Below are 44,410 nucleotides of genomic sequence, written 5' to 3'. Positions count from 1 at the left end.
CTCGCCACCCGCTACGACAAACTTGCCCTGACCTACCGCGGAGGAGTCGTCCTCCGCGCCATCACCATCTGGTTACACGAATTAGGAGACACGCCCTAGTCGCCGGGCCGGGAGACCCGCAGGGTCACGATCTGGAAGGCACGGAACGCGACCCGCACGCCGTTGCTCGTTGCCGCCTTCACCGCGACCGGGGCGACGGGCCTCTCCAGCAGGTCGGTTTCGATGATCCGCGCGACCGGGAAGCCGAAGCCGACGGCACCGGCGGCGCGCCCACCGCGCGCTTCATACAGCCGCACGATGACGTCACCGGAGCGGTCTTCGGCCAGCTTCACCGCCTCGACCACGATGGCGGCGCAGTCGCTCACCACGACGGGCTCGACGGACACTCCGGTCACGTCCCGGAGCGGAAGGTTGATCCGGTAGCCCTGCTCGGCCGCGCCGAGCACGTCCGGCGTCAGGCTGATCGAGGTGCGCGAGACATGAACCCCCTGGTCGGCCGCCGGGTCGGGGAACGTCGGCGCGCGCAGCAGGGACTCACGCACGGTCGTCGTGGTGCCGCCGCCGCCGTTGCCGGTCCGGCTGATGTCGTGGCCGTAGGTGGAGTCGTTGGCCACGGCCACCCCGAAGCCCGGCTCCCCCACGAACACCCACCGGTGAGCGCAGGTCTCGAACCGGGCGGCATCCCACGACGTATTCTCGTGGGTCGGCCGGTAGATGTGGCCGAACTGGATCTCGGAGGCCGCCCGGTCGGCGTGCACGTCCAGCGGGAAGGCCAGCTTGAGGAACTTCTGCCGTTCGTGCCAGTCCACCGTGGTGACGATGTCGAGGGCGGTCTGGTCTCCGGCCAGGGTCAGCTCCTGCGACACCGTCGAGGAGCCGAAGCGGCGACGGACCCGCACCGTCGCGCGCCCGGCGTGCGGCGACACCGGCTCCGGCGACACCGGCTCCTGCGACACCAGCTCCTGCGACACCAGCTCCACCGACTCGGCCTCCAGCAGCTCGACGCCGTTGCGCTGGTAGTGGTCGTCGATGTCCCACGCGTCCCACTGCGTTGGCGTGTCCCGGAACAGCTGGAGAAGATTGCCCGGCCGGCCCTCCGGCAGCGCCTCCCGCCCGGTGCTGAGCTCCACGAGGGACACGAGCAGTCCGCGGGCGTCGATCACGACCCGGATTGCTCCGTTCTCGAGCACGAACCCGCCGTCCCGGGCCTCGACGCGCACGTCCGCGGATGCCCCGCGCGGGCCGGCCGACAGCGCCGGCACCCCCGACACCGGGAACGGCGACGCGTTGAAACTGACCGGCACGGCGATGCCGGCTGCCGCTGTATCCGGGGCGGCGGCATCCTGGCTCGCGGCATCCGGGCCGGACAATGCGGCGAGCGCCCGGGAGATCAGGTCTTCGAGTTCCAGCCGCACCGCGGCATACGCGGCCTCGGCGACCTGGTGCACCCAGGCGATGGAGCTGCCGGGCAGGATGTCGTGGAACTGGTTGAGCAGCACGGTCTGCCAGGCCGCCTCGAGCCGGTCGTAGGGATAGGTCGCCCCTGTGCGCACGGCGGCCGTCGTCGCCCACAGTTCGGCCTCGCGCAACAGGTGTTCGCTCCGCCGGTTCCCGGCCTTCGTGTTGGCCTGGGACGTGTACGTGCCGCGGTGGAACTCGAGGTAGAGCTCGCCCGACCACACCGGCGGGTTCGCATAGCTCGCCTCCGCTTCTTCGAAGAACGCCCGCGGGGTGGCCATCCGCACGGTGGGCGAACCCTCCAGGGATTTCGTCCGCTCGGCGGCAGCGAGCATCTCGCGCGTCGGTCCTCCCCCGCCGTCGCCGAAGCCGAACGGCACCAGCGACACGTTCGAGGCGCCCTTCTCGGCGTATTGGCGTTGCGCCCGGGCCAGGTCCTGCCCGGAGAGCACCGAGTTGTACGTGTCCACCGGCGGGAAGTGGGTGAAGACGCGGGTGCCGTCGATGCCCTCCCAGTGGAAGGTGTGATGGGGCATCGTGTTTGTTTCGTTCCAGCTGATCTTCTGTGTCAGGAAGTACTTCGACCCGGCGGCGACGACGACCTGCGGGAAGGCGGCCGTGTACCCGAACGAGTCGGGCAGCCACACCTCGAGCGGTTCGATGCCGAATTCGCGCATGAAGAACGACTTGCCGGCGATCAGCTGGCGGGCGAGCGCCTCGCCGCCGGGCATGTTGGTGTCCGATTCCACCCACATGCCCCCGACCGGCACGAACCGGCCCTCGATCACCCGCTCCCGGATGCGCTCGAACAGCCGGGGGTAGTGCTCCTTCATCCAGGCGTACTGCTGCGCGGAGGAACAGGCGAAGATGAACTCCGGGTTCTCGTCCATCAACTGCAGCACATTGGCGAAGGTGCGGGCGCATTTGCGGATGGTCTCCCGCACCGGCCAGAGCCAGGCCGAGTCGATGTGCGCGTGCCCGACGGCGACGATCCGATGCGCGCTCGCGTAGGCCGGCTGGGCGAGCACCGGGGCCAGGATGGCGCGGCCGAGGCCGGCCGTACCGCTGACATCGTCGGGGTCCATCCGGTCGGTCACCTTCTCGAGCGCCCGGAGGATTTCCGCGGTGCGGGGAAGATCGCCGCCCAGTTCCTCCATCAGGCCGAACAGCGTCCAGATGTCCCGGTCGAGCTGCCACACCTCGGTGTCGAGCAGGGCCACGTCCATCCGGCGCAGCCGGTAGATCGGCGTGGTCCCGGCCGTCGCCTTGTCGCCGACGGGCGTGGGCCGGAATTTCCAGTTGCTGCCGACATCGGGGTTGGAGGCGGCTTCCACATACACGTCGAGGACACCACCGGCCCCCAGCGGCAGGGGCACGTAGTTGTTCAAGGGTTCGATCGCCTTGAGGATGTTCCCCGCGGGGTCGAAGACGAGTCCTTCGGCCTGGAAACCGGGCTGGCCGGACAGGAAACCGAGGTCGACGATGATCTCCGTGCGGGTGTCGAGGCCGCCCCACCGGGACCAGTCCTCTGGCACCCTCCCGGTGACGTGGAACCAGGTCGTGCCCCACGGCTTCCCCCACCGCCGTCCCACGGCGAACGGCGTGAAGGCCTGGCGCCGGGCCTCGATGAAGGGCACCGGCTCATCCGGCACCTCCCAGGCCGACACCGACAGGGGCGCGGACGCGCGGTAGATGGCGGGAGTCACCCGTTCACTGACGAAGCGACGGATGCGGGCGCGAATGAGGACGGAGTTGTCGTGCACGGTGGAACTCCTTGCGGTGAAGGCTCCTTGCGGTGAAGGCGTCAGGCCCCAATGAACACGAAGATGAACGCCACCGCAAGACCCTGCCGGTTCGACATGGGGCAGCGTCGCGGCGCATGCTGGGGAGCATGCAATACACTTCCCTCGGCCGCTCAGGTCTCAACGTCTCCCGTCTCTGCCTCGGAACGATGAACTTCGGCGGCTGGGCCCCGGAACTCGACGCGCACGCCATCATGGACGCCGCGCACGGTTATGGCATCAATTACTTCGACACCGCCAATGTCTATGGCGACGGCGCCGGCAAGGGCGGCACGGAGACCATCATCGGCAACTGGTTCGCCCAGGGCGGGCAGCGCCGCGAGCGCACCGTGCTGGCGACCAAGCTCTACGGCTCCATGACCGACTGGCCCAACGACGGCAAACTCTCCGCGCTCAACATCCGCCGGGCGCTCGACGCGAGCCTGTCCAGGCTCCAGACCGACTACATCGACATCTACCAGTTCCACCACATCGACCGGCAGACGCCGTGGGAAGAGATCTGGCAGGCCATGGAAACGGCCGTCGCGCAGGGCAAGATTCTCTACGCCGGCAGCAGCAACTTCGCCGGCTGGCACATCGCCACCGCGCAGGAGGAGGCCCGGCGCCGTAACTTCACCGGCCTGGTCAGCGAACAGTCGATCTACAACCTGCTGACCCGCGACATCGAGCTGGAGGTCATCCCCGCCGCTGTGAGCAACGGGCTGGGCATCATCCCCTGGTCGCCGTTGAACGGCGGGCTGCTCGGCGGGGTGCTTCGCAGGGAGGGCGAGGGCAAGCGACGGCTGGAGGGCAAGGTCGCCGAGGTTCTCGCGACGCACCGGGACGCGATCGAGAAGTACGAAACGCTCGCCGACGAACTCGGACACCCGCCCGGCGATGTGGCTCTGGCCTGGTTGCTCCACCAGCCCGCGGTCACGGCCCCGATCGTCGGCCCGCGCACGACCGAGCAGTTGGCCGCCGCCGTGCGATCGCTGGACGTCACCCTCGACACGGATGCCCTCGGCCGCCTCGACGAGATCTTCCCGGGCCGCAAGACGGCGCCCGAGCACTACGCCTGGTAGCCGCTCACCGGGATTCCACGCTCAGTTGCGGAGAAAGTACCTTCATTTGCGAAACGAAGGTACTTTGTCCGCGACTCAGTCCCGAGGCGGGCCGGTCAGGGTCGTGGGCGCAACCGGCCGACGCCCGGCAGGAAGCGGCCGACGCGAGCCCCGTAGTCGCGGTAGTCCGGGTGCTCGGCCACGAGCATCCGCTCCTCCCAGCGCGTCTTGGCCGACAGCAGCAGCACGAGGCAGAGCCAGGCGACGATGTGCCACACCGACGCGCCGAACAGGGCCAGGCCGAGCCCGCCGGTCATCAGCCCCGTGTAGATCGGACTCCGGACGAGGCCGTACACCCCGCTGGTGACCAGCGGCGCGTGCTCCCTCGGGATCGGACTCGCGGTCAGCGCCGGCCCCAGGCCACGCGCTCCCAGGACGGCGAGGATCGCGCCGGCCAGCACGAGGAGGATTCCGGCGGCCAGGACGCCGGCGTTGACGGGCCACAGCGCCCCGTGAGGCAGGAGGACGAGCGCGGCGAGCAGCAGGAACTGCGCGGACACCAGGCCGATCGCGAGCGCACGTTTCATGGCTCGAGGTTAGACCCGGGGACGAATCCCCCGCGGAGGCTCACGGCAACGAGCAGGAACCAGACCGGCATGGACACCCAACCGAACAAACCCACCGCGACGCCGAGGAACCAGAGTGGGGTTTCGACGCCGGGCTGCAGGACCAGTCCGATCCCGACGAGTGCCATTCCGGCGAGCAGCGCGACTCCCCCCACGATGGCGAAGGCGCCGAGCCCGCGCGGATAGCCGTCGACGCGACAGAGCAGCCGATTGGCCAGTACCAGCCAGAACGCCTGAACAACGATGGCGATGACCGACAGGGCCGTGGCAATGGCGAAGTCGATGGCGTCGAACACGAGGAGGGTCGATCCGAGTGCGCTGCGGCGCTCGCGAGCAGCACGACCTGCCACCACAACGGCGACTCAAGCAGGAGAGCGAATCGCCACGGCCCGAACACACGCCGACCGGCCGTGCCGACTTCTCCGGCGTAGAACAGCCCAGAGCGATGACACAGACCAGCCCGACGATCCCGGCGGCGAAGCCGAAGAATGCCACCCTCCGGTCGGTCAGCCCGGACTCGGCCGCTGGGGAATCCGGCTGGACCGTCATGGCCCCGAGATTGCCCCGCTTCGGATCGGCCCGACTGGTCGCGGGCCGCCCGTCAGTGGTCAGCTGCCGCGAGGGCCGTGATCAGACGCTCCAGGCGCACGATGCCGGTGAATCGGCCGGCGTTGTCGGTGGCGAGGAGCGGCTCGAAGCGGGCACCCGGATCGCGCGTCATCGCCCGGCCCAGGGCATCCGTCACCGGGGTCTCGAGGTTGACCCGCAGGCCGGGGCTGACCACACCGAGAAGCGACGAGTCGGCCTCGAGCACCGCCAGTGGGCGGCTGTGCTCGTCGAGCAGCACGATGGATCGGAGTTTGGGGTCGGCCGAGAAGGCGGCCGACGCAACGGCCACGCTCGTGGCCGTTGGCACGATCTCGAGGTAGTCGCGGATGACGCGTGTCGTGCCGGGGACGGGCCGTGCCGCCAGGCGAATCGCCACGTCCTCGTCAATCCCCACCCAGGCCGGGGCGGGCCGGGCCAGGCAGTATCCCTGCACGAGGGGAATGCCGAGCGCGACCAGCGTGTCGAGCTCCTCGAGCCGTTCCACGCCCTCGGCCAGCAGCCACGCGTCGACGCGGCCGGCGAACGTTCCCAGCATCTCGATGAGGGCGCGTTTGGCCTCGTCCCGATCGACGTCCTCCACCAGTGCGCGGTCCAGCTTGATCAGCGATGGCCGCAGGGCGAGCAGATGTCGCAGCCCGGCGTACCCGGCGCCGGCGTCGTCGACCGCGATCAGGGCGCCGGCCGAGCGCAGCCGGTCGAGGTCGGGTTCGAGGGAGAGGTACGACTCGATCGGCGCCTGCTCGGTCAACTCGACGATGAGCCCGCCCAGGTCGCCCTCGTCGCGCCAGACGCTGCGCACACTCTCGCAGGACAGCAGATCGGGCGACACGTTGACCGTGAGGAATCAGTTCGTCGGCATCGTCGGGCGGGCTTGCAACGCGGTGCGCAGGGCCATCACTTCCAGGTCTTCGGCTATACCGTGCGTCCGAGCCGCCCGGAACCATGTCTCGGGATTGCGCTCGGCGTAGCCGGAGAACCGGGTCAGGGCCTCGTAGCCGACGACCGAGCCCCGGGCCGTGTCGACGATCGGCTGGTAGACGGACGAGACGCCCTCGCCACGGCAGGCCGCATCCAGCATCTCGGCCCAGTCGGGCCGGGCGGAGTCCACGCCGGTGTCCGGCGGCCCTGCCGACACGACTAGCCGACCGGTACGATTGCCGCCCGCACGGCCTGGGCCATCGTCGATGACACCTCGACCAGGGGGTGAGCAGAGGCAGCATGAGCTGCGACCTGGAACATAATCTCGTCCTCGGTGGTGCACACCCAGCGAGCTTCGCAACCGGGCACGACATCTCCGCACGCAAATGACTTCATAGCTCCCGACACTAGCCGAGCCCCACCGCCCGGCCGTGTCATTCGGCGGCCCCCAAAGTGCCGCGTCGGCCGCCGGGAACCGCAGGCGGCTACCGAGCCAGGAAGGCCAGCAGGAGGCTGTTGACCTCGTCGGCGTGGGTCCAGAGCATCCCGTGCGGCGCCCCGGGGATTTCCGCGTACTCGGCGTCCGGGAGTGCCGCGTGGAAGGGGCGCCCGGTGGAGTCGATCGGCAGGATCCGATCGCTGTCACCGTGCGCGATGAGGGTCGGCAGGTTCGACTCACGGACCTTCGCGAGGTCGCCGCGGAAGTCCTCGTACCAGGTGGGGACCACCGCGTAGGCCGCGATCGCCGCACTCTTCACCGCAGCGTTCCAGCTGCCGCGGACGGCTTCCTCGCTGATCCGGCTGCCCAGGTTCTCGTCGAGGTTGTAGAAGTTGCTGAAGAAGTCGGTGAACCAGGCGTACCGGTCGCCCCGGGCCGCGTCGGCGATGCCGTCGAAGACCTCTTTCGGCACGCCGGACGGGTTGTCATCGGTCAGGAGCAGGAACGGCTCCAGGGAGGCGAGGAAGGCGAGCTTCGCGACGCGCCCAGCGCCGTAGGTTCCCACGTAGCGGGCCAGCTCCCCTGTCCCCATGGAGAATCCCACCAGCACGACGTCACGGAGGTCGAGGGTGGTCAACACGGTGTTCAGGTCGGCCGCGAACGTGTCGTAGTCATAGCCGCCGGTGGGCTGGCTGGACGCGCCGAATCCGCGCCGATCGTAGGTGATGACCCGGTAGCCCGCCGCGAGGAGCGCCCTCGACTGCCTCTCCCAGGAGTGGCCGTCCAGCGGGTAGCCGTGGATCAGCACGACCGCCTGGCCGGTGCCGTGGTCCTCGTAGTAGAGCTCGATCTCGGTGCTGTTTTCCTGCCCAACGGTGATGAATGCCATCTGGAGCTTCCTTCTCTTCTCATGGGTCATGCGGAGTCCGGGGGCCGCGGGGACACGGTGAGCGCGGCGAGTTCTTCCACCCGCGGATGACGCTGGTCACCGTCGTGCACGACGCCCGACACCCACCACAATTTCAGACCTTCGGGAGTGTCGGCAAGAGTGGCCAGGCAGTTTTCGAACCAGGGGCCGGTGATCCCCGCCCAGTGGAACGGCGGATCGGCAACCCCGGCCGAACGAGCCAGCCGGGCACTCAGCCGGGTTGCGATGCCATAGGAGAGCACGGCGGAGAAGGATCGCATAGCAACGGGCAGCGGGTTGCGGATCGGCGAGCAAACGGCCTGGATGATGCGGCTTCCCGACGACCTCCGAACCTCGGCAACGTAGGAGTAGTGCACGTCCCCGGAGAGGAAGGTCACGGTCTCCGGGGCGCGGCCTCGCTTTCCGTCGGCGACGTCCTCGGCCATGGCCGCCACCTGGCGGAAGCTCGCCTGGAAGGCCGCCCAGTGTTCGAGGTCGAGCGCCTGGCGGAGCCGCTCGCCGAGTCCCGCCATGGCCTTCCCCCAGGCTCCTTCGGAAAGCGCTTCGTCCCAGGACTCCAGGTGGTGCAGCCCGGTCGGGAGCAGGAACGGCAGGGACGTCCCGACCAGGAGGTGACGAAAACCACCGCGCATCCTGCTGTCCAGCCAGGCTGTCTCGTCCTCGTCGAGCAGCGCTCGCCGCTCCGGTGCGAGCTCGCGCGCCGCCCGGGAGTCGACGACGACCAGGCGAACGTCACCGAAGTCCCGGCAGAAGCTCCAGCGGTAGCTGGTCGGCTCCCGGTCGCAGCGCTCGGCGAACTCGTCGAGCACCACGCTGAGGTCCAGTTCGGCCTCGCCCTCATGCGCCGCGATTCGCCGCCAGATCGCATCGCCGGCACGCTCCCGGGGCGAGAGGTTGCCGAGGTGCTGGTAGACCCAGTACGAGGCCAGGCCTGACACGATCCGTCCATGCCACCAGGATGTCGCCTCCATGGTGCGCTTCCAGCTGAGCGAGGCGTTCCAGTCGTCGCGCACATCGTGGTCGTCGAAGATCATGGCGGTGGGCACGGTGCTCAGCAGCCACCGGTTCGCCTCGTCCGACCAAGCCAGGTTGTAGAGGTGCGCGTATTCCTCGTAGTCCGCGAGCTCCTTACCGGGCGGCTCGGTGATGTCGCGCCTGGCGCGGATGAACTCCTGCATGGCCTTGCTGGTCAGGTCGGCATAGACCTGGTCGCCGAGGAAGAGCACCAGGTCCGGCCAGGACAGGGATCCGTCGTTCGAGGCCATCTGCAGCGCGTACGCGCGCAGGGCATCGACGCCGTGCGTGCGGTTGCCGCCCTCGTCGTGCGGCACGCTGGTGCGGCAGGAGCCGAACGACATCCGCAGCGGCCGCCCCTCGGCCAGGGTGGCGATGACGGATGCCGGAAACTCCGAGCCGTCCGCGGGCCACGCATCCGCCCCCGCCACCTGGACCGTGTAGGGCGTGACGGTGCCCGGTTCCAGGCCGTTGACCTCGACCAGGGCGTAGTGGTGCCCATGCACGGCGAACGTGCGCGCCGCCCAGGACCTGTTCCCCGCGTTGACGACAACCGTTGCCGATTCCCCGGTCTCGCACCACAGGCTCGCGGACACGTCGTCGACGTACCGCAGCATGGGCCCGAGGACCAACGGCGACGTCGTCATGAGGTAGTTTTACCGCTCAAACGCGGCTCTGGCTATGCCTTGGCCGCGCCCCGGTCCTCCCGCACAGGCTGGAGCAGGAACAGCCGCACGATCCGGCCCGACTCCCGCTCGTAGTCACGGTAACCCGGCCACTGGCGCTCGATCCGGCGCCAGGTCTCGTCCCGGTCGGCATTATCGATTAGCGTGGCCCGCACCAGCAGGCGCCGGCCCCGCACGCTGATGGCCGCAGCGGGGTGCGCCAGGAGATTGTAGGTCCACGCCGGATGTCGCCCCCTGGCGAAGCTCGTGCCGGCCACGATCGCGCGCCCCCGCCCGTCGGGGGTGTACATCAGCACTGTGTCGCGACCGAGACCGGTCTTCGCGCCGGTCGTGTGGAGCACCAGCGACGGCACGAGCAGTCCGCTCAGCTGCACCCGGCCCCGGCTCAGGCGCTTCAGCAGTCGTTCGATCGGGGGCATCGCTCGGGGCGCCGCGGAGCGGAAGAGTCGCGTGTGGGTGAGCGGCGCGATGGCCGAGCGGACGACGTACAGGACGAAGGGCATGCGCCCATTCTGACCCCACCCTCAAAAAGCGCCCGGATGCCGCGGCCGCGGCATCCGGGCGAGGGTGCCGGCTACGGGGCGGGGACTCCGTACTGCGCGGCGCTGGCGAACTCGATCCCCACGAATGCCTCGTCGCCCACGACATGAGCGTCGTGGCCCGGCGGGATCGAGTAGGCGTCACCGGCCTTGATGGTGGCTCGGGTGCCGTCGTCGAGCACCGTTTCGAGGGTTCCCGCGACGCAGTAACCGACATGCAGGAGCCGGCAGGAATCGGTGTGCACCACCGGCTTGATGCACTCCGACCAGGCCCAACCGGGCTCCATCTTCATCCGACCGATCGTGTACTCGCCCAGATGGTTGAGGTCCAGGCTGGTCTTCTCCGGCGCGCGACGCTCATCGGGAGCGTCGAAGGACTTGACCTGCAGCGCGGACATCGTGTCTGACATGACTTCCTCTTTTGACTCTTGAGGGCCGATTGGCAGGGGTTCCGGGCACGCGGCCCACCGGGCGTGGACGGCCTGAACCTCAGGATAATCCTCGCGAAGAGAGCCGGGTAGGGCCCGGCGCCGGTAGGGCCCGCACTGGACGGCCCCTGCCGAGAGTGCAAGTCTCGACAGGGTTCCCCTATCGATTCACCCTCTGGAAGGAGACAATCATGTTCGCCACATCCGAGGCCTTCAGTTCGTTCTCGGTGGACAACATCGACGAGGCGAAGCGCTTCTACGGCGACACCCTCGGCCTCGAGGTGCGGGACGGGATGATGGGCAACCTCGACGTTCGACTGGGAAACGGCGGCCGGGTGTTCATCTACGCGAAACCCGACCACGTGCCGGCAAGCTTCACCGTGCTGAACTTCGTCACCGACGACGTCGAGAAGACCGTCGACGCGCTCAACGCGCGAGGCGTGACGACGAAGATCTACGGCGACGCCGAGCTCCCCGACATGCCGCCGAACGACGCGAAAGGCATCATGCACGACGAGGACGACGGCGCCGCCATCGCCTGGTTCAGGGACCCCGCCGCCAACGTGCTCGCCGTCGTCGCGGCAGAGATGCCCGAGTAGCCGCCCCTTGCAGTTGAACTGCGGACAAAGTACTTTCCCGCTCGAAACGAAGGTACTTTCTCCGCAACTCAGTCAGGGAATGCGGGCTTAAGGGGCGTCAGAGCCCCGGCAGAACCTGCTCGCGCACCTTCTTCCGCAGGATCTTGCCGAGCATCGAGCGGGGCATCTCCTGGACCCGGACGATCCGTCGCGGAATCTTGTAGGCCGCGAGGTGGTCGCGGCAGTGCGCCCGCAGGCCGTCCTCGTCGAGTTCCGCGCCCGGCCTGAGTTCGACCGCGGCGACGACCAGCTCCCCGCCCCGCTCGAGCGCCTTGCCGAAGACAGCGGCGTCGGCCACCGACGGATGCAGACGCAGGACGCCCTCGACCTCGGAGGGCGAGACGTTGAATCCGCCCGTGATCACGAGCTCCTTGGCTCGGTCGACGATCGTCGTGAACCCGTCATCGTCCACGGTCACGATGTCGCCGGTACGCAGCCAGCCATCCGGCAGGAGGGCCTTGGCGGTTTCCTCCGGGTTGTTCCAGTAGCCCTGGAAGACCTGCGGACCCTTGAGCAGCAGCTCCCCCGGCTGGCCCTGCGGCACCTCGACGGTGGGGTCGTCCAGGTCGACGACCTTCATCAGGGTCGACGGGAACGGCACGCCGATCGTGCCGGTGCGCCTGGTCGGGTGGAACGGGTTGCCGAGGGCCACCGGGGAAGACTCGGTCATCCCGTAGCCCTCCACCAGCAGCCCGCCGGACACCGACTCCCACAGCTCCACGACGTGGTCGGGCAGGTTCATCGCGCCAGAGATGCAGAACCTGCACGACCGCAGCGAAATCCCCTTCTCCTTCGCGGCGATCGCGGTGCGCTCGTAGATCGGCGGGACGGCGCAGTAGACCGTCGCCGGCGACTTCTTCATCGCAGCGAGCACCAGGTCGGGGTCGAACCTGGGGAAGAGCACGAGCAGGGCCTGCTTGCGGATGCCGTAGGTGAGGTAGAGCGTCATGCCGAAGGCGTGGAACATCGGCAGGATGGCGTAGAAGACCTCCTTGCGGTACTCGGCCCCCTGCATCCACGCCTCGCCCTGCAGGGCGTTGGAGTAGAGGTTGAAGTGGGTGAGCATGGCGCCCTTGGGGTTGCCCGTGGTGCCGGAGGTGTACTGGATCGCCGCCAGGTCGCCCACCGACGGGCGAGGATGCTCAGGGTCGATCCGGCCGTGGCCGAGCAGCTGCTTCCACGGGATGGTTCCCGGCGCCGGGCCGGTCAGGGCCTCCCGCGACTCGCGCAGGCTCTTCACCGGCAGGTGCAGCGCCAGGCGCTTGACGGCGGGGAACGCCTCGAGGAGGTTGACCGAGACGACGTGGTCGATCTCGATGTCGGCCGGGAAGGACTTGACAGACGCCGCTGATTTGTCCCAGGCGATCACGACGCGGGCCTGGTGGTCTTCGAACTGGTGGCGCAGCTCCCGCGAGGTGTACAGCGGATTGTGCTCCACCACCACGGCGCCGAGGCGCAGCACCGCGTAGAAGGCGACGACGTGCTGGGGGCAGTTCGGCAGGATGATGGCGACCCGGTCGCCCGCCCTCACCCCGAGGTGACGGAGGCCCTCGGCGGCCCGGTCGATCTGGTCGCCGAGCTGCGTGTAGGTCGTGCGACGACCGAAGAACTCCAGCGCGGGGTGGTCGCCGGCCTCGGCCACGGAGCGCTCGAGCATCGCAACGAGCGACTCCGTGGGCAGGTCGATCTCGGCCGGGACTCCCGGCTGGTAGTTCTTCAGCCAGGGCTGCTGGTCAGTGTTCGGCATGGTCCCATCATCCCGCGAACGCCCCGCCGCGTCGCCCGCACGGCCGGGCGACGCGGCATCCTGCTACTTCAGAATGCGAATGAGCTTCTTGTTGGCGAACTCCGCGATACCGAAGCGTCCGAGCTCGCGGCCGAACCCGGACCGCTTCACTCCGCCGAAGGGAAGCTCCGGGCCGTCGAGGAGCGAGCCGTTGATGAAGACCATCCCCGCGTCGATCTGGTCGGCGACGCGCAGGGCCTGCTCCGGGTCGGTGGTGAAGAGGTAGGAACCCAGCCCGTACGGGATGTCGTTGGCCACCTGCACCGCCTCGGCCTCGTCCTGCACGCGGTAGATCGCGGCGACCGGGCCGAAGAACTCTTCCCGGTAGGCGTCGCTCTGCGGGGAGACGCCGGTGAGGACCGTCGGCGAGAAGAAGGCGCCCTTGCGGCTCCCCCGCGCGGCAACGGTGGCTCCCTGGGCCTCGGCGCGCTGGAGCTGCTCCTCGAGGTTCTCGGCGGCGCCGAGGGAGGAGAGCGGCCCCAGCGTGGTCTCCGGCGACGTGGGGTCGGCGGGGACGTTGCCGGTGATCTTCGCGGTGAAGCTTTCCAGGAAGGCGTCGTACAGTCCGTCGATCACGATGAAACGCTTGGCGGCGTTGCAGGACTGGCCGGAGTTGTCCAGGCGAGCGTCAACGGCCGCGTCGACGGCCTCCTGGAGGTTGTCCGTGCTGAGCAGGATGAACGGGTCGGATCCGCCCAGTTCGAGCACGACCTTCTTTAGGTTGCGGCCCGCGACCTCCGCGACGGCGGCGCCGGCCCCCTCCGAACCGGTCAGCGAAACACCGCAGACTCGGGGGTCCGGGATGATGATGTCGGAGATCTGGGCGTTGGACGCGTAGAGGTTGCGGTAGGCGCCCTCGGGGAAGCCGGCATCCGTGAAGATCTGCTCGATGGCGGCGGCGGACTCGGGGCACTGCGAGGCGTGCTTGAGCAGAATCGTGTTGCCGAGTACCAGGTTCGGGCCGGCGAAGCGGGCTACCTGGTAGTACGGGAAGTTCCACGGCATGATGCCGAGCAGCACACCCAGCGATGCGTTGCGGATGAACGCCGAGCCTTCGCCGCCGAGCAGCTCGATCGGTTCGTCGGCGAGGAATGTCTCGCCGTGGGTGGCGTAGTACCCGTAGATGTCGGCGGAAAAGTCGACCTCGCCGAGGGCCTGCTCGAGGGGCTTGCCCATCTCGCGCACGATGAGTTCGGCCAGGTGTTCGCGGCGCTCGGTGTGCAGGTCGGCGACCTTCTGCATGAGGGCAGCGCGTTCGGTAACCGACGTGCCGCGGGAGAACTCGCTGTGGGTGCGATCCGCGGCCCCAATGGCGTCGGTCACCTCTTCGTCTGTTGCCAGGGGAAAGCTTGTTCCCTTGACTCCGGTAGCGGGGTTCGTGACGACATACTTGCTCATGATCGCTCCTGTAGGTGTCTTCGTTAACGCCAACCGAGAGTGGACCGCCACTCTCGTGTAGGTACAGTCTGCCGCAGTCTGGCGGGTCGATGGTGCTCGACTCGATATCCGGCAGATGTTTTCCGTTCCGATTGCGCCCTTCGAGAGATGAAATCGTCAGTTGCAGCCATCTTTCAGGGACGAAAGGGTCAGCGAGGAGAGGGCGCTCCGCTCAGCGGGCCGGTTCGACGTCCCAGGAGAACTGGTCGTCGCTGTCCCGGCCGGTGATGGTGAGGCCGTTCTCCTGGGCGTAGTCCTCGACGGTGCTGTCCAGCTCGTCGACGACGCGATCGAACAGGATGTCGTAGTCGTCCGAGTCGAAGGTGAACTCCTCCGCGCGGATGACGTCGCCGGCCGGCAGCCGCAGGACTTCCGTGTACTGGTCGTGCTCGTCGACGGTACTGATCACGGCGACGCTTTCGGCGGTCAGGAAGTCCCCATCGTCCGTTTCGGTGACGCCGGTGAAGTAGGCGTTTATTCGCTTGACAGCCATTCTGACCTCCCGTGGCTCGGATGCCGGCACCCGGTTTGTGCCGATGGTATGCCGATGCGCGTTTTGTGCCACCCCGCGGGTTCCTTTTTTTGAGCCGAATCGGGTGCCCCTTCCACTGACCAGGCGGACCGGTCCGGCGTAAAATCCGGTGTATGGCCGATCGCGTGGAGTTGACGCGTGAAGAGGTGCGCGCCGTCATGACCGGGGAGAGTCCCGGCCTGGCCAGAACGCGGCGCTTGTTCCGGGCGTTGCCGTCTTCGCCGCGCTGCAAGTTGTGCGCGGCGCCGTTCGGCGGGCTCGGCGCGCTCGCCTTGAAGCCCGCCGGGTACGGCCAATCCCCCGGAAACCCGGCGCTCTGCATGAAGTGCGTCATCGTGCTGCGCAAGAAGGGGCTGACCGGCGTCGAGATCCCCGTCTCTCTCCTGTTCTCCGACATCCGAGGTTCGACCGCCATGGGCGAGCACATGCACCCGAGCGAGTTCTATGCCTTCCTCGATCGCTTCTATCGGCTGGCGGCAGGCGCGATCCTCGCTCATGACGGAGTCGTGGACAAGATCGTCGGTGACGAGGTGATCGGGCTGTTCTTCGGGGGAATCAGCGGGCCACAGCACGCAGCGGCAGCGATCTTCGCCGCCGTCGACCTGGCCGCGCTCGCGGCGCGTTCCGACGCCTCGCCGTCCGGGCCGATCCGCGTCGGGACCGCCGTGCACACCGGCGAGGCATTCGTGGGAGCGACCGGACCAGCCGGCACCGTCAACGACTTCACCGCGCTGGGGGATCCGGTGAACACCGCGGCGCGGCTCGCCTCGGCCGCCGGCGCGGGCGAGTTGATCGTGAGCGTGGCCGCGGCCGAGGCCGCTGGAACGCTGACGGACGGCCTCCCCCGACGGATGGTGGACATCCGTGGCCGGTCGCAGCCGATCGAGGTGGTCGTCCTCCGCCCGGCCGAGCCCTGAACAAACGTGAGCCCGATCAACCACCGCCCGAACAACGTCCAGCCCAAGCAATGACCCAAGGAGGCGCGTCCGATGCGATTCATGATCATGGTGTTCGGCGATGAGGCGGGCCTGCGTGAGCGCATCCCGGACCGGATCGAACACGAGGTCGCTTTCCTGGCTGAGCTCGAGGACGAGCTTGCGCAGCGCGGCGAAATCGTCACCACCGAGGTGCTCGAGTGGGGCTCGGCCGCCACGCTCGTGCGGCCGGGCGGCGACCGGCGCCGGGGAAACTTCAACACGGTCGACACGCCGCTGGTGCGGTTCTGGGTGGTGAAGGTGCCCGACGAGTCGCGCGCGCTCGAGATCGCGGCCCGGGTGGCCCATGAGCTGCGCGAGCCGGTCGAGGTTCGGCAGTGCATGGAAGCGTCGCACACGCCGTAGCCCCCGCGCCCGCGCCCGGTGAGGCGCCTACCCGGTCGCCATCCGGGTCATCAGCGAGGCGACGACTCCGCCGTCGACGAGCAAGTCCGTTCCGGTGATGAACGTGGAATCCGGACCGGTGAGGAAGGCGATCGCCGCGGCGATGTCATCGGGGGTGCCGATCCGCCCGGTTGCGCTGCCCGCGATCATGCCGCGCATCTGGTCGCCGCTCGGATCCGCGAGCTCGGCCGCGCCCATCGGCGTGGAGATGATGCCCGGGCTGATCGAGTTCACCCGCGCTCCCCGCGCACCCCAGGCCAGCGACGCCGTGCGCACCCGCAGGGCGTTCGCTCGCTTGGAGAGCGTGTACGCCGCGCCCGGGTCGGCGATCGCTTCCGCCTGGAGCTCGGGGAGTCCGAGTAGTTCCGCGGTGGGCGTCGTGGCGAGTTTGGCTTCGAGTTCCGGGGCGAGCCGGGCCAGGTGGCCCGCCATCGAGGCGATGAAGACGCCGGCTCCCCCGGGCGCGATCACGGCGCCGAACGCGTCGAGGACGAAGGCGGTGCCGGCCAGGTCGACCGCGAGGATCGCGCCGACCGGCGCCTGGACGGGCGACAGGCCGGCCGTGTGGATGACGGTCGTCACCGGGCCCAGCGCCGCGGCATCCGCAGCCAGCTTCTCGACCGACTCCCGTTGGGGCAGGGTCTCGACAAGCTCGACCACCGGCGACAAGCTCGACCACCGGTGTCAACCCCGTGGCGCGCGGCTGTCCGCCGGCGAATCATGGGATGGATGCGTTCGTCACGAGACGGAGGGCTGATGCGCACGCTGCTCCCGATCAGCCTGCTCCCGATCCGCCGGCTCCCGATCGCCCTGGCCCTTGCGCTCGTCTTCCTGGCCGGATGCGCCTCGCAGCCGTCGACCACGTTCACGTCAGCGGCGCCCAGCGTCGCAACCGAACGAGTGGTGATTCGACCGGTCACCCCGTCCGGCCTTCCGGCCCCGGGCTTCAGCGTCACCCTGGACGACTCGGTGACGCTCGACTGCGGCGCCGCGTCGTTGGAACCGCGGCCGTCCCCGGTCGCCGTCGACGACGACATCCTGGCCTGCCTACCGTCGAGCGCCTACGCCGTCGCCTGCTGGCAGGATCCGTCCCCGTCGAGGGCTGTCTGCTACCGCGACCCGTGGACGAAGAGCCTGGTCCGGATGCCGACCGTCGGCGGCGTTCCCGCGGCATCCGCGCCGCCGCAGGCGCAACCGCTGGGCCTGCTCCTGAGCGATGGCGGTCGCTGCCGGATCCGCAGCGGAGGCGTCTGGAACGACCTGGACCGGCACACCGGCTGGTACGGGACGTACTCCTGCGAGGGAGCCGAGGCGGTCTGGGCCGAGAGCGCCGACGGCATCGATCGATCATCACCCCAGTGGACAGTCGAGGTCGCATCGATCTCGGGCGCCGGGCCGCTCCGCACCCGCGGCGTTGTCACCGCCTATTTCGTCGGAACACAGGACGGTTGAGCGGGACCATCCGGCCCCACGCACTGTTCGCACACTTCTAACGAGTACCGTTAGAGTATGACGTCTCCTGACACAACCGCGCCCGAGGCAGACACTGCCCGCGAAACAATTACCTTCTCCGACCTCGGGCTCAGTGATGCGATGCTCAAGGCCCTCAAGGACGTCGGCTACGAGACCCCCTCGGCCATCCAGGCCGCCACCATTCCTCCGCTCCTCGACGGCCGCGACGTCGTCGGCCTCGCCCAGACCGGCACCGGCAAGACGGCCGCCTTCGCGCTGCCGATCCTCTCCCGCCTCGACGTGTCGCAGAAGAGCCCCCAGGCGCTCGTCCTCGCGCCGACCCGTGAGCTCGCGCTCCAGGTCTGTGAGGCGTTCGAGAAGTACGCCGCGCACATGCGCGGCGTGCACGTCCTGCCCGTCTACGGCGGCCAGGGTTACGGCACGCAGCTCTCCGCCCTGCGCCGCGGAGTCCACATCGTCGTCGGCACGCCCGGACGCATCATGGACCACCTCGAAAAGGGCACCCTCGACCTCTCGCAGCTCAAGTACCTGGTGCTCGACGAGGCCGACGAGATGCTCAAGATGGGCTTCGCCGAGGACGTCGAGACGATCCTCAAGGACACCCCGGATGACAAGCAGGTCGCGCTGTTCTCGGCCACCATGCCCGCGCAGATCCGACGGATCTCGAAGCAGTACCTGAACGACCCCGAAGAGATCACGGTCAAGAACAAGACCACGACCTCCGTGAACACGACCCAGCGCTACCTGATGGTGTCCTACCCGCAGAAGGTCGACGCTCTCACCCGCATCCTCGAGGTGGAGAACTTCGAGGGCATGATCGTGTTCACCCGCACCAAGAACGAGACGGAAACCCTCGCCGAGAAGCTGCGTGCGCGCGGTTACTCCGCCATGGCGATCAACGGCGACGTGCCCCAGGTGCAGCGTGAACGCACCGTCAACCAGCTCAAGTCGGGCAAGCTCGACATCCTGGTCGCCACGGATGTCGCGGCCCGCGGCCTCGACGTCGAGCGGATCAGCCACGTGGTCAACTACGACATCCCCATCGACACCGAGTCCTACGTGCACCGCATCGGCCGCACTGGCCGGGCGGGCCGCAGCGGCGCGGCGATCAGCTTCGTCACGCCGCGCGAGCGTCACCTGCTCAACGCCATCGAACGGGCGACCCGTCAGCCCTTGACGCAGATGCAGCTGCCGAGCTTCGAAGATGTGAACGTCACCCGCCTCGCCCGCTTCGACGATGCGATCACCGAGGCGCTCGGCCAGGCCGACCGCATCGCGACGTTCCGTGACATCATCGGTCACTACGTCGAGCACCACGACGTGCCCGAGGCCGATGTGGCCGCCGCCCTCGCGGTTGTCGCCCAGGGCGAGACGCCCCTGTTGCTCTCCCCCGAGGACGCCCGGGCGCAGCGCCACGAGCGCGTCGAGCGTGACCGCGGAGACCGTCCGGATCGCGCTGAGCGTCCGGAGCGCGGCGACCGAGGAGGCCGTGACGATCGCGGAGACCGCGGCGACCGCGTGCTGCGGAGTGAACGCCCCGTTCGTTCCACCGGCAAGCCGATGGCGTCGTACCGCATCGAGGTCGGCAAGCGCCACAAGGTGGAGCCCCGGCAGATTGTCGGAGCGATCGCCAACGAGGGCGGACTGAGCCGGGAAGACTTCGGCCACATCCAGATCAACCCCGAGTACTCGATCGTGGAACTCCCCGCCGACCTCCGCGGCGATGTCCTGGGCAAGCTGGAGAACACCCGCATCAGCGGCAAGCTCATCGAGATCCGCCCCGACCGTGGCGGCGCGCCCCGCCGGGACGACCGCGGCGACCGGCCGGACCGGAAGTCCTACCGCGACTAGCGCCTGTCTCCCAATGGCCCGACCGCGCGGAGAGTTCGCGCTTCGCGGGCGATGCGCCGCTACGCGGGTGGCGCACCTCCCGCGTAGCGGCGTGCTGCACGCTCATCGCTGCGCGCGTGGCGCATCACGCGCGCAGCCGCGTACTGCGCGCGCACCGGCCGGGCAGAGGTCGCGCATCGGTCCCGCGGCCAGGCACACGCGGCGCTCGTCACCCGTGGATGACGGCCTTGAGCACGATCATCGCCACGCCGAACGCCGCGGTGGTGAGCGAGCCGACGATCCGCATGGCCAGGCTGCTGCCTCGCATTTCGAAGGCGCTGTAGCCGATCACGGCGAGGAGGACGACTCCGAACCAGAGCGCGACCCAGAGCGCCGCGGCATCCTCGACGGCCCGCAGTGCCCCGAGCAGCAGGATCGCCGACGGGATGAGTGCCGCGGTGAGCAGGCCGAGGGAGCGATGAAGCGACTGCCGGAAGGCCGTCTTCAGTGTCGTCTGCTCACCGCCCACGCTCACCCCGTGTCCGGCGACCGTGCCGGCGCACACGTGTGCGGCCCAGAACACGATGACCGTGCCGAAGACGCTGAGGAACACCGCCCAGGAGCTCTCGCCGTGCCCACCGGCGGCGACGATCATGCCGCTGACGAGGAGGATCCCGTACACCGACTCCGCAGTGACGATGCCGCTGCGTTCGAGCGGCGCCCGGCTCACGGGGTCTTCGCCCGGCCCGGCCGTCGCTCCCGCTCGGCGATCTCCGTCGGAATGCCGCGCGAGAACAGCAGGGAGAGGACGGCGATCGCGATCAGGGCGAAGAAGGCCGTCCGGAGAGACGACACCTGCGATTCGCTGTAAATCCGGGTCAGCGTTTCGCCTTCGGAGGCCGTCAGGCCGGCTTCGGCGGCGATGTCGTCGACGCTCGCGGCCGGCACGATGGCCACTCCGCCCTGCGTCGCCTGGCTCACCGCCGACCGCACGGCTGCGGGCAGGTCGCTGGCGGCCACCCCGGTCACGAACGACGTCGAGAGGGCTCCGATGAGCACGGAACCGATCAGGGCGGTCCCGAGTGATGACCCGAGGTTCTGGAACACCCCCTGCAGCCCCCCGACCTCGCTCGTCTCCCTCTCCGTCACACTCGACATGTTGACGTTGCCCAGTTGCGACGCGAGCAGCCCCAGCCCGGCCCCGGCGAAGAACATCCCGCCGGCGAACAAGGCGCTGCGCAGGTCGAGCGATACCGATCCGAGCACGACGAGGGCGCTGGCCACGAGGATCACCTGGCCCCATCGCACGATCCGCCGCGGCGACCAGAGCCGCGAGAGCCGGGTGCCGACGATGGAGAACAGGATGAGCGTGATCGAGAGCGGGAAGATCTTGATCCCCGTCTGCAGGGCGTCGAGGCCCAGCGTCATCTGCAGGTACACCGGCACCATGAAGAACAGGCCCGACCCGCCGCAACTGGCCCACGGGCCGTGGCTTCGAGCGCTGGTACGGATTCCTCGGCGCCGAGACCAACCAGTGGTACCCCGATCTCGTCTACGACAATCACCCCGTCGATCAGCCCTCGTCGCCAGCCGAGGGGTACCACTTCTCCGTCCGGTCACGGGCAGCTACCCGGGGACCGCGCCGTGGGCCTTCACCGGCGGCACGATCAACCGGGTGGCCATCGACGTGAGCGGCGAGCCGTACGTCGACCTCGAACGCGAGGCCCAGGCGATGCTCATGCGCGAGTAGGCGGCTCAGGTCGTGTGAATCGTGCGGGCGGCGGCGCACCCGGCCGGGGCCCTCAGGCCGCCTGCAGCGCCGGTTGCCGCATTGCAGTGCCCAGGAGGGCGACGATATAGGAATCTACCGGACCGGCCGCCAGCTGTGTCCGTTGGACGCTCAGCTCGAACCGCCACGCCACACGTCCAGCCACGCGCTCGAACACAATCGTCGGTTCCACGGACACGAACAATTTTCGCGTCGCCGCCAGGGACCTGGCATTGGCGTGATGGATCGACGAGTACAAGGGAAGTGATTCCGCACGGGACGCGAGCACCACGGCGCGCTTCAACGAGGAGTTCAGGCCCGTGCCACGCGCAGCCAGCGTGAGATAGGTGGAGGTCTGGTAGGTCCCCGGCAGCTCGAGGTAGGGCACCACGGCGAAAACCCCGACGGCTTCATCCCCCTGGAATAGTGCCCAGGAGCGGTCAGGGGCCCGGTGCAGGTATGAACGGACGAGTGCCTCGCCGGTGCGCATCTGTCCCACGGGGAAATCCAGGTGACCGAGGGCCGCAGTGACGCGGTCGCGGGTGGCGGCGTCAAGGGAGCCAATCAGGCGCAGGTCTGTCGTCACCCGCCCAGGAAGAGTGCACGGCTTCATGAGCACAGTGTTCTGGGGTCCAGTTTCGCCGGAGTGAACAAAAGATGACTCTCTGATGAAGGCACCAGGGCGACCTGGATCTCGTTCATCCCCCTGTTACCTGGATACCCTAAAATGATGACTCGCCCCCGGTGGACTGCATGTCGAGGCGACCTCGACAAGGAGTCCGCGTGACCCAGATCCTCCCCGGCCAGAGCGTGCTCGAGGCAGGGGCGCGAAGGCCGCCCGCGCGGACCCTCATCGACATCCTGATGGCGACCTCCGTTCTGAATCCGGATGCCCTCGCGCTCGAGGATGCCGACGGTGCGATCAGTTACCGGAGGCTCGTGCGGCTGGTCAGCGAGCAGGCGGCGAGGCTCAGCCGCGACGGGGTGCGTCGTGGCGACAAGGTGGGCATCCGCCTCCCGTCGGGAAGCCGTGACCTGTACGTGTCCATCCTGGCAACCCTGTCCGTGGGCGCGGCCTACGTTCCCGTCGACGCCGACGATCCGGACGAACGGGCGCGGCTCGTGTTCGGTGAGGCGCGCGTGGTCGGGGTCATCGGACCGCGTGGCGTGTTCGAGTTGCGTGACGGCGTCGACAGGGCGATGCTGGCTGACCGCACACTGCCCGCTGAGGACGACCCGGCTCTCGCCCGCTCGTCCGGGACGCTTCCGGCGGTCGACGACGACGCCTGGGTCATCTTCACGTCCGGGTCGACCGGGGTGCCGAAAGGAGTCGCCGTCACCCACCGTTCGGCTGCGGCGTTCGTCGACGCGGAGGCGCGACTGTTCCTGCGCTCCGAGCCGGTGGGCCCCGGCGACCGGGTACTCGCGGGGCTCTCCGTGGCGTTCGACGCCTCGTGCGAAGAGATGTGGCTGGCGTGGCGGAACGGCGCCTGCCTCGTGGCGGCTCCCCGGTCCCTCGTGCGTGCGGGTGCCGACCTGGGGCCGTGGCTCATAGCGCACGGCATCACCGTGGTGTCGACCGTCCCCACCCTCGCCGCGCTCTGGCCGGAGGAATCGCTCGAATTGGTCAGGCTGGTCATCTTCGGTGGCGAGGCCTGCCCTCCCGAACTGGCGGCTCGCATCGCTGCCCGCGGGCGGGAGGTCTGGAACACGTACGGCCCGACCGAGGCGACGGTCGTCGCTTGCGCGGCCCCACTGGGCGGCGACGGACCGGTGCGGATCGGACTCCCCCTGGACGGCTGGGACCTGGCCGTCGTCGACGCCCGGGGCGCCCGGGTCGACGAGGGTGAGACCGGCGAACTCATCATTGGCGGCGTTGGCCTGGCGCGCTACCTCGATCCGGACAAAGACGCCGAGAAGTACGCCCCGCACCCGACCCTCGGCTGGGAGCGCGCGTACCAGAGCGGCGACCTGGTGCGCTTCGAACGCGACGGGCTGGTGTTCGTCGGTCGGGCCGACGACCAGGTGAAGCTCGGCGGCCGGCGGATAGAGCTCGGCGAGGTGGAGGCGGCGTTGCGGGCGCTCCCCGGCGTCGCCGCAGCCGCCGCGGCTGTGCAGAAGACCCCGGCCGGCAACCAGGTCCTCGTCGGCTACCTCGCCCTCGCCACTGAGGCATCCGGTTTCGATCGAACGGCTGCGAACGAGCGCCTGCGCGCCGAACTTCCGGCCGCGCTCGTGCCTCTCCTCGCCGTCGTCGCGGATCTCCCCACGCGGACATCCGGCAAAGTCGACCGGGCCGCCCTGCCGTGGCCGCTACCCGTCACCGGGAATGAACCCCCGGCGGTGGGCCTGTCGCCGACGGTCCAGTGGCTGGCCGAGAGCTGGACCGCGATCCTGGGGGTGCCGGTGGGAGGACCGGATGACGACTTCTTCGCGCACGGCGGAGGGTCGCTCTCTGCCGCCCAGCTCGTGTCCGCGATCCGACGGCGCTACCCGGAGACACGCGTCGCGGACATTTACGACTACCCGCGGATCGGCTCCCTCGCCGACGCGCTGGACGGGCGCACTCCGGCGGATCGCCCAGCAGCCCGACAGGTTCGCCCAACGCCGGTGGCGAGCGGGCTCGCCCAGACGCTCCTCACCGTTCCGCTGCACGTCCTCGTCGGGGCACGGTGGCTCGTCTATCTCGCCACGGCGAACAATCTGCTCGCCCTGGGGGGCGCGTCGTTCGCCCCCACCGTTTCGTGGTGGTGGATCGCGGCCGGGTTCCTGCTCCTGGTGATGCCGCCGGGCAAGATGGCAATCGTGGTCACCACGTCGAGGCTTCTGCTGCGCGGCGTGGAATCGGGCGACTACCCGCGGGGTGGATCCGTGCACCTTCGGCTCTGGCTCGCCGAGCAAGTCGCGCTGCTCGTCGATCCGGCCAGTCTCGCGGGGGCACCGTGGATCAGCTACTACGCGCGTGCCCTCGGCGCCCGGATCGGGCCCGGGGTCGATTTGCACACCCTTCCACCGGTGACCGGGATGCTCTCGATCGGCGCCCGGGCGGCCGTCGAACCCGAGACGGACCTGTCGGGGTACTGGCTCGACGGCGATGTGCTGCGGCTCGGCAGCGTGCACATCGGTGCCGACGCGACGGTCGGCTCGCGCAGCATCCTGCTCGGAGGCGCCAACATCGGAAAGGGCGCAGAGGTCGAAGCCGGGGCTGCCGTGAGCGGCCGGGTTCCCGCGGGAGAGCGCTGGGCGGGATCTCCGGCGGCCCGGGTCGGGTCCGCGCGCCGGGACTGGCCCGCGGAACGCCCGCCCCGCGCGCGTCGCTGGCTCGTTGCCTACGCGGCGGGCTCGATCGGCATGTCCGCCCTGCCGGCCGTGGCCGTGGTGCTCGGCGCACTCGTCGTGGGAAACGCGGTGGGCGACGCCGGCACCCTCTGGACTGCCACCCTGCGCGCCGCCCTGGCCATCCCCCTCGCCGTGCTGGTCGCCGGCGCCACCTACGCGATCCTGGTCGTCGCTGCGGTCCGAGCACTCGGGATCGGTTTGAGCGAGGGAAGTCATCCCGTGCGCAGCCGTGTCGGCTGGCAGGTGTGGACAACGGAACGCATCCTCGACGGCGCCCGAACCCTCCTGTTCCCGCTGTACGCGAGCCTTCTGACCCCGACGTGGCTGCGCCTGCTCGGAGCAAAGGTCGGAGCGAACGTCGAAGCGTCGACAGTGCTACTCGTCCCGTCGTTGACGACGATCGCGCCCGGCGCCTTCCTCGCGGATGACACGCTGGTCGCCTCCTACGAGCTCGGCGGCGGCTGGATGCGGATCGGCCAGGCCAAGGTCGGCCGACGCGCCTTCCTGGGCAACAGCGCGATCGTCGGACCGGGACGAAGGGTGCCGCGGAACGGGCTCGTCGCCGTGCTCTCCTCCACGCCGCGCAAGGCGAAACGCGGGTCCTCCTGGCTCGGCAGCCCACCGGTGCGTCTCCGGCGAACGGTGACCGATTTCGACGAGGCGAGGACATTCCATCCGCCCGCTCGACTCCGTCCGGCGAGGGCGGCGTGGGAGGCGCTGCGCATCGTCCCCGTCGTCGTCACGGCCCTGATCGCGCTCGGCGTTCTCGCCGCGCTCGACTGGCTCTGGCTCACGGCCGGCCTCGGCTGGACGCTCGTCTTGTCCGGTGCCGTCATGCTGGCCGCCGGCGTCGTCGCCGCGGCTGTGACGACGTGCGCCAAGTGGCTCCTCGTCGGCAGGATCGCGGCGAGCGAGCATCCGTTGTGGTCGTCATTCGTCTGGCGCAACGAGGTGTCGGATTCCTTCGTCGAGATGGTCGCCCGTCCCTGGTTCGCCGCGGGCGCCGTGGGCACCCCGGCCCTGGCGCTGTGGCTGCGCACCCTCGGCGCGAAAGTCGGCCGCGGGGTGTGGTGCGAGTCGTATTGGCTGCCCGAGGCGGATCTGGTTGCCATCGGCGACGGCTGCACGATCAACCGGGGCTGCGTCGTGCAGACACACCTGTTCCACGATCGCCTCATGCAACTCGATGCCGTGGCACTCGCGGCCGGCTCGACGCTGGGCCCGCACAGCGTCATCCTGCCGGCCGCGTCGGTGGACGAGAACGCCACCGTCGGCCCCGCGTCACTCGTGATGCGCGGCGAACGCGTTCCCGGCGGGTCCCTCTGGGCCGGCAACCCGATCACGCCGTGGCGAGCCCCGCCATGGCAGACTTGACGATGCCCATGCCCCAGTCCTCGCAATCCAGATACGGTTCCTCGACGTTCGGTGACCCGTATGTGCCCGCCGGCGGGAACGGCGGATACAAGGTCGACCACTACGACCTCGATCTCGACTACCGCGTCGCCACCAACCGGCTGCGCGCCACGGCCACAATCACGGCGCGCGCGACCATGCGACTGGATCGGTTCAGCCTCGACTTCGACGGTCTCAGCGTCGACAAGATCACGGTCGCCGGCTCGCCGCCCCGCAAGGTGACCCATACCGCGCGGAAACTCACTGTGACGGTCGCGGAGCCGATCGAAGCCGGCGACAGCTTCGAGGTCATGGTGCGCTACCGCGGCTCTCCGCGTCCGCTGCGGAGTCCCTGGGGCGAAGTCGGGTGGGAGGAGCTGAGCGACGGAGTGCTTGTCGCCGGGCAGCCCTGCGGTGCGGCCTCGTGGTTCCCCTGCAACGACCACCCCAGCTTCAAGTCGACTTTCCGGATCGTCGTCACCTGCGAATCCCCGTACACGGTCATCTCGAACGGCGCGCTCACCTCCCAGTCCACTCGGTCGGGGCGCACGTCGTGGACGTTCCATGTGCGCGAGCCGATGGCGAGCTACCTCGCGACGGTGCAGATCGGCCGGTACATCCGCCGGGACGTCGTCGCGTCACCCGTCGTCCAGCGGATCTTCTTCCCGGCCGACCTCGCCCACGAGGTCGCCGTGGACTTCGCCAGGCTAGGCGACATGGTTTCACTGTTCAGCGAGCTCTTCGGACCGTACCCGTTCGATTCCTATTCGGTCGTGGTCACCGACGACGAGCTGGAGATCCCCCTCGAAGCCCAGGGCCTCGCCATCTTCGGTCGCAACCACGTTGACGGCGCTCACGGCAGTGACCGTTTCATCGCGCATGAACTCGCCCACCAGTGGTTCGGCAACAGCCTGACGATCGCACGATGGCAGGACATCTGGCTTCACGAGGGCTTCGCCTGTTACGCCGAGTGGCTCTGGGAGGAAGAACGCGGCGGCAGGTCGGCCGAGGAGAACGCCATTCGACACTGGAACCAGGTTGACGCCCTGCCGCACGACATCGTCGTCGGCGACCCCGGCCCGCACGCGATGTTCGACGACCGCGTCTACAAGCGTGGGGCACTGGCCGTGCACGCGGTGCGCAGGCATCTCGGCGACGAGGTGTTCTTCGAGGTCCTCAGGGCGTTCACCCGAGGTCGGCGTCACGGCAGCATCTCCACCGAGGATTTCGTCGAGTTCTTCTCGCGCTCCGGCAAGGCCGGCGTCGGGCCCATCGTCAGCGCCTGGATCAACGCGAGCGATCTCCCGGAGCTGTGAGCCCGGCTTTCGGATCCGCGCACACGGCCGACGCGTCAAAGAGCCGAACCTCTGGGCGAGTTGGGGCGAGCACGGCCACCGTCCCGACGAGACCCTCCCCTGGCTCAAAATGCGTCAAGTTCATCGTTTCGACCGGGAAATCCGCGTCCCGCCACACCTCGATGGCCGGATGGCCCTGAGTTCCGCGCCGAGGGACGGAAACGGAGATGGCGCGAGGGTCCGACCTGAGGCCGGTCCCCGTGGCTTTCAGTGCCGCTTCCTTGCTCGTCCACAGGAAGGCACGCGCCCAGTCGGCGTCGGAGTCCTCGCGTCCGAGGAGACCGGCCCTCTCGGCCGCCCCGAAGGCGACATCGTCGAACGATGAACGGGCGACGGCCTCGGGGCTCTCGATGTCGACGCCGACGGGTCCGGCAAACGTGACCGCGACGGCGACCAGCCGACCGGCCCGGCTCAGGCTGACGTGCAGGTCACGGGCAGGACCGGCCGGGGCCACCACCACGGGTCGTCCATGCTTGCCGGAACAGTGCTCGCACCGCTGTTCGATGGAGATCGTGCGCCTGTCCTCGCCGGACACCCACGCGACCGCATCGACCAGCAATCGGCGATCCGTCGCATTGATCGAGGCCCGTTCGCCGACAAAGACGAACACGTCCATCGTCGGCTTGTCGACCACGTCACCGACCTCCCTGCCAGGGTCAGCTCAGATTCTACGCCCGCGCGGGCTGGGGAGATTGGGCGGGCGCTTGATCAATGGTCAGTCCCGACTGTATGGTCAGTGGATGCTGACTCTTCCATCACGCCTGGATGTCATGAACCGGCTCGGTCGAGCGATGGCCGATCCGACTCGTTCGAAGATCTTGCTCAGCCTGCTGGAGCAGCCCGGTTATCCCGCCCAGCTGGCGCGCGACCTCGACCTTACTCGCTCGAACGTGTCGAACCATTTGAGTTGCCTGCGCGGCTGCGGCATCGTTGCCGCCGTTCCCGAGGGCCGGCAGACACGCTACGAAATCGCCGACCGACACCTGACCCGGGCCCTGGCCCTGCTCGTCGACGTCGTGCTCGCGGTGGACGACGGCGTCGAATGCTCCGACCAGGACTGCGACCTGCCCCTCTGCTGCGGGACCGGGGAATGACCGCCACCACGAACGGGCCCGGACCCGCCCGCGCCGTCGACCTCACCCGGAAACTGGTCCTGCAGCGCCGGATCCGGCTCATCGTCGCCGTCACGATCACCTACAACGTCATCGAGGCGATCATCGCCCTGACCGCCGGCACCGTGGCCTCCTCCGCCGCCCTGATCGGCTTCGGCCTCGACTCCATCGTCGAAGTCCTCTCCGCCGCCGCCATCGCCTGGCAGTTCGCCGCCCCCGACCCCGAGAGACGCGAGAAAGTCGCGCTGCGTGTCATCGCGTACTCCTTCTTCGGCCTGGCTGCCTACGTGATCGTCGACGCGGGCCTGTCGATCTTCGGCCTGCGCGAAGCAGAGCACAGCCCGGTCGGGATCGCGCTGGCCGCCGTCAGTCTCGCGGTCATGCCGGTGTTGAGCTGGCTGGAACGCCGCACCGGCCGCGAGCTGGGGTCGGCCTCGGCCGTGGCGGACTCGAAGCAGACCCTTATCTGCAGCTACCTGTCGGCCGCACTCCTGGGCGGTCTGCTGCTCAACTCGCTACTGGGGTGGGCGTGGGCGGACTCGATTGCCGCACTCGTGATTGCCGGCTTCGCCATCCGGGAGGGAGCGGAAGCGTGGCGGGGAGACACCTGCGCGGCTCCGATCAGCGCCCTGACGGGCGAACGGACCCTCGACACGGATTCCTGCTGCTGACGCCCGCCCCTCGCTACATGCTTGCGGCGAGGCCCGCGACCGCTGTCTCTCCGCAGCCCGGGCGCCCGCGCCAGCCCTGTGCGCCACCGGCTATGGTCGAAACCATGACTGATCCGTCGCTTCGGCTGCCCAACACGATGTTCCGCGCGGTCCTCGACCTGGGCGACCTCCCCCTCGACACGCCTCCCCTCCCCGCCCGGTTCGCGCATCCCACGCTGGACGCCGATTGGGACGAGGAGGAGGAGCTCGGCGTGCTGTACCTCGGCTTTGCCGACGGCCAGCTTCACCTGGAGTTCACCGACGAGGGTGTGGACTTTCACTTCCACCACGCCGCCGACTCCGGCGCCGAGAGCTCGGACAGCCCGTGGCCGGAAGCCGACACGACGGCGCTTCTCGCCTGGGCGGCGCACCTGGTCGCACACGTCTACCCGCTGCTGCCCGACCTCATCGAGGACGCGGACGAAGCCGCCACCTGGCACCGGGAAGGACTGACGGTGTACGCCCGCGACTACGGGCCCGTCCCCCTGGAAATTGTGGACGTCGAGATGGAAGGCGAGCAGCTGATGCTCCCGTGGCTGGGTGCGGGTCTCGTCGACCATGCGCACTCTGACGAGCCCGGCAACCCGATCCTGCTCCTGTGGAACCCCGAGCAGGACGGCATCCCGGACACGCCGATCGCCCGCGCCTGGCTGGACCCGAAGACCGGGGAGCCGACGAGCGCGGGCGAGCCGGGCACCGACTGGGCGGCGGTCGGTCTGCCGGAGTCGGAAGTCCTCACCTGGCTGGAGACGTTCTACCTCAACCATGAGGTCATCGGCGACCCGGCGCAGACGATTGTCATGGCGGCACTGGCGAGGATCGCCGGGCTCGACGGGCCATCAGCCGCTCACTCCTGAGCCTCGGTCACGCCCTCACTTCTTCGGCAAGCAGCGTGTCGATCTGGCCCATCGCCTCTCGCATGCCCTCCTCCATCCCCATGGCGGACATCTGCTCGAGCTGTTCCATGTTCTCGAACGTCGAGACCGACGTCATTCGGGTGCGACCCTCGAACTCTTCCAGGGTCACGACGCCGTGCACCGTGCCCATGTCGGCGACCGGCTGACCGTTCTCGTCGGCGAAACCATCGTCGAACTCCAGCCGGTGCGGCGGCTGGATCGACGTGGTCACCCACCAGCCGCGGGCCTTCTCGCCCTCCGGGCCCGTCATGTAGTAACTCGACCGTCCCCCGGGGACGAAGTCGTGCCGGTCGAAGGTGGCCGGCCAGGTCGGCGGGCCCCACCACCGCTCGAGCTGGCGCGCGTCTTCCCAGATCTGCCACACCCGCTCCACGCTCGCGTCGAACTCGGCCACGAACGTGAGGGTCAGCGCCTCTGGATCCTTGTGTGAACTAACGACGGTCATGAACTCTCTCCTTCTTCTCCATCTTCGGACAGGATGTCGCTGATGCTCTGGTCGCGATACCGCCAGAGGTCCTCAAAGTGCTGGAGCAGCCGGGAAGCCTTGCGCACGGTTTCGAGGTTTCCGCGCACGATCTGCTCCCTCCCGCGGCGTTCCTTGACGACGAGGGACGCCCGCTCGAGGACCGCCACGTGCTTCTGGACTGCCGCGAAGCTCATGGCATAGCTCGCGGCGAGCATGGACACCGACTGCTCACGTTGAACGACCCGCGCCACAATATCCCGGCGCGTGGCATCCGCGAGCGCATGAAAGATACGGCCTGCCTCGTCGTCCAGCACGCTGTCTACACTCACGCTGTCTGCACTCACGCTATCTGCAATCACGCTATCTACAACCATTTGGTTGTATTTTAGCGCTCCCCCACGTCCCGGCACAAGCATCTTGGCATGGTGAATTTCTAGCTGGTGCGGTGGGCCAGGCCCGCGGTCTCACCGCCGTCAACGTGCCATGGACCCTCTTCCCGTCAGCTCGGAAACTGCACCCGTTCCCCCTCCAGAGCGCTGGGTCAGCCGGCGATGGCGAGGCCCAGTCCGAGGCCGATCATTCCGACCGCGATGCAGCTGTCAAGAACGCGCCAGGCCGCCGGTCGGGCGAAGATCGGCCGGAGCAGGCGCGCGCCGAAGCCGAGGGAAAAGAACCACGCGATGCTCGCGACCATGGCGCCCGCCGCCCACCACCAGCGCAGGTCGGGCCCCTGCTGGTTGGCGATGGATCCGGCGAAAATCAGCGTGTCGAGATACACGTGCGGGTTGAGCCAGGTGAAGGCCAGCGCGGTCAAGACCGCCGCGCGGAGGGGGCGTGCGATCGTCAGCGTCGCGCCTGCCCGAGTCTCGGTCGTGACCGCACCCGGCGCCGGCGCCACGGGGCTGTCGTCGAGGGGCAACGCCCCGGGATGCACGGCGCGACGAGCGGCCAGAACGCCGTAGCCGATCAGGAAGGCGGCGCCGAGAAAGCGCAGCACGACGAGCAGAACGGGGAAACGCTCGACCACGGCCCCGACGCCGAGCACACCGGCGGTGATCAGCGCCATATCGGATGCGGCGCAGATGGCAACGACGGCGAGGATCTCCCGGCCCCGGCCGGCGATGCCGAGCCGCAGGACGTACGCGTTTTGGGCGCCGATGGCAACGATGAGGGCGAGACCGGTCCCGAGGCCCATCAACGAAGCCGCGATGATGTTCTGCATTCCTCGACCCTACGCAGCCGCCTGCCGACAGAACAGCTAATGTTTCTAAATCACCATTAGGAGAGGTAATGCCGTCATATTCCCTTGAGCACCTCCGGACGCTCGTCGCGGTCCTCGACGAGGGCACGTTCGACGCCGCCGCTGCGCGCCTGCACGTCACCGCGTCGGCCGTGTCGCAGCGGATCAAGGCGATGGAGGAGGCGACCGGGCAGGTCCTGGTGCAGCGGACCAATCCAGCCCGGGCCACCGCCGCTGGTGTTGGCGTGGCACGCTACGCGCGCCAGGTGGACCTCCTCGGCGAAGACCTCCGCCGGGAGCTCGGCGAGGACGGCCGGGAGAAGGCGACCTACTCGATCGCCGTGGCCGTCAACGCGGATTCCCTCGCGACGTGGTTCCTGCCCGCCCTCGCGACGGCCCACGAGCGGTTCGGTGCCATTTTCGACGTCCACCGCGACGATGAGGAGTACACCGTCGCTCTCCTCCGGTCCGGCACCGTCATGGCCGCCGTGACGGCGACCGAACAGGCCGTGCAGGGATGCACCTCGAGCCTGCTTGGCGTCATGCGCTACCGGGCCGTCGCCGCCCCGACCTTCCTCTCCCGCTGGAGTCCCCGCGCCGACCTGTCCGACCTCGACCGCATGCCGGTCGTCGACTTCGACCGCAAGGACGAGTTGCAGCGCGGTTTCGTGCGCACGGTGCTGGGCCGTGAGCCGTCCGGGCCTCGGCACCTCATCCCGACCTCCGACGACTTCGCCCGCTCGATTCTGCTCGGCCTCGGCTGGGGACTGCTGCCGGAGCAGCAGGCCGGCGCCCACCTCAACGCGGGCTCCCTCGTCGAGCTCGCACCGCAGCATCCGATCGACGTTCGCCTCTACTGGCAGCGATGGAACCTCGCCTCACCGCAGCTCGACGGGCTCACCCGCGTCGTGCGGGAAGCGGCAACGGCAACGCTCAGGCAGGCGTAGCCGCAGCCCGCTCAGCGTCCGGACCCGCTCAGGTCCGGACCGGCTCAGTATCCGGACCGGCCCGGCTTCGTCGTTATCTCATCGCCGGCCGGGGAAAGCACGTACCACACCCCCTGGACGCCCTGCCCGTTCGTATCGCCGGCAGCCGTGTCGCCGGCGTAGGTGTAGATCGGCCGTCCGTTGACCGTCAGCTGCTTGTCGCCGGTGACGCCGGTGATGGTGCCCACCTTCGCCGTGATGCCGGTGACGCTCGGCGTCGCGGATGCCGACGTGATGGCCGGCCAGTTCGCCGCGCACTGGCCGGTGCAGGCGCTCGAGCCCGAATCCGCCGTGTCCTTGTCGAAGAAGTATGCGGTCATGCCCTTGCCGTCGACCACGATCGTGCCGAGGTCCGTGGTTGCGACGGCGGCGTCGGTGCCCGCTGCAATCGGCGGCGGGGAGCTCGATGATGTGCTCGCCGGAGTCGCGCATCCGGCGAGGGCCAGCAGGGCCAAAGCGGCGCCGGCGAGGGTGAGAGCGAATGGTGTCTTCACGATGTGCTCCATAGATGTTGGAGTGCGCCGACTGGCGCATCACGGTGACTGGCGGCAATGAACCGCTGCAGGAATCACGTCACGGGACCCGAATCGGTTCACTCTCGCGATGGCTTTCGCCCACACCGAGCGGTCGCTCCCCCGCCCGGTTGTCCGAAACGCGGAACGTCGACGGTCCGCATCTGCCGATCTGACAAACAGGAGGCCGGGCAGAAAACCTAGGGTTCAAGTGGCTCGGACGAGTGGAACGGTCCGGGTCACGGAATCGAAGGGAGAGCAAGTGAGGCACCTGGGGCTACGCCATCGGCTGGCTCGCGCGGCCCTCGGTCGCGACACCAGCTCCTTCGCCCGGCGCTGGCCCGGCAAGGTGCTCATCGCCGTCATCCTGCCGGCCATCCCGGCTGCGATGCTGTTCAAATCGGTGAGCGGAGGCACCTACGCCGACGACAGCTGGGCGGCACTGCTCATGGCGGCGGCCCTGGCCCTCGCCTACCTGGTCTCACGCCGCCTTCTTGTCACCGTGCTGGTCGCCGGGCTCGTCGTCGGCGTGACCTCGTGGGTGCTCGCCCCCGACCTCGCCACCACCGATCTCCTCGGCGTGGATCTCCTCGGCGCGGATCTCCGTGGCCCAGACTGACAGTCAGTGGCTGACAGCCAGTGGCTGACGGTCAGCGCAGTGCTGTCGCCGGCTCAACGGCCTTCGCCGCGGCCGCTCCGACGCCGTGGCCGGCAGCCGGGTAGAAGAGCCGGACCAGGACGAAGCCGAGAAGCCCGCCGACGAGCTGGGCGGCGACGTATCCCGGCGCGGCGGATGGCGCGATGCCCGCGAACGTGTCGGAGAACATCCGGCCGATGGTGATCGCCGGGTTCGCGAAGCTGGCGGAACTCGTGAAGAAGTACGCGGCACCGATGTAGGCCCCGACCGCGGCCGGGGCGAGGTTAGCCCGGCCCGACCGGACCAGGGAGAAGATCACGAGCACGAGGCCCGCCGTGGCAATGACCTCCGCCAGCAGGTGCGGAGCGGTGAGGCGTTCGGTCCCGCTGACGCTCGCGGCCGGAAGCGCGAACATCAGGTTCGCGACAACGGCTCCGGTGACGCAGCCGAGGACCTGCGCCGGAACGTACGCCGCCACGTCGCGCCACGGCCGGCACCCGAGCGCGGCGTCGACCAGGGAGACGACCGGGTTGAAGTGGGCGCCACTGATCGGCGCGAAGACCAGAATGATCGCGAACAGTCCGAGGGCGGTCGCGATGGCGTTCTCGAGCAGCTGCAACCCCACGTCGCCCGGGGACAGCTGCTGCGCCGCGATGCCGCTACCCACGACCAGCGCGGCAAGCAGAAGACTCCCGAGGAACTCGGCGGAGACGCGCCGGGCGAAGTCGCTCACGCCGTGACCAGCACCGTCGCGAGGGAGTCCAGGGCCCCCGGGACCAGTGCGTAGTAGTGCCAGGTGCCTCGTTTGGAGCGGCTGAGGAAGCCGGCATCCATGAGCACCTTGAGGTGGTGCGAAACGGTGGGCTGGCTGAGCCCGATGGGCTCGGTCAGGTCGCACACGCAGGCCTCCTGGCCTTCGGAGGCGGCAACGATCGAGAGCAACCGCAGGCGGGCGGGATCGGCGATCGCCTTCAGCAGGCGGGCGAGGTCCACCGCCTGCTCGGCGTCGAGCGGCTGCCGGGTGAGCGGAGCGCAGCAGGCCGAAGCCTCGTTGAGCGGAAGCGCGGTGGAAGTGGACATGCCCCCAGCATAAGTCAACATTGACATCTGTCGATATTGTGTCGATAATTTCTTCATCGAGGTTCATCGATATATAGGGAGACCAGCGCCATGACACTCATCGATCTGACGGCTCCCGCAGCCCGCAATCCGCACCTCGGCAGGTTGCCCGTGGCGATCATCGGAGCCGGACCGATCGGGCTGGCCGCCGCGGCGCACCTTCACGAGCGCGGCATCGACTTCATCGTCTACGAAGCAGGCGACAGCATCGCCAGCAGCATGGCCGCCTGGGGTCACACCCGGCTCTTCTCCCCCTGGAAGCACCTCATCGATCCAGCGGCCTGGCGGCTGCTGACGGCCGCCGGCTGGGCCGAGCCCGAGGAGTCCTCCCTTCCGACCGGGAGCGAACTGATCGCGCACTACCTCGCGCCCCTGGCCGCGGTGGACGCCATCGCCTCCCGGATCCACACCGGCACGACCGTCACGGCGGTCAGCCGCGAAGGGATGGACCGCACCCGCACCGTCGGCCGAGGCTCCCGCGCGTTCGTCCTGCGCCTTGCCGGGCCGGACGGGGAGATCACGGATGTCCGCGCGGCCGCCGTCATCGACGCCTCTGGGACCTACCTGAACCCCAACAGCCTGGGCTCGAACGGACTCGACCCGCTGGGATTCCCGGGCGTCGCGGACCTCGTCAGCCACGCCCTGCCCGACGTGCTCGGGGCCGATCGTCGCCGCTTCGCCGGCCGGCACACGGCCGTCGTGGGGGCGGGCCACTCCGCCGCCAACACCCTGATCGCCCTGGCGCGGCTGGCGCGGGAGGAGCCCGGCACGGCCGCCACCTGGATCATCCGCAACAAGGCCGCGGTGCGTGTCCTCGGCTCCGCGGACGACGAGCTGCAGGCCCGCGCGTCGATCGGGGCGGCCGTCGGCCGGCTCGCCGAATCCGGCGCGATCAGCCGGCTGGACGGATTCGAGATCGTCGGCCTGGCACGAGACGGCGACGGCGTCGACATTGTCGGCACCCGCCACGGCGGGCTGGAGCACGTTCGTGCGGATCTCATCGTGAACGCGACCGGCTTCCGCCCCAACCTCGACATGCTCCGCGAGATCCGTCTCTCGCTGGATGAAATCGTGGAGGCGCCCAGCGCCCTCGCTCCGCTGATCGACCCGAACCTGCACAGCTGCGGCACGGTGCCTCCGCACGGGGTGGCCGAGCTGACCCAGCCGGAGCGGGACTTCTTCATCGTCGGTATGAAAAGCTACGGCCGCGCCCCCACGTTCCTGCTGGCGACCGGCTACGAGCAGGTCCGTTCGATCGCGGACGAACTCGCGGGCAACCGCGCGGCCGCCCGGCAGGTGCAGCTCGTCCTGCCGGCGACCGGGGTTTGCTCCACCGATGCCGGTGGCGCCTCGAGCTGCTGCTGATGGATCACCGAGTGACTATCCGCCGGCTCGAGCCCGAGGACTGGCCGGCGGTCGAGGCGATCTACCAGGAAGGCATTGACACCGGCCATGCCACCTTCGAAGCGAGCACGCCAACCTGGGAAGCATTCGACGCCGGCAAAATCTCGGACCTCAGGCTGGTGGCCGTCGACGGATCGCGCGTCGTCGGCTGGGCGGCAGCATCCGCGATCTCATCCCGGCCCGTGTACGCAGGGGTGGCTGAGCACTCGGTCTACGTCGCGGCGGCCGCGCGGAATCGCGGCGTCGGACGGATGCTTCTGACCGCGCTCATTGAGAAGAGCGAAGACCTCGGATACTGGACGCTGCAGTCGGGCATCTTCGCCGAGAACACCGCGAGTCTGACCATGCATGAAAGGTTCGGGTTCCACACCGTCGGAACGCGGGAGCGCCTGGCCAAAATGACCTACGGTCCGTTCGCCGGCACGTGGCGGGACGTATGGTTCGTCGAGCGCCGCAGCAACCGGGTGGGCCTGGCCTGACACCGGACCCCGACCTCGGCCGGATTAGACTTCCGATTATGGCCATTCCGACTCGCGACGCCGCCGAAGGCATCGCCCGGAGCCTGCGAGTCCTGACCGATCCGACCAGGGTGCAGCTGCTGGGGATGGTCGTCGACAGCCCCGGCGGCCGTGCCCTCGTCGGACAGCTCGCCGCCTCTCTGGGCCTGAGCCAGCCGACCGTGAGCCACCACATGCGGGTCATGGTCGAAGAGGGCCTCCTCGAGCGCGAGCAGGAGGGCCGCGTCGCCTGGTATTCCGTGGCACCGGACCGCCAGGCGGACGTGACCGAGGTGCTGCGCGCGCGCCGGGGTGCGCAGCCGATTCCGCTGGCGCCCGCGGTGCTGGAGCGCATCACCGACGACCTCGCCGTGCGGTTCCGCGGCGTCTTCTCGGTCGAGACAATCGACCGCTATGTCAGGGAAAGCTACGCCCTCCTGGCCGAACGGGCACGCATCACCCGCTACCTGCCCTCGCTGACCAGCCGATTCGCGGGCGAGCGACTCAGCGCACTGGCGACCGCCGAGAACCTGGTCACCGACGCGACCCCCGAGGTGCTCTTCGTGTGCGTGCAGAACGCCGGACGCTCCCAGATGGCCTCCGCGATCCTGCGCTCGCTCGCCGGGAACCGAGTGCGGGTCAGGACCGCCGGGTCCGAACCCGCAGAGCTCGTCAATCCGCTCGTGGTCAACGCGCTCGACGAGGTCGGCATCCCGATCGCCGGCGAGTACCCCAAACCGCTCACCGACGAGGTCGTCCGCGCCGCCGACTACGTGATCACGATGGGCTGCGGCGACGCCTGCCCGGTCTACGCCGGCCGCCGTTACCTGGACTGGGAGCTCGCCGACCCGGTGGGCCTGCCGCTGGACGGCGTGCGCGCAGTGCGCGACGACATCACCCGGCGCGTGCGGGAGCTGCTGACCGAGATCGAGAAATCGGCCGCGAAGGTGAACGGCGGCTGAATTTCCGCCGGGCCGCTCCACATCCCATAGATGAACGTCTATGCTTTAGCTGAGTAGCCACGAGCAAAGGAAACGCCATGTCTGACAAGCCCTCCGTACTTTTCGTTTGCGTGCACAACGCGGGCCGTTCGCAGATGGCCGCCGGCTACATGACCGCCCTGTCCCACGGCCAGGTCGAGGTGCTCTCCGCCGGCTCCGCCCCCAAGGACCAGATCAACCCCGTCGCAATCGAGGCCATGGCCGAGGAGGGCATCGACATCGCGAACAACGTGCCCAAGATCCTCACCACCGAAGCCGTCAAGGACTCCGACGTCGTGATCACCATGGGCTGCGGGGACACCTGCCCGATCTTCCCCGGCAAGCGTTACGAGGACTGGGAACTGGCCGACCCGGCCGGCCAGGGCATCGAGGCGGTCCGCCCGATCCGCGACGAGATCAAGGCGCGAATCGAAAAGCTGCTCGCCGAGATTCTTCCCACTGCAGCGGCGGACCCTGAGGCCTGAAGCACACCGGAGATTGGCAGGTCCACGCCTTGCATTGCATCGACAACCGTCGATATGGTGGAAGGGCAGCCGCCACGGACACCCGGTCTCGGAAGACGGCGATAAAGGAACGGTTCCCTCATGACTAACATCCAGATCTTCGAACCAGGCCTGTGCTGCGGCACGGGCATCTGCGGCGTGGACGTCGACCAGCAGCTCATCACGTTCTCCGCCGACATGGACTGGGTACGCACCGAGGGCGGCAACGTCTCACGGTTCAACCTCGCCCAGGAGCCGTCCGCATTCGCCGAAAACGACACCGCCCGCACCTTCCTGCACGCGGCAGGCGAGGAAGGCCTCCCGGTCGTCCTCGTTGACGGCGCCACCGTCCTGACCGGCCGCTACCCGACCCGCGCCGAGCTGGCGCGCTGGGCCGAACTGGACTCGGCTCCCGGCGCTGCGGCAACGCCGCCCGCCACCGCCCCGACCCAGCCCGAGGGCTCACCCCGGCTGCTGCCGATGGCCACGGCCGCGGACGCGGAGCAGGGCGCTTCCGCCTGCTGCGGCGGAACCAGCTGCTGCTAGGACGCCGATGACCGCCCTGGCATTCCTCGACGCGGCGCCGCGTTTCCTCTTCTTCACCGGCAAGGGCGGAGTCGGCAAGACCTCCGTCGCCTGTGCGACGGCGGTCCGACTCGCGGATGCCGGGGCATCCGTTCTGCTCGTCAGCACCGACCCGGCCTCCAACGTGGGCCAGGTCTTCGGCGTCACCATCGGCAACACGGTCACACCCATCGGCTCCGTCCCGGGCCTGTCCGCGCTGGAAATCGATCCGGAGCAGGCCGTGCAGCAGTACCGGGAACGCATCGTCGGACCGGTACGCAACGTGCTCCCGGCCGCGGCCGTCGCCTCGATCGAGGAACAGCTCTCCGGCGCCTGCACCACCGAGATCGCCTCCTTCAACGAGTTCACCGACCTCCTGACGGATGCCGCGTGGACCGCCGCCTACGACCACATCATCTTCGACACGGCGCCGACCGGCCACACGATCCGGCTGCTGCGGCTGCCCGGATCCTGGACGGACTTCCTCAACGAGGGCAAGGGCGACCCCTCCTGCCTGGGCCCGCTCTCCGGGCTGGAGAAGCAGCGGGCGATCTACGCCGAAGCCGTCGCCGCCCTCGCGGACCCCGCACGCACCCGGCTGGTCCTCGTCGCCCGTGCCCAGCAGTCCACCCTGCAGGAAGCCGACCGGACCCACACGGAACTGGCCGGCATCGGCATGCGCAACCAGTACCTGGTGGTCAACGGCATTCTCCCCGACGATGCCGTGGGCGCCGACGCCCTGGCCGCGTCCATCCACGACCGCGAACGCCTCGCCCTCGCGGACATGTCCGAGGCCCTGAAGGCGCTGCCGACAGACCGGATCGACCTGAAGAGCAGCAACATGGTGGGCCTGACCGCACTGCGAAGCCTGCTCCAGGCCGGAGACTCCCCCACCGGCTCCGCGGACGTCTCATTGGTCACCCCGGATGCTCCCCTGTCGGCCCTCGTGGACGAGATCGCGGCCGGAGGCCGCGGCCTCATCATGCTCATGGGCAAGGGCGGCGTGGGCAAGACCACCATGGCGGCAGCGATCGCCGTGGCGCTGGCCGAACGCGGACTCCCGGTTCATCTGACGACGACGGACCCCGCCGCGCACCTCGCCGACACCCTGCACGGCGCAGTGGAGAACCTCGAGGTCTCCCGGATCGATCCCGCCGTCGAGATCCAGCACTACACCGACTCCGTCATGCGCAGCAAAGGCGCCCACCTCGACGAACAGGGTCGGGCGATGCTGGCCGAGGACCTCCGTTCCCCGTGCACCGAGGAGATCGCCGTGTTCCAGGCCTTCTCCCGCGTCATCCGGGAGGCGAAGAGCAAGTTCGTGGTGATGGACACCGCACCGACCGGCCACACCCTGCTCCTCCTGGATGCGACCGGCTCCTACGACCGGGAGGTCAAACGCCAGATCGGCGGCACGATGCACGTGACCACGCCGATGATGAAGCTGCAGGACCCGGCGCAGACGAAGGTGCTGCTGGTGACCCTGGCCGAAACGACCCCCGTGCTCGAGGCCGCCGAGCTGCAGGAGGACCTGCGTCGCGCCGGCATCACGCCCTGGGCGTGGATCATCAACAATTCGATCGCGGCGGCCGCACCGGACTCCCCCTTCCTGCGGGCACGAGCAACGAACGAGCTGGCCGAGATCAACCAGGTGCAAGCCCGGTATGCCGACAGGCTGGCGGTTGTCCCCCTGCTGTCGGCCGAGCCCGTGGGTATCCCGGCGCTGCGCGCCGTGGCGGAAGGGCAGCTCGCGGGCTACGCGCGGGTCTCCTCGTCCCACCAGTCGAGCACGCGCGTGCCGTAGAACGTGAGCCACCTGGATGGCTCGCCGGCCGGCGCGTCGACCTCGAACCACACCCGCCCGGGGTGGCGGCGTTCCTGCAGCCAGGTGCCGTCCGGGCGGCGGGCCGCGCGGATCACCTCGATCGCTTCGGCGAGCCGCGGATCCGGCGCGGTGCCGTCGTGCAGCGCGGCCGCGAGGAAGTAGTCCGCCGCGCCCAGCACGCTGTAGAACCAGCGGAACGGGTAGGCGAACCGCGTCGCCCACGGCGCGACGAGCTCGCCGGTGGACAGCCGGCGCAGCAGCCGACGCTGAAGCAGGTATTCCTCACCGGCTCGTCGGGCGGCCCGCTGGGCTTCGCCGCCTCCGGTGGCGGCCTCGTAGTACAACAGTCCCTTCAGGGAGTTGAGCGTGGAGTGGAAGGACGAGCGGGTCGACCCCTCGACCCACTCGCAGTTCCAGCCGCCTTCGTCCGTTTGGTGGTCGAGGAACCACTGCGCGAGTCCCGAGACGTCCGCCCCGAGCCACACGCCGTTGGCGAGCGTGAACGCGTTGATGCAGCAGTCGACTTCGCCGCCCCAATACGGCAGGTTCTCGTATTCCCAGCGGCTGTTCGCGGCGAGCAGGTCGGCCGTGCCGGCCAGGACGGCGGCATCGAGGCCCCAGTCGCGGAGCGCGTTGAGGGACCAGGTCGTCGCGGTATACGGCTGTCCCGCGTCATCGGCCGCCTCGGGGCCGTCGAAGTCGAAGTCCTTCGGGAAGTACGCCCCGCCCGCCCACTGGCCGTCGGGATCCTGCAGCGCGAGCAGCCGCGCCCCAAACCCCTCGGTCGCGATTCGGGCCCGGGTCGCGCCCCACACGTCGGGTGGCGCGCCCGCGAGGTCGCGCTCGACCTGCCAGCGCAGGGCCGGGTCGGCGTCGAGCATCCAGTCGAGCAGGGCGGGGTCGAGGCTCATGGCCGACAGGTTACCGCGGCGCGACGATCTCGAGGGGGAAACACAGGAACTCGATCCGCGGTCCGCCCGTCTCAGTCGGCGAAGGTGCTTCCCTGGGTCGACACGTCTTCCAGTCGCGCCCCGCTCGTGTCGGCGGGGTCGCGCTGTCGCCGGCTGGCAAACAGCAGCGGGATCCCGATGAGTTCCACGGCGCCGCCGATCAGCAGCGAGGTCCCGTAGCCCCAGAGGTCCGCCGAGCGGCCGAGCGCCGGCTGGATGAACACCCCGCCGAGGCTGCCGAAGAGCGAGTCGAACGACAGCACGGTCGCGCGCTGCTTGGACGGGATCATGTCGTTGAGGTAGCCCTGCCGCACCGGTGCGGCGACGGCGACCACGAACCCCCAGGCCACCAGGAAGACGATCGCGAGCCAGAAGATGCTGTTCACGCCGAGCACCACCAGCGCGAGGACGCTGCTGAGGGAGGCCCCGATCACCATGGTGGTTCGCTTGGCGAAGAGTCCGCGGATCCGGGGCGCGAGCACGCCCCCGGCCACCTGCGACAGCGAGAGGATGGCCGCGGCCAGCCCGGCGACGGAATAGGCCGACCTGTCGCCGTAGAGTTCGAGCAGGTAGGGCTGGAGCGCGTAGAAGGCGTAGATCCCCACCCCGGATGCGAACGGCGCGGAGAGGATGACGTAGCGCACGGATCGCTTCCTCAGCCCGTGCTGGATCGACTGGGTGAGCACGTTCCGGGTCGCCTTCAGCGGCCCCGCCGTGCGATCCGGGGTGAAGCAGAGGTCCTTCATCACGACGAACGCGAACAGGAACATGGCAACGAGCACCCCGGCGCGCACCAGGAACGGAACCCCGAGATTGGTCGCCTGGGCGATCACGCCGCCGAGGACCGAGCCGGCGAACATCGCGATCCCGGTCACCGCGAGCCCTCGGCCAAACACGACCTCCCAGCCGCCGGTGTACCCGGTCGAGGTCAGCGCGTCGACCAGCCAGGCCTCCACCGCACCGGAGAAGAAGGTGAAGCCGAGTCCGAGCAGCACGGACACGACCGCCCACCAGGCGAAGGGCGCGTGCCAGATCCACAGCATCCAGTACAGCCCGGTGGACACGGACAGCGTGATCGTCCCGAGCAGATAGGACGCCTTCCTCCCGACCGTGTCGGCGACCACACCGGTCGGGATCTCGAAGATCACCATGCCCACGGTGAAGAACGCGTTCGCGGCGAACGCCTCGAAATTCGACAGCCCCGCGTCGAGCAGGAACAGCGTGTTGATGCCCCAGATGAACGATGCAGCCAGCGTGTTGCCGACCAGGAGGGTGAGGTAGACGCGCTGGACGCGCCGCGCCGCCGGGTTCATGACCCGCGACCGCTCGGCACGCCCCATCCCGTCACACCAGCAATCATCAACCCGAGCGGGGTGGATGGCTAGGCTACCGACACGCCGCGCCAGCACCACTGCTGGAGCGAGGGAACCGTCGCGTCCCGGCAGGGCGCGCGGGTGACCATGTCCCGCTACCATGACCGGTGTCGTCGAGGAAAGGGGCGGATCCGGATGCCTGGTGAGAGCGAACAGGCCCCGCGGCTTCAGCCGCGATGGTTCATCGTGCTCTTCTGGAAGGCGCACCGCGCCCTGTTCCGGGTCACCGGTGGTCGTTTTGGCCTGTGGCCGGCGCGGGCCCAGCGTTGGGGCGCCATGCGATTGACCACAATCGGGCGTCGCAGCGGTCAGGAGCGGTCGGTGATGCTCGGCTACCTCGAGGACGGCCCGAACCTGGCGGCCCTGGCGATGAACGGCTGGGGCCAGGGAGAGCCCGCGTGGTGGCTGAACCTGCAGGCGCACCCGCAGGCCCGTGCGCAGCTCGCCGACGGGACCCGTGAGGTCGTCGCCCACGCCGCGACCGGAGCGGAGCGTGCCCGGCTCTCGGACCTCTGGCGGTCACTCGACAAGGATCTCGACGGTTACGCTCGTCTCCGATCGACGGAGACGGCCGTGGTGGTATTCGAACCCAGAATCAGCGTGGAGGGCTAGTGCCGGCCCGGAGGCGGCGCGGTCAGGCGCCGATCATCAGCAGCACGTGGTACATGACGTAGACCGGCCAGACGATTGCCTGCAGCAGCCCGAGGATGACGCCCCAGAATGAGCCATTTGAGATCGAGATGAAGTAGATCGCGGCCCCGATGTACGCCAACAAGAAGACGAAGCCCCATGGTCCCTCTCGCACGATCACCCGTGCACGGCTGTCCGTTCCCATCCGATCCTCCATCTTCGCGAGGCCTTCCTGACTACTCCATCGGCACCAAGATAGCCCCAGAACAGCGGGCTCGCTCGGCGCGGAAGGTCAGGGTAGTTCCGGTGAGCAGGTAACCGACAGCTCGTCCGCCAGGGGCACCGGCGCGAATCCGGTCAGCTTCTGCTTGCCACTGCTGCCCCTGGTGCCTCTGGCCGGTGACCGAGCCCGTCGAGATTGGGTCTCGACAAGCTCGACCACCGGGACGGCCTCGACCGCCGGGCGGGTCAGTCGTGCTGCGGGAAGCCCAGGTTGATGCCGCCGTGGCTCGGGTCGAGCCAGCGGCTGGTCACGGCCTTCTCCCGCGTGTAGAACGCGATCCCGGCGG

Annotated in this window: 46 protein-coding genes and 1 pseudogene; 21 read left to right on the top strand and 26 right to left on the bottom strand. The window is 69.0% G+C overall.

Features of this window, described 5'->3' with window-relative positions; all coding sequences use genetic code 11:
* Positions 1 to 95: 95 nt before the first annotated feature.
* The gene (locus tag E3O23_RS05975) at positions 96 to 3,221 is read right to left on the bottom strand and encodes an alpha-mannosidase (RefSeq protein WP_134489126.1); all 3,126 of its coding nucleotides are present in this window, start codon (positions 3,219 to 3,221) and stop codon (positions 96 to 98) included.
* A 128-nt stretch (positions 3,222 to 3,349) separates the two neighbouring features.
* On the opposite strand from E3O23_RS05975, the gene E3O23_RS05970 reads away from it, so the two are divergent.
* Positions 3,350 to 4,321, top strand: a complete 972-nt coding sequence (locus tag E3O23_RS05970) for an aldo/keto reductase (RefSeq protein WP_134489124.1) — start codon at positions 3,350 to 3,352, stop codon at positions 4,319 to 4,321.
* A 95-nt stretch (positions 4,322 to 4,416) separates the two neighbouring features.
* Here the strand turns inward: E3O23_RS05970 and E3O23_RS05965 are convergent, their stop codons facing one another.
* The 8 genes and pseudogenes from E3O23_RS05965 to E3O23_RS05930 all read right to left on the bottom strand — a co-directional run bounded on the left by E3O23_RS05965 (position 4,417) and on the right by E3O23_RS05930 (position 10,469).
* Complete coding sequence (locus tag E3O23_RS05965; RefSeq protein WP_134489122.1) at positions 4,417 to 4,887, bottom strand: methyltransferase family protein; 471 nt, start codon at positions 4,885 to 4,887, stop codon at positions 4,417 to 4,419.
* A complete protein-coding gene (locus tag E3O23_RS05960) occupies positions 4,884 to 5,279 on the bottom strand; it encodes a hypothetical protein (protein WP_134489120.1) in 396 nt (131 codons plus the stop codon). The genes E3O23_RS05965 and E3O23_RS05960 overlap by 4 nt, the downstream gene beginning before the upstream one ends.
* 248 nt (positions 5,280 to 5,527) lie before the next feature.
* Positions 5,528 to 6,613: pseudogene (locus tag E3O23_RS05955) on the bottom strand (EAL domain-containing protein).
* Positions 6,614 to 6,672: 59 nt separating this feature from the next.
* Positions 6,673 to 6,849 (bottom strand): DUF1059 domain-containing protein, encoded by a 177-nt coding sequence (locus tag E3O23_RS05950; protein ID WP_134489118.1) that lies wholly within the window; start codon positions 6,847 to 6,849, stop codon positions 6,673 to 6,675.
* Positions 6,850 to 6,938: 89 nt separating this feature from the next.
* Entirely contained in the window at positions 6,939 to 7,781 is an 843-nt protein-coding gene (locus E3O23_RS05945) for an alpha/beta fold hydrolase (RefSeq protein WP_134489116.1), read from the bottom strand.
* A gap of 26 nt (positions 7,782 to 7,807) precedes the next feature.
* On the bottom strand, positions 7,808 to 9,481 hold the full coding sequence (locus tag E3O23_RS05940) for an alkaline phosphatase D family protein (RefSeq protein ID WP_134489115.1): 1,674 nt from the start codon (positions 9,479 to 9,481) through the stop codon (positions 7,808 to 7,810).
* 32 nt (positions 9,482 to 9,513) lie between these two features.
* Positions 9,514 to 10,023: a nitroreductase family deazaflavin-dependent oxidoreductase gene (locus E3O23_RS05935; protein ID WP_134489113.1), complete on the bottom strand. Its 510-nt coding sequence runs from the start codon at positions 10,021 to 10,023 to the stop codon at positions 9,514 to 9,516.
* Positions 10,024 to 10,094: 71 nt separating this feature from the next.
* Entirely contained in the window at positions 10,095 to 10,469 is a 375-nt protein-coding gene (locus E3O23_RS05930; RefSeq protein ID WP_134489111.1) for a cupin domain-containing protein, read from the bottom strand.
* A gap of 209 nt (positions 10,470 to 10,678) precedes the next feature.
* Here E3O23_RS05930 and E3O23_RS05925 point away from each other — a divergent pair, with 209 nt between their 5' ends.
* On the top strand, positions 10,679 to 11,086 hold the full coding sequence (locus E3O23_RS05925) for a VOC family protein (protein WP_134489109.1): 408 nt from the start codon (positions 10,679 to 10,681) through the stop codon (positions 11,084 to 11,086).
* 97 nt (positions 11,087 to 11,183) lie between these two features.
* Here E3O23_RS05925 and E3O23_RS05920 read toward each other — a convergent pair whose 3' ends face one another.
* The 3 genes from E3O23_RS05920 to E3O23_RS05910 form a co-directional block, all read right to left on the bottom strand.
* Entirely contained in the window at positions 11,184 to 12,872 is a 1,689-nt protein-coding gene (locus E3O23_RS05920; protein ID WP_134489107.1) for a long-chain-fatty-acid--CoA ligase, read from the bottom strand.
* 63 nt (positions 12,873 to 12,935) lie between these two features.
* Positions 12,936 to 14,309 carry an NAD-dependent succinate-semialdehyde dehydrogenase gene (locus E3O23_RS05915; protein ID WP_134489105.1) on the bottom strand — a complete coding sequence of 458 codons (1,374 nt, stop codon included), beginning with the start codon at positions 14,307 to 14,309 and terminating at the stop codon, positions 12,936 to 12,938.
* A 211-nt stretch (positions 14,310 to 14,520) separates the two neighbouring features.
* A complete protein-coding gene (locus E3O23_RS05910) occupies positions 14,521 to 14,841 on the bottom strand; it encodes a hypothetical protein (protein WP_134489103.1) in 321 nt (106 codons plus the stop codon).
* 152 nt (positions 14,842 to 14,993) lie between these two features.
* On the opposite strand from E3O23_RS05910, the gene E3O23_RS05905 reads away from it, so the two are divergent.
* Together E3O23_RS05905 and E3O23_RS05900 are read left to right on the top strand one after the other, a co-directional pair.
* A complete protein-coding gene (locus E3O23_RS05905; RefSeq protein ID WP_134489101.1) occupies positions 14,994 to 15,797 on the top strand; it encodes an adenylate/guanylate cyclase domain-containing protein in 804 nt (267 codons plus the stop codon).
* Positions 15,798 to 15,878: 81 nt separating this feature from the next.
* Entirely contained in the window at positions 15,879 to 16,220 is a 342-nt protein-coding gene (locus E3O23_RS05900) for a YciI family protein (protein ID WP_134489099.1), read from the top strand.
* A 27-nt stretch (positions 16,221 to 16,247) separates the two neighbouring features.
* On the opposite strand, the gene E3O23_RS05895 is transcribed toward E3O23_RS05900, so the two are convergent.
* Positions 16,248 to 16,919, bottom strand: coding sequence for an SDR family oxidoreductase (locus tag E3O23_RS05895; RefSeq protein WP_241983348.1), 672 nt, complete (start codon positions 16,917 to 16,919; stop codon positions 16,248 to 16,250).
* Positions 16,920 to 17,015: 96 nt separating this feature from the next.
* Between E3O23_RS05895 and E3O23_RS05890 the strand changes: the two genes are divergently transcribed.
* Together E3O23_RS05890 and E3O23_RS05885 are read left to right on the top strand one after the other, a co-directional pair.
* Positions 17,016 to 17,711 (top strand): hypothetical protein, encoded by a 696-nt coding sequence (locus E3O23_RS05890; RefSeq protein ID WP_134489095.1) that lies wholly within the window; start codon positions 17,016 to 17,018, stop codon positions 17,709 to 17,711.
* Between the two features lie 57 nt (positions 17,712 to 17,768).
* Positions 17,769 to 19,583: a DEAD/DEAH box helicase gene (locus E3O23_RS05885; RefSeq protein WP_134489094.1), complete on the top strand. Its 1,815-nt coding sequence runs from the start codon at positions 17,769 to 17,771 to the stop codon at positions 19,581 to 19,583.
* Between the two features lie 208 nt (positions 19,584 to 19,791).
* Here the strand turns inward: E3O23_RS05885 and E3O23_RS05880 are convergent, their stop codons facing one another.
* Positions 19,792 to 20,292 carry a hypothetical protein gene (locus E3O23_RS05880; RefSeq protein WP_134489092.1) on the bottom strand — a complete coding sequence of 167 codons (501 nt, stop codon included), beginning with the start codon at positions 20,290 to 20,292 and terminating at the stop codon, positions 19,792 to 19,794.
* The gene (locus E3O23_RS05875) at positions 20,289 to 21,011 is read right to left on the bottom strand and encodes an MFS transporter (protein WP_134489090.1); all 723 of its coding nucleotides are present in this window, start codon (positions 21,009 to 21,011) and stop codon (positions 20,289 to 20,291) included. Before E3O23_RS05875 ends, E3O23_RS05880 begins: the two co-directional genes overlap by 4 nt.
* 85 nt (positions 21,012 to 21,096) lie before the next feature.
* On the opposite strand from E3O23_RS05875, the gene E3O23_RS05870 reads away from it, so the two are divergent.
* Positions 21,097 to 21,312: a hypothetical protein gene (locus tag E3O23_RS05870; RefSeq protein WP_134489088.1), complete on the top strand. Its 216-nt coding sequence runs from the start codon at positions 21,097 to 21,099 to the stop codon at positions 21,310 to 21,312.
* 52 nt (positions 21,313 to 21,364) lie between these two features.
* Here E3O23_RS05870 and E3O23_RS05865 read toward each other — a convergent pair whose 3' ends face one another.
* On the bottom strand, positions 21,365 to 21,916 hold the full coding sequence (locus tag E3O23_RS05865) for a hypothetical protein (protein WP_134489086.1): 552 nt from the start codon (positions 21,914 to 21,916) through the stop codon (positions 21,365 to 21,367).
* Between the two features lie 167 nt (positions 21,917 to 22,083).
* On the opposite strand from E3O23_RS05865, the gene E3O23_RS05860 reads away from it, so the two are divergent.
* Both E3O23_RS05860 and E3O23_RS05855 read left to right on the top strand, forming a co-directional pair.
* Positions 22,084 to 26,043 (top strand): Pls/PosA family non-ribosomal peptide synthetase, encoded by a 3,960-nt coding sequence (locus E3O23_RS05860; RefSeq protein ID WP_134489084.1) that lies wholly within the window; start codon positions 22,084 to 22,086, stop codon positions 26,041 to 26,043.
* Positions 26,044 to 26,045: 2 nt separating this feature from the next.
* Positions 26,046 to 27,377 carry a M1 family metallopeptidase gene (locus E3O23_RS05855; RefSeq protein ID WP_241983346.1) on the top strand — a complete coding sequence of 444 codons (1,332 nt, stop codon included), beginning with the start codon at positions 26,046 to 26,048 and terminating at the stop codon, positions 27,375 to 27,377.
* On the opposite strand, the gene E3O23_RS05850 is transcribed toward E3O23_RS05855, so the two are convergent.
* Positions 27,349 to 28,050, bottom strand: a complete 702-nt coding sequence (locus E3O23_RS05850; RefSeq protein ID WP_134489082.1) for a 4'-phosphopantetheinyl transferase family protein — start codon at positions 28,048 to 28,050, stop codon at positions 27,349 to 27,351. The genes E3O23_RS05855 and E3O23_RS05850 overlap by 29 nt on opposite strands.
* 106 nt (positions 28,051 to 28,156) lie before the next feature.
* Between E3O23_RS05850 and cmtR the strand changes: the two genes are divergently transcribed.
* The 3 genes from cmtR (at position 28,157) to E3O23_RS05835 (ending at position 30,095) form a co-directional block, all read left to right on the top strand.
* Positions 28,157 to 28,510 carry a Cd(II)/Pb(II)-sensing metalloregulatory transcriptional regulator CmtR gene (gene cmtR / locus E3O23_RS05845; protein WP_134489080.1) on the top strand — a complete coding sequence of 118 codons (354 nt, stop codon included), beginning with the start codon at positions 28,157 to 28,159 and terminating at the stop codon, positions 28,508 to 28,510.
* Positions 28,507 to 29,199 (top strand): cation efflux transmembrane domain-containing protein, encoded by a 693-nt coding sequence (locus E3O23_RS05840; protein ID WP_134489078.1) that lies wholly within the window; start codon positions 28,507 to 28,509, stop codon positions 29,197 to 29,199. Before cmtR ends, E3O23_RS05840 begins: the two co-directional genes overlap by 4 nt.
* A 104-nt stretch (positions 29,200 to 29,303) precedes the next feature.
* Entirely contained in the window at positions 29,304 to 30,095 is a 792-nt protein-coding gene (locus E3O23_RS05835; protein WP_134489077.1) for a hypothetical protein, read from the top strand.
* 7 nt (positions 30,096 to 30,102) lie between these two features.
* Here the strand turns inward: E3O23_RS05835 and E3O23_RS05830 are convergent, their stop codons facing one another.
* The 3 genes from E3O23_RS05830 to E3O23_RS05820 form a co-directional block, all read right to left on the bottom strand.
* Positions 30,103 to 30,600, bottom strand: a complete 498-nt coding sequence (locus E3O23_RS05830) for an SRPBCC family protein (protein WP_134489075.1) — start codon at positions 30,598 to 30,600, stop codon at positions 30,103 to 30,105.
* Positions 30,597 to 30,950, bottom strand: a complete 354-nt coding sequence (locus E3O23_RS05825) for an ArsR/SmtB family transcription factor (protein WP_241983349.1) — start codon at positions 30,948 to 30,950, stop codon at positions 30,597 to 30,599. Before E3O23_RS05825 ends, E3O23_RS05830 begins: the two co-directional genes overlap by 4 nt.
* A 212-nt stretch (positions 30,951 to 31,162) precedes the next feature.
* Positions 31,163 to 31,843, bottom strand: a complete 681-nt coding sequence (locus E3O23_RS05820) for a LysE/ArgO family amino acid transporter (RefSeq protein ID WP_174776602.1) — start codon at positions 31,841 to 31,843, stop codon at positions 31,163 to 31,165.
* A 68-nt stretch (positions 31,844 to 31,911) separates the two neighbouring features.
* Here E3O23_RS05820 and E3O23_RS05815 point away from each other — a divergent pair, with 68 nt between their 5' ends.
* The gene (locus E3O23_RS05815) at positions 31,912 to 32,808 is read left to right on the top strand and encodes a LysR family transcriptional regulator ArgP (protein ID WP_134489071.1); all 897 of its coding nucleotides are present in this window, start codon (positions 31,912 to 31,914) and stop codon (positions 32,806 to 32,808) included.
* Positions 32,809 to 32,852: 44 nt separating this feature from the next.
* Here the strand turns inward: E3O23_RS05815 and E3O23_RS05810 are convergent, their stop codons facing one another.
* A complete protein-coding gene (locus tag E3O23_RS05810) occupies positions 32,853 to 33,341 on the bottom strand; it encodes a COG4315 family predicted lipoprotein (RefSeq protein WP_338145300.1) in 489 nt (162 codons plus the stop codon).
* 280 nt (positions 33,342 to 33,621) lie between these two features.
* Between E3O23_RS05810 and E3O23_RS05805 the strand changes: the two genes are divergently transcribed.
* Positions 33,622 to 33,978 carry a hypothetical protein gene (locus tag E3O23_RS05805; protein ID WP_134489067.1) on the top strand — a complete coding sequence of 119 codons (357 nt, stop codon included), beginning with the start codon at positions 33,622 to 33,624 and terminating at the stop codon, positions 33,976 to 33,978.
* A gap of 31 nt (positions 33,979 to 34,009) precedes the next feature.
* Here E3O23_RS05805 and E3O23_RS05800 read toward each other — a convergent pair whose 3' ends face one another.
* Both E3O23_RS05800 and E3O23_RS05795 read right to left on the bottom strand, forming a co-directional pair.
* A complete protein-coding gene (locus E3O23_RS05800) occupies positions 34,010 to 34,729 on the bottom strand; it encodes an MIP/aquaporin family protein (RefSeq protein ID WP_134489065.1) in 720 nt (239 codons plus the stop codon).
* Positions 34,726 to 35,076 carry an ArsR/SmtB family transcription factor gene (locus tag E3O23_RS05795; protein ID WP_134489063.1) on the bottom strand — a complete coding sequence of 117 codons (351 nt, stop codon included), beginning with the start codon at positions 35,074 to 35,076 and terminating at the stop codon, positions 34,726 to 34,728. The genes E3O23_RS05800 and E3O23_RS05795 overlap by 4 nt, the downstream gene beginning before the upstream one ends.
* A gap of 90 nt (positions 35,077 to 35,166) precedes the next feature.
* On the opposite strand from E3O23_RS05795, the gene E3O23_RS05790 reads away from it, so the two are divergent.
* From E3O23_RS05790 to arsA, 6 genes are all read left to right on the top strand, one after another.
* Entirely contained in the window at positions 35,167 to 36,480 is a 1,314-nt protein-coding gene (locus tag E3O23_RS05790) for an FAD-dependent oxidoreductase (protein ID WP_134489061.1), read from the top strand.
* A gap of 11 nt (positions 36,481 to 36,491) precedes the next feature.
* Positions 36,492 to 36,998, top strand: a complete 507-nt coding sequence (locus E3O23_RS05785; RefSeq protein WP_420897639.1) for a GNAT family N-acetyltransferase — start codon at positions 36,492 to 36,494, stop codon at positions 36,996 to 36,998.
* Between the two features lie 38 nt (positions 36,999 to 37,036).
* The gene (locus E3O23_RS05780) at positions 37,037 to 37,978 is read left to right on the top strand and encodes a metalloregulator ArsR/SmtB family transcription factor (RefSeq protein WP_134489057.1); all 942 of its coding nucleotides are present in this window, start codon (positions 37,037 to 37,039) and stop codon (positions 37,976 to 37,978) included.
* Between the two features lie 77 nt (positions 37,979 to 38,055).
* Positions 38,056 to 38,481, top strand: coding sequence for an arsenate reductase ArsC (locus E3O23_RS05775; RefSeq protein ID WP_134489055.1), 426 nt, complete (start codon positions 38,056 to 38,058; stop codon positions 38,479 to 38,481).
* Positions 38,482 to 38,601: 120 nt separating this feature from the next.
* Positions 38,602 to 39,045: an arsenite efflux transporter metallochaperone ArsD gene (arsD, locus tag E3O23_RS05770; protein ID WP_134489053.1), complete on the top strand. Its 444-nt coding sequence runs from the start codon at positions 38,602 to 38,604 to the stop codon at positions 39,043 to 39,045.
* Between the two features lie 7 nt (positions 39,046 to 39,052).
* The gene (arsA, locus tag E3O23_RS05765; protein WP_134489051.1) at positions 39,053 to 40,867 is read left to right on the top strand and encodes an arsenical pump-driving ATPase; all 1,815 of its coding nucleotides are present in this window, start codon (positions 39,053 to 39,055) and stop codon (positions 40,865 to 40,867) included.
* On the opposite strand, the gene E3O23_RS05760 is transcribed toward arsA, so the two are convergent.
* Entirely contained in the window at positions 40,819 to 41,799 is a 981-nt protein-coding gene (locus tag E3O23_RS05760) for a squalene cyclase (protein ID WP_134489049.1), read from the bottom strand. The genes arsA and E3O23_RS05760 overlap by 49 nt on opposite strands.
* 71 nt (positions 41,800 to 41,870) lie before the next feature.
* Positions 41,871 to 43,151, bottom strand: a complete 1,281-nt coding sequence (locus tag E3O23_RS05755) for an MFS transporter (protein ID WP_134489128.1) — start codon at positions 43,149 to 43,151, stop codon at positions 41,871 to 41,873.
* A 195-nt stretch (positions 43,152 to 43,346) separates the two neighbouring features.
* Between E3O23_RS05755 and E3O23_RS05750 the strand changes: the two genes are divergently transcribed.
* Complete coding sequence (locus tag E3O23_RS05750) at positions 43,347 to 43,823, top strand: nitroreductase/quinone reductase family protein (RefSeq protein WP_134489047.1); 477 nt, start codon at positions 43,347 to 43,349, stop codon at positions 43,821 to 43,823.
* A 22-nt stretch (positions 43,824 to 43,845) separates the two neighbouring features.
* On the opposite strand, the gene E3O23_RS05745 is transcribed toward E3O23_RS05750, so the two are convergent.
* Positions 43,846 to 44,046 carry a hypothetical protein gene (locus E3O23_RS05745; RefSeq protein ID WP_134489045.1) on the bottom strand — a complete coding sequence of 67 codons (201 nt, stop codon included), beginning with the start codon at positions 44,044 to 44,046 and terminating at the stop codon, positions 43,846 to 43,848.
* Between the last annotated feature and the right edge of the window lie 364 nt (positions 44,047 to 44,410).

Origin of the sequence: Cryobacterium tagatosivorans (assembly GCF_004402215.1) — a bacterium.
GTDB lineage: Bacteria > Actinomycetota > Actinomycetes > Actinomycetales > Microbacteriaceae > Cryobacterium > Cryobacterium tagatosivorans.
The sequence above is the reverse complement of the archived record's forward strand: the minus strand, read 5'-3'. Positions and strand labels throughout refer to the sequence as shown.

Coding starts and splice junctions, on each gene's coding strand:
- E3O23_RS05970 (WP_134489124.1), top strand. CDS start 3,350: ATGCAATACACTTCCCTCGGCCGCTCAGGTCTCAACGTCTCCCGTCTC.
- E3O23_RS05965 (WP_134489122.1), bottom strand. CDS start 4,887: ATGAAACGTGCGCTCGCGATCGGCCTGGTGTCCGCGCAGTTCCTGCTG.
- E3O23_RS05950 (WP_134489118.1), bottom strand. CDS start 6,849: ATGAAGTCATTTGCGTGCGGAGATGTCGTGCCCGGTTGCGAAGCTCGC.
- E3O23_RS05945 (WP_134489116.1), bottom strand. CDS start 7,781: ATGGCATTCATCACCGTTGGGCAGGAAAACAGCACCGAGATCGAGCTC.
- E3O23_RS05940 (WP_134489115.1), bottom strand. CDS start 9,481: ATGACGACGTCGCCGTTGGTCCTCGGGCCCATGCTGCGGTACGTCGAC.
- E3O23_RS05935 (WP_134489113.1), bottom strand. CDS start 10,023: ATGCCCTTCGTCCTGTACGTCGTCCGCTCGGCCATCGCGCCGCTCACC.
- E3O23_RS05930 (WP_134489111.1), bottom strand. CDS start 10,469: ATGTCAGACACGATGTCCGCGCTGCAGGTCAAGTCCTTCGACGCTCCC.
- E3O23_RS05925 (WP_134489109.1), top strand. CDS start 10,679: ATGTTCGCCACATCCGAGGCCTTCAGTTCGTTCTCGGTGGACAACATC.
- E3O23_RS05920 (WP_134489107.1), bottom strand. CDS start 12,872: ATGCCGAACACTGACCAGCAGCCCTGGCTGAAGAACTACCAGCCGGGA.
- E3O23_RS05915 (WP_134489105.1), bottom strand. CDS start 14,309: ATGAGCAAGTATGTCGTCACGAACCCCGCTACCGGAGTCAAGGGAACA.
- E3O23_RS05910 (WP_134489103.1), bottom strand. CDS start 14,841: ATGGCTGTCAAGCGAATAAACGCCTACTTCACCGGCGTCACCGAAACG.
- E3O23_RS05905 (WP_134489101.1), top strand. CDS start 14,994: ATGGCCGATCGCGTGGAGTTGACGCGTGAAGAGGTGCGCGCCGTCATG.
- E3O23_RS05900 (WP_134489099.1), top strand. CDS start 15,879: ATGATCATGGTGTTCGGCGATGAGGCGGGCCTGCGTGAGCGCATCCCG.
- E3O23_RS05890 (WP_134489095.1), top strand. CDS start 17,016: ATGCGCACGCTGCTCCCGATCAGCCTGCTCCCGATCCGCCGGCTCCCG.
- E3O23_RS05885 (WP_134489094.1), top strand. CDS start 17,769: ATGACGTCTCCTGACACAACCGCGCCCGAGGCAGACACTGCCCGCGAA.
- E3O23_RS05875 (WP_134489090.1), bottom strand. CDS start 21,011: ATGGTGCCGGTGTACCTGCAGATGACGCTGGGCCTCGACGCCCTGCAG.
- E3O23_RS05860 (WP_134489084.1), top strand. CDS start 22,084: ATGTCGAGGCGACCTCGACAAGGAGTCCGCGTGACCCAGATCCTCCCC.
- E3O23_RS05855 (WP_241983346.1), top strand. CDS start 26,046: ATGCCCATGCCCCAGTCCTCGCAATCCAGATACGGTTCCTCGACGTTC.
- cmtR (WP_134489080.1), top strand. CDS start 28,157: ATGCTGACTCTTCCATCACGCCTGGATGTCATGAACCGGCTCGGTCGA.
- E3O23_RS05840 (WP_134489078.1), top strand. CDS start 28,507: ATGACCGCCACCACGAACGGGCCCGGACCCGCCCGCGCCGTCGACCTC.
- E3O23_RS05835 (WP_134489077.1), top strand. CDS start 29,304: ATGACTGATCCGTCGCTTCGGCTGCCCAACACGATGTTCCGCGCGGTC.
- E3O23_RS05830 (WP_134489075.1), bottom strand. CDS start 30,600: ATGACCGTCGTTAGTTCACACAAGGATCCAGAGGCGCTGACCCTCACG.
- E3O23_RS05820 (WP_174776602.1), bottom strand. CDS start 31,843: ATGCAGAACATCATCGCGGCTTCGTTGATGGGCCTCGGGACCGGTCTC.
- E3O23_RS05815 (WP_134489071.1), top strand. CDS start 31,912: ATGCCGTCATATTCCCTTGAGCACCTCCGGACGCTCGTCGCGGTCCTC.
- E3O23_RS05795 (WP_134489063.1), bottom strand. CDS start 35,076: ATGTCCACTTCCACCGCGCTTCCGCTCAACGAGGCTTCGGCCTGCTGC.
- E3O23_RS05790 (WP_134489061.1), top strand. CDS start 35,167: ATGACACTCATCGATCTGACGGCTCCCGCAGCCCGCAATCCGCACCTC.
- E3O23_RS05780 (WP_134489057.1), top strand. CDS start 37,037: ATGGCCATTCCGACTCGCGACGCCGCCGAAGGCATCGCCCGGAGCCTG.
- E3O23_RS05775 (WP_134489055.1), top strand. CDS start 38,056: ATGTCTGACAAGCCCTCCGTACTTTTCGTTTGCGTGCACAACGCGGGC.
- arsD (WP_134489053.1), top strand. CDS start 38,602: ATGACTAACATCCAGATCTTCGAACCAGGCCTGTGCTGCGGCACGGGC.
- arsA (WP_134489051.1), top strand. CDS start 39,053: ATGACCGCCCTGGCATTCCTCGACGCGGCGCCGCGTTTCCTCTTCTTC.
- E3O23_RS05760 (WP_134489049.1), bottom strand. CDS start 41,799: ATGAGCCTCGACCCCGCCCTGCTCGACTGGATGCTCGACGCCGACCCG.
- E3O23_RS05755 (WP_134489128.1), bottom strand. CDS start 43,151: ATGAACCCGGCGGCGCGGCGCGTCCAGCGCGTCTACCTCACCCTCCTG.
- E3O23_RS05750 (WP_134489047.1), top strand. CDS start 43,347: ATGCCTGGTGAGAGCGAACAGGCCCCGCGGCTTCAGCCGCGATGGTTC.
- E3O23_RS05745 (WP_134489045.1), bottom strand. CDS start 44,046: ATGGGAACGGACAGCCGTGCACGGGTGATCGTGCGAGAGGGACCATGG.